Source organism: Proteus sp. G2673 (assembly GCF_009915125.1).
Taxonomy (GTDB): domain Bacteria; phylum Pseudomonadota; class Gammaproteobacteria; order Enterobacterales; family Enterobacteriaceae; genus Proteus; species Proteus penneri.
This window is the reverse complement of sequence record NZ_JAABLT010000004.1, coordinates 230686-288356: the sequence shown is the minus strand read 5'-3', so window position 1 is coordinate 288356 and position 57671 is coordinate 230686. Positions and strand designations below refer to the sequence as shown.

Here is a 57671-nt window from a genome sequence, read left to right as displayed (position 1 = left end):
TCGATTAATCAATGACATCATCAGCCCAATCACAAAGAGATCAAGCATTGACCATCGCCCTATCCAAGAGACGAAACGGTATAATTTCATTCGAAGTAGGGGATCAATACTAGAATTAAAATGAATGCTTAATAATAAGCCCAGCATAATTATAATCTTAAAAAAAGGTACAAAAATACTGGCAATAAAAACAATAATCGCAATTGGGGTATTGCCTGAATTCACTAACGAAAGTACACCTGAAAAAATAGTATCTTCACTACGTTGACCATTTAAATAGAAAATAGAAATAGGCAATAAATTTGCAGGTATTAGCAGAATTATTGCTGAAATTAATGCTGCCCATGTTTTTTGTAAACTCATTGGCTGCCTTGGGGTATAGCAAGTTTTACAACGTGGGCACTGTGTTGATGGTGTTCTTTTAAAATGATAATGGCAAGAATGGCAAGTTGCAGGACTTTTTTCTATTTCTTTTTGCGGATAAAAGCGTTGCCAAAGCTGGTCCATATTAATGTTAATTAGCATTAATAAGCTAAGTATCATTAAAGAAACAAAAGCAATTAGACCATTGCCAATATAGACGGTTGCATAATCGCCTAATTTTATTGTTGCAACAGCAAGCCCAATTAAATAGACATCTAGCATTACCCATTCTTTTAATTTTCCTAACATTAATAAGACTGGGCGAAGATTAAGGCGTAAGCGTGTTCCTAAATGGAGATATAAAATAGCGATAGGGAGGCTAAGAGGGGCTACGATAGCACAAAAGGCGACCATTGTTGCAGTAAGAGGAGAACCTTGCTCTGACATTATGCGAATGCCATCAACCACATTCGCCGTTATCATTGTACCTAATAGGTGAATTTTAATTAATGGCTGAGTAAATGCTATTGATGCCAAAATGAGCATTGTAATAGAGAGAATAAGTAGACGAGTTAATGACCAATATCGATAAGATGCGAGTTTGGCTTGGCAACGAGGGCAATAAGCATCCTCCCCACGCTTTAATGCAAGAGGTAGTGTCACGAGGTGATCACACTCTTGACAGCGTATTGATTTCTTTTCCTTTGTTGCAATATTGTTCACTATGTTGCTCGTTAATTCGCCTAAGTTGGTTTTTTCAAGAGTTATCGTTTGATTAAGTTAAAAAAAAGTACCTATACTCAATGGTTCACAAGTTATCATTTTTATTATATTTATGCCTTTCATTTTACAATACAAAGTGTCTGATTTTTTTTGTGGGTGTTAAGGAGATATTATCGTTTTTTTGCCCAATTCTTGAAGATAGAGTATTCAACCCCAAGATAAAATAGGCTAAATTACGAGTTTGTTATCTATTTTAGTTACGTAAATAAGGTTTAATGATGCCAAAATCGCTTTTTTATCAGGAGCTCACTGATAATTTGTCAGCCTTGTTGTCTGGTGAAAATGATCTTATCGCATCACTTGCTAATACCAGCGCACTTCTTTACGAGAAGTTAGATACGATAAATTGGGTTGGATTTTATCTTAATGATGGTGATTCATTAGTTCTTGGCCCATTTCAAGGCAAAATTGCTTGTGTCAGAATAGGTTTTGGGAAAGGAGTTTGTGGAACTGCATACTCCGAAAACAGAATTTTAAGAGTGGATGACGTTCATCAATTTAGTGGACATATTGCTTGTGACAGTGCAAGTCAGTCTGAAATTGTTTTACCTTTAAAAGTAAATGGACAAATTATCGGCGTTCTCGATATTGATAGTCCTATTTTTGATCGTTTTGATAAAAAAGATGAAATTGGGCTTAAAGCGTTGTGTGACGTGCTCTGCGAGCATTTAAAAACTTGTCATACAGCAAAATATTGTGAATTTTATGTAAGTTAACAGGCGTTTGCCATAGAAATTGTTGGCAACACTATTATAATGTCGCTTGTTCATGCCTGCGCTGGTTGGCAAAACCGTTGTAATCAGGAAATTTCATGGAAAATCAACCTAAGTTGAATAGTAGTAAAGAAATCATCGCTTTTTTAGCTGAACGTTTCCCTAAGTGTTTTATTGCTGAGGGTGAAGCTCGCCCTTTGAAAGTTGGCATTTTTCAAGATCTTGTTGAAGATCTAAAAGATGAAACTCAACTGAGCAAAACACAGTTACGTTCGGCATTACGCTTGTATACCTCAAGTTGGCGCTACCTTTATGGAGTTAAAGAAGGAGCAAAACGTGTCGATTTGAATGGTAATGACTGCGGCGAACTGGAAGCTGAGCATATTGAACATGCTCGTACACAATTAGCAGAAGCTAAGGCGCGTGTTCAAGCTCAGAGAGCAGAGCAACGTGCTAAGAAGCGTGAAGCTGAGGGTGATAAAGAGACCAGTAAACGTCCGGCAGCGAAAAAGCCAAATAATACGCGTCGTCAGCCACCTAAAGATGGTGAAAAACGACAGCCTCGTCCTCAAAAAGCGACTCAAGCACCTCGCAAAGCACCACCACGCAAAAATACTGAAAAGTTAATTCCAGTGAAAGACACATCAGTTCTTACTGTTGGTCAATCGTTGAAAGTTAACGTTGGTAGTAGCGTAATGGACGCGACAGTGCTAGAGATAGCAAAAGAGGGTGTACGTGTACAATTGCCTAACGGTTTGGCAATGAATGTACGCACGGAACATTTAAAGTTCTGATACGGAGGCCAACCAGAGCATGAACAAACTTCTAAATGTGGCTTTTGCTATCGGATTAACGTTAATAGGCACTTCTGTTGTAATGGCTGAGAAACCAGCCACTCCAGCAATGGTAACCATTGATCAGTTACCCGAATTAAAGCAAGAGCCGCAGCATTCTACCGTGAGCGAGCGAGTAACCTCTCGTTTTGAACGTTCTCATTACCGTCAATTTTCGCTAGATGCGAACTTTTCTGAAAAAATTTTTAATCGCTATCTTAATTTATTAGATTATAGCCACAATGTATTGTTAGCATCAGATATTGCCCAATTTGATAAAGAAAAAACCAAAGTAGGTGAATATCTGAAAAAAGGTGAGCTTCAGCCCCTTTATGATCTCTTTAATTTAGCGCAAAAAAGACGTTTTGAACGTTTTCAATACGCCTTAAACCGCCTAGATAAACCCATGGATTTAACTGGTCAAGATAAATTTGAGTTAGATAGAACAAAAGCACCATGGCCACAGACTCAAGCTGAGCTAGATAAACTTTGGGATGAAAAAGTAAAATATGATTGGTTAACGCTGAAATTATCTGACAAAACAGATAGCGAAATTAAAGAGACATTAACTAAGCGTTATAAAGCTGCGCTACGTCGTCAAACGCAAAGCCAAAGTGAAGATGTTTTCCAAATCATTATGTCGGCATTCGCCCGCGAAATCGACCCTCATACAAGTTATCTATCACCAAGAAATACTGAAGCCTTTGATTCTGAAATGAGTCTATCCTTAGAAGGAATTGGCGCTGTATTACAGATGGATGATGATTATCCTATGATCAACTCTATGGTAACCGGGGGGCCGGCTGCAAAAAGTAAAGAGTTGAAAGTGGGTGATAAAATTATTGCAGTAGGGCAACAAAATAAACCGATGGTTGATGTTGTCGGTTGGCGACTTGATGATATCGTTGCTTTGATTAAAGGGCCGAAAGGTAGCCAAGTAAAATTAGAAGTTATTTCTGATGAGAAAGGCGCTAAACCAAGAACAATTACTTTAGTCAGAGAGCAAATCCGTTTAGAAGACAGAGCTGTTAAGCTAACTGAAAAAGTAATTAACGGTGATAAAGTCGCAATTTTGGATATTCCAAGTTTTTATGTTGGTTTAACTAATGACGTAAAAACGCAGTTACAAAGAGTGGCGAAAGATAATGTTTCATCTTTAGTCATTGATTTGCGTGGTAACGGTGGTGGTGCTTTAACAGAGGCGATTTCACTTTCAGGATTATTTATTCCAAGTGGTCCTGTTGTGCAAGTCAGAGATAACAATGGTCGTGTTCGACAAGATTTTGATAAAGATGATGTCGTGTATTATAAAGGGCCACTGGTTGTTATCGTAAATCGCTTTAGTGCTTCTGCTTCTGAAATTTTTGCAGCAGCAATGCAAGACTACGGACGTGCATTAATTGTCGGTGAGCAAACGTTCGGTAAAGGAACGGTTCAGCAATATCGCCCATTAACTCGAGTCTACGATCAAATGCTAAGTCCTGATTGGCCGGGTTTAGGTTCAGTGCAATATACTATTCAAAAATTCTATCGAATTAACGGTGGTAGTACTCAGCTTAAAGGAGTAACACCAGATTTGCTGTTACCAAGCTTTGATAGTGCTGAAATGGGGGAGAGTTTTGAAGATAACGCGTTGCCTTGGGATAGTATCTCTCCAGCAAGCTATCAGCTATCTGAATATTCAGACAAATTAAAGGCGGCGTTAGTACCGTTAACTGAACAACATACTAAGCGTATTGCAAATGATAGAGAATTTTCATACATCTTTGCAGATATTCAGCGTTATAACGATGCTAAAGCAAAAGGTGAAGACAAATTTGTTGTTTTAAACTTCTCTGAAAGAGAGAAAGAAAACAAAGAGTTAGAAACCATAAAATTAAATCGTATTAATGAGCGTTTTAAATTAGAAGGTAAACCAGCATTGAAGTCACTCGATGATTTACCTAAGGATTATGAAGGTCCAGATCCTTATTTAGATGAGACGGCTAAAATTGCGGTTGATCTCTCAAAAGTGCTTAAACCTAAGAAATTATTAAATTAAGTTATCTTTTATAACAACTGATACTTAAAATCAGCCCCAATAGTTGGATAACCAATTGTTGGGGTTTTTTATATTTATTTTAATCAAGATATAAATTTGTTATTGCTAATCAATATTTATCAAGTTTTCTATTAAAAATTGTTTAAGAAAACCAATAGTATGTTTTTGGATGGGAGCATTCATATTTTTAGTTATTCACTATATTAAGTTACCAGTAATATAAATTTTTTTAATAAAAGGATAGTTAAATTTAGCTTTATGTCACTTTATTTTTAATTCGAAATACATTTTGAGTAAATTTTGTAAGCTATAAAAGAGAATGTTAGGCTAATTTTTAGATAAGAAGTGAGTTTCTTATTTGATAAGTTGAATAAAGAGATAAAGCGACTTTTAATTGTGATTAATATCTCATTTAATGGTGCTTGAATTGTAATAAATGTAACATATTGTGACAACGATCTCTTAAATTGACAAAAAATTACTATAACATACAGATTATGAAGATCTCGCGTCACTTTGGAATATTGACGCATTAGCTAAAATCACTACCTAAATAATGACTCATTTTTATTCTATGAGTCAAAAATGTATTTTTAGAGAAATAATCATAACTAAAATATTATATTTTCAGATTAAGGATCTCTACGTAAGGAATGATGATTAAAGGAAATTGATTTATAATTTTCTTATCGAATTTTATTAAGAAAAATACGTAAATATAAATATGGTGAGATATCCATATTCGTTTCCTGCGCCAAAAAATGACTCTATTGCTTGAAGTTAGTGCAACTTTAAATTAATCAAAGGTTATTTTTTAGCTAAATAAAGAATGGTGCTTTATTAAACTTGCTGAGTATAAATCAGCATAATTTAAATATTTATTAACCAGGTTGCATTAAGATGAAAGTAACAAAATTAGTATTGTTTATGCTGTCTCCTTGTTTCTTAGCAGTAAGCGTTGCTAATGCTGCGAATTGGGAAAATTCAATTAAAGAAAGTGCATTTATTTCAGATTCAGAACTTGAGCTTTCTACAATTAATATGTGGAAGTATTTGAAAACTGAAAACCGTTTTGATAAACAAGAGCAACGTTATAGAAAGCAAGTTGCTAATGCTTGGGGGCAAAACTTCCAAGCTGATTTCAAATCAGGTTATTTAGGTGGCATTCTAGGATTTGATGTTTCTTATTATGGTGGTATCAAATTAGGCGCAAGTAAAGACTTCGCCTCTCGTGCAATTTTATACAATGATGATGGTGAAGCAAAAGGCTATAACAAAATTGGTCAACGTTTCGCAAAAGTTAAATTTGATTTAGATCCTGTGTTAATTAACGGTAAAGCAGGTTGGTTTACATTAAAAAATACCGGTATTTTTACGAACTCACAGCGCTTATCATTAAACAGTTATAATGGTTATGCGACTAATACAGCAATGGGTGATTGGAGCTTAGATTTATTGTTCCTTGACGGTAAAGTAATGCGTCGTGATAGCCCAAATATCGACAGAATGTATTTCAGTGATGGTAATGGTGTTAGACATAATATCGATCATGTTCTTACCGGTGGCATTAACTACAACACTAAACCGTTAAAAGTATTTTATTTCTATGGTCAAGCGGATGATGTATTTCGTCAACATGGTTTAGAAGCAAAATATAAATTAACTTCAGATGTGACCATGGGTGGCGTCTTTTATTATCATGATTATGGTAGTGATGGTAAACGTACATTAAGTGATGCTAATAAGGGTAAGCGTAACTTTGATCATGACGCATGGCACGTTGCAGGTACCTTGGAGTGGCGCATTCCAGAGTCACCATGGACACTGCGTACAGGTGTGACATATACCGATGCAGAAAAAGCTAATGGTGTTGGTCAATTTGCTCGTAATCCAATTGGTAATACCCGTGGGCGTTTTAACTCACCAGCTTACGCAGATATCGACTATGTCCGTGATGGTGAGGTTATGGGCGCATTAGAAGCTGAATACAGAGTTAGTAAAGAGCTGTCTGTTGGTGCGCGTACCAACTATAGTGAATTCAGCTATTCTGGTGAAAGATTAAAACAAGGACAGTTTGGTTTATTTAGCTACTGGAAACCAACCGCAAATCTTTCTGTTTCTTTAAGCGGTGGGATCGGTTGGCACCACCAGCAAGAAAACGACTATACCACACCAAAACTTTATGATGGTCACTCACAACGAGCTCATTCATTATCTGGCTCGATGACAACCACATATCGCTTCAAAATGTAATTTATAGCGGTAATTGAGTCCATTATTACTGGTATAAAATGCACGGCTTGCATATGTTGTGAGTCGTGCATAAAAAGCAGAGATAGTTGCTCTATCGAGCACGGTAAATGGTAGCATCTACATATTACGGTGCTTTTTATGATAAACTTGTTGTCACAATATTAAACGATACCAGTCTTTCCTAAATAAATCCCTTCCGTTTGAAAAAATAGAAAATTCATATCATCTATTATCAATCTTACTTTATACTTAAGTTCTAAATGATGCTTAATATTAGGCGTTCACTGACTATTTTTTTATCAAAATGTAAAGTTATATCGTTTTTAATATTAAATAAGTTAAAAGGCTTGATAAAATCTAAAAAAGCCTTATTTATAAGACAGTTTTAGCAATGTGATAATTAGATAAAATAGGAACAATATCAATATGATGAGAATTGCTTTATTCCTGTTAACAAACTTAGCTGTTATGTTTGTTTTTGGGATCATCTTATCTTTAACAGGCATACAAGGTCGTAGTGTTCAAGGCTTGATGATCATGGCGGGCTTATTTGGCTTTGGTGGTGCATTTATCTCACTATTAATGTCCAAATGGATGGCATTACGTTCAGTGGGTGGCCAAGTTATTGAAAACCCAACTTCAGAAGTAGAACGTTGGTTATTAGATACGGTAAGACGCCAGTCTGAACAAGTTGGTATCAAAATGCCACAAGTGGCAATTTATGATGCGCCTGATATTAATGCGTTTGCAACAGGTGCTCGTCGTGATGCTTCGCTGGTGGCTGTCAGTACTGGTTTGTTAGCCAGTATGAGTCGTGATGAAGCAGAAGCCGTTATTGCCCATGAGATTAGCCATGTTGCTAATGGTGACATGGTAACCATGACTTTACTGCAAGGTGTTGTGAATACCTTCGTTATCTTTATTTCTCGTATTATCGCTCAATTTGTTGCTAATTTTGTCTCTAATGATGAAGAGAGTGAAAATAGCAATGGAAACCCATGGGTCTATATGGGGGTTTCAATGGTTCTGGAAATTGTATTCGGTATTCTTGCCAGCATTATAACAATGTGGTTTTCACGTTATCGTGAATTCCATGCGGATGCAGGTTCTGCAAAGCTTGTTGGTCGTGAGAAAATGATAGCTGCATTACAACGTTTGAAAACGAGCTATGAGCCACAAGAAGAAAGTAGCATGATGGCTTTTTGTATTAATGGCCGTAATAAGTCATTTAGTGAGTTATTTTTATCTCACCCACCATTAGATAAGCGTATTGAAGCACTGCGCAATGGTGAGTACCTGAAATAAGGTTGAGAGTTTAATCGCGAACACTCAAATAAAAGCGCTCAATATGAAAGTATTGGGCGCTTTCTATGTATGAAGAATAGGGGGATTAATTTAAATATTCATCAAAGTATGTTGCCATTTTTTCTTCATCAATTTTTAGGTTGCCTTTCCAGCCTGCCCATGGCATTTCCATATCAGAGCGACCTTTGGTGTTATTAAGTTGATTTTCTGCAATGGTAATATCGCCAAAATTAGCCCAGCTATTTAAAGATAATGGAATATAGGCATTAGGAATAACCCCCACTAAGGCAAGTGAGTGCAAAATACCTCGTTTGGTATATCTATCACCCGAAATTAATTTAGCCTCATTTAACCGTTTTTCAAATTTACCCGGAGTTTCACCTTCAGGAGCGCTACGTAATAAATGAAGTAATTGCTTAAAGATCTCTTTATCTCCCTGCGTTGGACTAACGGGAGGGGCTGTTAGTAAGTGCTTTAAATTCAAATAAGCATAAGTGGGATTGCTCGTATAAGAATTACCGTAATAGAGGCAATATTGAAAATAGCTGTCATTAATATATTTTTGTTGATTTCTATCACTACAAATCCAACAACAGGCATATTGAGGTTTTTCTTCATAATTATGTAGTGGCAAATTTTGTAGTTTATGAAAAGCACCTAAAACAGAACGACCTCTAAGATAGCTGCCACCCACACCAGCCACAAATCCATCTAAGCAACGCTTTTGGGTGAGTGATGGATTATTTTTTAAGCTATTTAATTTTGAAATAACATCAGAATGATCAGCAAATCTTTCTATAACATTAGGTCGCCAATTGACTTCTGATAACAAGACTCGTTCTTTTTCTGAAAGAGTATCAAGCTGATACAATGAAACTTGGCGTTCAGGATCATACTGACTGTTTTCATACTTATAGAGTTTTCGCAAAATTCGCATAATTTTTTGCACGATTTTACCTTGTTATGTTTATAGGTTTTTAATTGATATTGGTGGGTAACATAAATAGAAGATATGTAACTTAATACAGATACAAAAAAAAGCCAGTTCAAATGATGAACTGACTTTATTAATAGAGGCAGATAAAGTTTATTTTACTGTAAGTTCAGTTTCTTCATCTTGGTTAAAGACAGTTTTATCCGTTTGTCCCATAATTTGACTCGTGATTGTACCCGCTGTCATTGAGCCACTGACGTTTAATGCGGTACGTCCCATATCAATTAATGGCTCTACAGAGATTAATAGGGCAACTAATGTCACAGGTAAACCCATTGCAGGCAGAACGATAAGAGCTGCAAATGTAGCACCACCACCAACGCCCGCAACACCTGCAGAGCTGACGGTTACGATAGCAACTAAAGTGGCAATCCACATTGGATCTAATGGGTTAATTCCCACTGTAGGCGCAACCATAACGGCCAACATCGCAGGGTAAATACCCGCACAACCATTTTGACCAATTGTTGTACCAAAAGATGATGAGAAGCTTGCGATAGATTCTGGCACACCCACACGCTTAATTTGAGTTTCAATATTTAATGGAATACTTGCAGCACTTGAACGACTTGTAAATGCGAATGCTAATAAAGGCCCCGCTTTTTTGAAGAATTTAATAGGATTCAAACCCGTAAAGCTGACTAGTAATCCATGAACCACAAACATTAAGCCAATAGCAACATAGGAGGCAACAACAAAGCTTCCTAATTGAATGATGTCGTGCATATTTGAGCTTGCAACAACCTTAGTCATCAGCGCCATTACACCATAAGGTGTTAACATCATAACAATACGAACCAGTTTCATGATCCATGATTGTAAGCAATCAATTGCAACTAAAACTTTCTCACCACGAGGTTGGTCTTCTTTGAGCAGTTTCAGTGCAGCCATACCTAAGAAAGTAGCAAAGATAACGACGCTAATAATTGATGTTGAGCTTGCACCTGTTAAATCAGCAAATGGATTTTTAGGAATAAATGACAAAATAAGCTGTGGCATCGTTAAGTCAGAAACTTTGCCCATGTAATTTTGCTCAAGTGCAATTAAGCGCTGTGCTTCTTGTTCACCTTGTACTAGGCCTTCTGCTGTTAAGCCAAATAAATTAGCAATAACAATACCTATTAATGCAGAAATAGCTGTGGTGAATAATAGTGTGCCAATAGTGAGTCCACTAATTTTTCCTAGTGATGATGCTTGGTGTAATCGAGCTACGGCACTAAGAATAGAGGCAAATACTAATGGCATAATGATCATTTGTAACAGCTGTACATAGCCATTACCCACGATATTAAACCAAAGAATAGATTCTTTAATAATAGGATCGTGTGAGTCATAGAATGCGTGTAGTGCTAGCCCAAAAGCAACACCAAAAACTAAACCAACAAGAACTTTCTTTGAAAGGCTCCACTGACGTTGACTTAATTTAGCCAAGATGAGTAATAGCACAACAAAGACGAGTACGTTAATGATTAACGGAAAATTCATCTTAACTCTCCAACGAGATCTTTATTTATATAATTTCGACGATTGTATGCGATATGAGTTCTTAGGCAATAAGAAAGGATATAACAGCACCAATGCGATATAGGGTAACAGAACTGTTAATAACTTTTTATAATTAATTATTATTTTATATAATCATTTGGTTATAAAAACAAGGAAAGTTGGTATAAAAAGAAGTAAGAATTTATAAATAAATAGAGAAACGTAGGTTTTTGTCAGGCTGTGTTAAAAATTAGTACGCTTATCGTGGTACATCTGTAACCAGTTATTGATTTGTGAAGGCAGGGTAACAGTAAGGTGAGGAGGTAAAAAAAGTGCGCCAACAAGGATCAAAACAGAGATAAATCTCTCGCCTTTTTTATTGTTCTTTTTGCCTAAAATGGGTAATGCAAAGCGTATTTTTAAAGGCCACAGGAAAGGAACGCCAGCGGGAGTTAACATATCTGCAATAAGGTGGCTAAGATAACCGAATAAAAGGGCATGAAAGATATCGGCGGAAATATCCCACTGTGGTGAAACTTGTGTTTCCCATAAAATAGCTAAACCACAAAACGCAAGTAAACTATGCGTAAAACCTCGATGACCACAGAGTTTTGATAGAGGCAGTGAGATAATACGGAATAATCGCCCGAGAATAGAGCCAGGGTGGTCTAAGTCAGGTAGAAGTGAGCCTAATAAGACAGCAGGGATCATGTGAAACCAATCACCATGAGCAAGAGCTGGCGTTATTTCAAGTTTCTGCGCTAACACAAGTGTCGCCACAGAAAAAAGTAGATGTCCTTCTGCTGTCATTCCATGTCTGTTTATTTGCTGTTCATTTATACAGTAATTAAAGTATAAAAGGTTTTGACGATAACTAACAGACAAAAAAGATAAAAATTGTCTTAAATATTAAGCAATAACAGGAATATTTTATTTGATTGATTTAAAAATGATCGAATTTAGGATAAGGAACCAAAAAGTAAGATCACGGCGAGAGGAAGCAAAAGAAATATACAAGAGGAATACTTAAAAATAGAGAAGAGGTTAATGAGCTTATGTTTATTAAAAGCAGAATAAAAAGGATATCTTATAAAGTAGAATATCCTTTTTATTTATGGAAATTAGCCTAATAAATGTAGTTGCGTTAGTTCATTGAGTGACGCAATTTTTACATCAGCTAAGCCCCATTGTTTATCATTAAATTGTTCTATTGCAGGGACAACGATAGAGCGCATTCTGGCGCCTTTACAAGCAATCATACCATTGCGAGAATCTTCTAATGAAACACAGTGAATAGGGTCAAGATTAAGCGCTTTAGCTGCATTTAGATAAACTTCAGGGTGTGGTTTGCTGTGTGGTAGCTCATCAGCAGACACGACAGCTGAGAAGTAATGACGAATATTAAACAACTCCAGGACACGCTCAAGCATAAAATCAGGAGATGCTGATGCTAGTGCAATTTTTAACCCTGATGATTTGCAAAGTTCTAAGGCATGCTCAACACCTGGTAATAGTGGTTTTGTTTCTTCAACTAATTTGACAACACGAGAAACCATTTTTTGTTTTGCTTCTTGTTTTGAAACGCCTTGCCAAGGTGATGCTCTATACCATAAATCAATGACTTCGTTTATTCTTAACCCAACCATATCGGGCATTGCCGATGCAAGGGATAGATCGACGCCTAATTCAGCAAAGACCTCATGTTCTGCTTGCTGCCAAAATGGTTCAGAGTCGATTAATAAACCATCCATATCAAATATTGCAGCTTCAATAGGGAATTTAAAAGACATGTTACTCTCCATAAATAAGGTCTATGTTGTCGAGTGGCGATTGTAGCAAGAGTTACAGGGAAAATCTTTTTAATCAGTTTCTTATTTATTTTGTAAAATAAATAGAGAGAATAGCTACTATTAATTTATTGTCGTGTTAGCCGTTAATTAGACTACGATAAACAGATAAATATTGACGAATTCGACTAGTGAGGATGTGATGAGTTATCAATATGCGGGATTATATGCCATTTTAAAGCGTGTACTTGGCTGGCTTATTTTTATTCCTGCCTTTATTTCGACAGCTGTATCATTGATAGGATTAGCTGCAATTCAACGCCCAAGTGGTGATGGTGTAAATGCCGTAATTAATGATTTTTTTCGTGTATTAGCGGAAATGGTGCAATTTAACACACCTTTTTTAGGTTTTTTCTGGCGAAATTCACCTATCCCCAATACACAAATGGGATTTAGCCAAGAAAATATCACTTTTTTTGTTATTTTTCTTTTTATGTTCATAGGATTAGCATTCAGCGCATCAGGATTACGAATTTATCGTCAAGTGAAATATTTGAAAGAAAATATACAAGATCAGCTTATTATTGAACGCGCAATGAAAAGTGGTGTAACGGCTGAAGAATTGCAACAAAATATCAAATTACCGCGACATACTATATTTACTCAAATTATGGTGCTTTATTTATCACCTCTGATTGTCATTGCAATTGGCTATTTCTTAATGAAATTTTTAGGATGGTAACACTATTTTAAAGTGAGCGAGGACTGTTCACTTATATTAATTGAAAGGAAAAATAAACCTCGCATCACTGAATCTGGCGAGGTTATATTTTTTAGTTTTTTATTATCTCAATACTATTTCACTTTATTCCTATTAAGGTGTTGCTAATAGATCATCAATGATTTTTCTGACTTCTAAATAATTTTCTTCGCCCCCAAATAAATTACAACGGTTGAGGAAGAAATAGAGTTGGTAAATAGGCTGACGAGATAAAAACTTATCGGATAGTGGCCAAACACTTTGATAACCGTCGAAAATATTTGCAGGTACTGCAGTACAAAGCGGTAACATTGCGATATCACACTCTCGATCACCCCAATAACAAGCTGGATCGAACACGGTACCTTCTGATTGACCAATTGCAGCACAGTTTTTAGGCCATAGATTGCCGTGAAGCAAAGAGGGTTGTGGATTATGATCAGCAAGGCGATGAGTGATAATTTGAGTGACCTCATCGATATCTCCAAAAACCATACCTTTCTCAGAAGCTAGTTGTAGCTGAAAACCAATACGTTTTTCAGAATAAAAGTGATTCCAGCGTTTTTCCCAGCTATTGAGTTGAGGGGTTGTATCGATTTGGGTATCGAAATCAAAGCCATAACTAGGTTGTTCTTCCCACTGATGTAGTCTTGCTAGTTGTTGTCCAAAACAGTAGGCGCTATGAGGTGTAAATGGTTGAATAGGCAAAAATTCAAGGAGTAGAAAGCTGGCATCTTTACTATTACCGATACCAAGAACTCGGGGAGTTCGAATTGTTTGGCTTTTTGCCAGCATTTCGAGTTGTTCTGCCTCATTTTTAAAGTTAGGCAGAAATTCACGCAAATTAGATTTCACAAAAACAGGCGTATCACCATAATAAATTTTCCATGTATGATGAATATCACCACTAGAAAGGTGAATTTTTTCGTTTATCTTTGCTGAAAATCCTAAGTTTGATTCCAGTAAACGACCTATATTCTGCCACATACTTACACCTCGCAAAGTTGTTTACTTAGTAGACCCAAATAAAATAGTAACGAGCGATGTTTATACTATGACAATAACACTTTAATTAAATCAATAAAGTATAAAGCTAAAAAACGGGATGATTATCCCGTTTTTGCGAAGATAAAGAAGATGCTCAGGCGCTAGCGGGTTTTGTTTGTCGCTTTATTTTTGCCAAACTTATCTGATTAGAGAGTAGCGCAATAATAAAGAACACAGCTTGCGTTAGCACAATACAAGGACCTGTTGCTCCATCAATATGGAAACTAATAAATGTTCCTATAACACTAGATGCGACAGAAAATATAATTGCTAACATAATCATGCGTGAAAAACTGCGTGTTAATAAATAGGCAGTGATCCCCGGTGAAATAAGCATTGCGACAACTAAAATAATCCCAACGGCCTGCATTGAAGCAACAATGGTTAATGCCAAAATGGATAGTAAGCCATAGTGCAATAATGTGACAGGTAAGCCAACAATTCTGGCTTGGTTAGGGTCGAAGCAATAAAGCATAAAATCTTTTTGCTTAATAAGCATAATAGTGATGGTGATTACACAGATAATACTAATTTGAGTTAATACATCAGGTGTAATGCCTAAAATATTACCAAATAAAATATGCATTAAATGTTGGTCTGTATCGACACTGGCAAAAATAACCAAACCCACCGCAAACATGCCTGAGAATACAATCCCCATCACTGTATCTTCTTTAATGCGACTGTGATCTTTTAAATAACCGGTGGCAAAAGAGCAAAATAGCCCAGAAAGGAAGGCACCTACTGTTAACGGGATAGCAGTGACATAAGCAAGAACAACGCCAGGTAAAACAGCGTGAGAGATTGCATCTCCCATTAAAGACCAGCCTTTTAATACCATATAACAAGATAAAATAGCGCAGGCGATACCTATGATAATGGCCGCAACAATAGCGCGTTGCATAAAGGGATATTGAAAAGGCTCAATGAAAAATTCCATCAACTCATTCATAGTTTCACCTCTTCTGGTTTTGTTGATCCTTTATGCTGATGAGATTGTGTGATCAACTGTTGTGAACTCTGACGAGCACGACGGCGAGCGGCTAACATACCGTGTTTCGGGGCGAATAAGAAAGCCAACAGAAAGAGTGATGTTTGCATTGTGACAATCACGCCACCTGTTGCACCATTAAAGAAGTAGCTAAGATAAGCGCCTACTGCACTTGTGACTGTGCCAATACAGATAGCAATAATAGCCAGCCGTTTAAATTGATCTGTGAGTAAATAAGCAGTTGCGCCAGGGGTAACTACCATAGCAATGACAAGGATGGCGCCAACAGTTTGAAGAGCCGCAACAGTACAAGCGCTCAAAAGAGTGAAAAAGATAATTTTTAATTTTAATGGTGATAAGCCGATTGATTTTGCATGAACTTCATCAAAAAAAACCACCAGCAAGTCTTTCCAAATACAAAATAAGACGAAAAAAGAAACACCCGTAATAATCACAACTTGCCATACATCTTCATCAGCAATACCTAAGATATTCCCGAGAATGATGGTCTGAACGTTGACGGCTGTTGGTTTAAGCGAAACTAGTAACAGACCAAAGGCAAAAAAAGTGGAGAAAATAAAGCCAATAACGGCATCTTCACGAAGGCGTGTGATATGACGAATAAGTGTCATTGATAATGCCGCGAGCAAACCCGTAAAAAAAGCACCAACTGCATAGGGCAAACCTAATATATAAGCTCCAGCAACACCGGGAACAACTGAGTGGGAAAGGGCATCTCCCATTAACGACCAACCTTTCAAAATAAGATAGGATGAAAGAAACGCACAGACAGCACCGACTAAGGCACTGACCCAAATTGCTTTCACCATATAGTTATATTCAAAAGGTTGTAGGAGTAAATCTAGCATGGCTAATCTCCTTGTTTGCGCTGGCTTTGGTGCGCTGGAGTGTGTTCTTCTTGATGACCATAGAAAACAGCAGCACGTTCATCATCGGTAATAACAGTAAGTGAACGTGGATCGTCATCATCATGAAGATCAGAACCTGAGAGGCTAATGTGACGTAACACACCACCAAATGCGTGTTCTAAGTTTTTCTGTGTAAATGTCGTTTCAGTTGGACCACTATCTAACACCGTTCTATTGATTAAAATAACGTGGTCACAAAATTCAGGTACACTTCCTAAGTTATGCGTTGAAACTAAAACTAAGTGGCCTTCTTCGCGCAAATTGCGTAAAAGCTCGATGATGGCATTTTCTGTTTTAACATCGACACCCGTAAAAGGTTCATCAAGTAATAAAACAGTACCTTCTTGAGCCATTGCTCGTGCTAAGAAAACACGTTTTTTCTGACCACCAGAAAGTTCACCAATTTGGCGATGTCCTAAGCCTGACAAACCAACACGTTCTAATGATGCTTCAACAACTTCATGATCGCGTTTTGAAGGAATACGAAAAAAACCCATTTTTCCATAACGTCCCATCATTACAACATCAGAAACAAGCACAGGAAAATTCCAGTCAACTTCTTCTGTTTGTGGTACATAGGCGATCATATTTTGTTTTAACGCCTGCTGAATCGGGCTGCCGTTTAATGTCACTTTACCTTTAGAGGGCTTTACTAGCCCCATAATGGTTTTAAATAGTGTGGATTTACCACTGCCATTGATGCCCACTAGGGCACAAATAGTGCCACCAGTGATAGAGAAGCTTGCATCAAAAATAGCTGTATGACCGTTGTTGTAAGTTACTGTGGCATTATCAACAGTCAACGTAGGATTAGCTTTTATATTGCTCATTGCCCAAATCCTTTCGCAATTGTATCTACTGTAATAGTAATTAAATCAATATAAGTAGGAACTTCACCACCTTCAGCGGAAAGTGAGTCAACATAAAGAACGCCACCGTATTTTGCGCCAGTTTCTTTGCTGACTTGTTTAGCCGGTTTATCTGAAATTGTACTTTCACTAAAGACAACAGGGATCTTGTGTTCTCTAACGGTATCAATCACATATTTAACCTGTTGTGGTGTGCCTTGTTCTTCTGCATTAATTGGCCATAAATAAACTTCTTTAAAGCCATAATCATTAGTTAAATAACTGAAAGCGCCTTCACTGGTCACTAACCAACGATCTTCTTGTGGGATACGAGACAACCGTTCTCTTAATGGTGCATCAAGCTGTTTAATTTTTTCTGCGTAATTTGCTGCATTTTGATTATAAATTGCTGCATTATCAGGATCGTGTTCAACAAATGCTTTACGAATATTTTCAATATAAATTAATGCGTTATTTGGTGACATCCATGCGTGTGGATTCGGATTATTTTTGTAAGCACCTTCACTAATTGCCATTGGAGTGATGCCTTCAGTTACTACAACCGCAGGAACATTACGTAACTCATTAAAAAAACGTTCGAACCAGCGTTCAAGGTTTAAACCATTCCATAAGATCAAATCAGCTTTTTGGGCTTTTACAATATCTTTTGGGGTAGGCTGATAATCATGAATTTCGGCACCAGGTTTTGTAATTGATTCAACAATCGCTGCATCTCCAGCAACATTCTGTGCGATATCTTGAATAATAGTAAAGGTAGTGACGACTTTAAGTTTATCTTTTGCTTGTGCAGGTGTGGTTAAAAAGACTGTTGCCATAAGGCATAAAGCCGTAAGTGAAAATTTGTTTACAGAGCGAAATATATCCATATTATTATTGCCTTATAGTTGCAGAGGTATTTTCTTAATTGATAATGATTATCAATATCATTTCAAAAAAAGTCAAGTTATCTCTGTGTAAAAAGCTTCATTTGATAACGACTAGAAATAAGATAACAACATGTATTCCAATAAATGTTAAGTAGATTGTCGGGTTTTGTCACAAAAATTAACAATCGTTCTTAACTATTTGTGTAAGAGATGATTTTTATTACGCATAAAAATGCACTTTCTCCTTATTAATTCAATGTGGGTTATGTCGCTACGATTTTATCGCGATCTCTCAATCTCTTTTTTACATTGCACTAATGCATACCATTTATTCAAAAATAAGTAATAACACGATATAAACTTGTTATGGCAGATTCTATTCTGATTAATACATTTGGGAGGCAATCATAGTGAATGGGATAGATTTGAGATAAAACACACGCTAGAAATAGTAATAGATTGATTTATTTCTCGTACTTTGCCATATTTTAGCGTGAATTTTTGTGTGGAAATAGAATAATATATCTCCAACTTGTTGATATATAAACATATCGTTGTACAACCCTTTATGCAAAAGGATAAAACGTGAAAGTAAAAATCATCTTTTCTTTGGCAATTTTGCTTCTTGCTGGTTGTGCTGATAATGCTCATCAACCAATTCAAAAAGACACATCTCGATTTTTAAGTCAAAAGCCGATAAATAGCCGTATTAGTAATGCTTCGATCTCCACGGCACAATGGAAAGCAACCCCTTTTGATAATCACATACAGCAAGCCTCTAGCCGTTATAATGTTGATGAAACATTAATTAAAGCGATCATCCAGGTTGAGTCTAACTTTAGACCAGAGGTAATTAGTAAATCAAATGCAGTTGGATTAATGCAAATTAAAGCATCAACAGCAGGAAGAGATGTTTATCAAAATAGAGGAAAAGCGGGGCAACCAACAACAGCTCAATTGAAAGATCCTGCTATTAATATTGATTTAGGTACGGCTTATATTCAATTATTAAGAGAGCGCCACCTTGTTGGTATTGCTGATCCTGAAACACTTTATTACGCCACCATTCTTGCTTATGTGAATGGCGCAGGCGCTTTATTGAGAACATTTGATAAAAATAGAGACAATGCGATAGCTAAAATTAATTCAATGAGTGCGGACGATTTTTATCGTTACGTTGAAAAAAACCATCCGGCAACTCAAGCACCACGTTATTTAGCTAAAGTAAGAGCCGCTTACCATGCAGGGGATAATTAATCTGGCAAATTAGCTGCGGCTTGAGCCTGTTTTAATAAAGCAGGCAAATCTGCAATGATTTCAAGAACACCGTTAATCATAAATTGAACACCCATACAGATTAATAAAAATCCCATTACACGAGAAATAGCATCAATACCACTGTGACCTAAATATTTCATAATGCCGGTGGAGCCACGAAGTGACAGCCAAACAATCACGCTAATTAAAAAGAAGGTCGTTACTGGAGCCACATATAATACCCATTGAGCAATATCAGTACGCGAAGGTATTGATGCTGCGGTACTGATGATCATTGCAATGGTTCCTGGTCCTGCGGTACTTGGCATTGCTAAAGGAACAAAGGCAATATTGGGTTCTTTGGGATTGTGGTGAGGATTATTATCGTCAGAAATAGGATCATCAACATTAGGTGTATTAGGAAATAGCATACTAAAGCCAATAAAGGCCACTATCATCCCTCCAGCAATACGAAGACCGGGTATCGAAATGCCAAACGTTGTCATTATGACGCGACCCGCATAAAACGCGATGGTCATAATGAGAAAAATATAGACACATGCCATTAAAGATTGTTGATTACGTTGTTCTTTGGTCATATTTCCTGAAAGACCAAGCCAGAGAGCAACAGTCGTTAATGGATTAGTTAAAGGTAAAAGTAAAATAAGACCAAGGCCAATAGCCTGAAAAAACTGGTAAGCAGAGTGCATGGAATATAAAAGCTCCTATAATAACAGGTAATTAAGGAGTATTTATGATAACAAATTAAACAGCAAAAAGTTATTTTTAAGCATAATAATCTTAATGTTTATTGGTATTTCTTCATTAACCACTCTAAATGTATTTTTACTGAGAGCCAGTCATAATCAGTAATACTATAAACACAGGTATCTCTTTTTTGACCGCCTATTGTTAGTCGGTGGTTACGTAAAATGCCATCGAGTTTTGCACCTAAGCGTTCAATCGCTCTGCGACTTGTTTGGTTTAATATGTGAGTACGAAATTCAACAGCAATACACTGTAACTCTTCTAGCGCATATTTAAGTAATAGGTATTTAGCTTCAGTGTTAATTCCTGTTCTTTGTACTTCTTTTGCATACCACGTTGAGCCTATTTCTAACCTTGGTGTTTGGTTATCGATATTCATAAAGGTTGTTATGCCAACCACACGGTTATTAGTTTTAGAAATAATGGTAAAAGGCAACATTAACCCTTTTTGTTGTAATTGAAGTTTATGCTCAATATCTCGTTGTAACTCTATTACTGAAGGAACAGTGGTATACCAAAGTTCATCTGGCCTATCTTTTTTAATTAGTTCATAGAGTTCTGAGTAATGTTCCATACTTAGGGGGACTAAACGCACAAGTTTTCCTTCCAGTGTTGTCCACTCTGTTATCTTTTTCATCATAAATATTCTCTGGGGTTATCAATAGGAGTGTTTTTAATATATAACAAAATTATGAATTGATATGATTATTTTAAATGTTATTAAAAATAGGCAAAATTCAGAATAATGAGAATCAGAGAAAAAAGAGTGTGAGTGATTCTTTCTCAACAGAGAATGACTGCCTCACTACAGGTGAGCTAGCATAATGCGTGCTAATCTATAACTCAGTAATCAAGGTATCACTGTAAATTAAAATAGATTGGTAAAAAAATGACAGATTTAATTGAATGGGATGATTTTCTACGTGTAGAAATGAGAGTGGGAACAATTATCAGCGCAAAAATAAATGAGAAAGCTAATAAACCTGCTTATATTATGGAAGTCGATTTGGGCGAATTAGGCATAAAGCGCTCAAGTGCTCAAATTACGGTAAATTACACTCCTGAAGAGCTTGTGGGACGTCGTGTTTTGTGTGTATGTAATTTCCCTGTTAAACGCATTGCAGGTATAAAATCTGAAGTCTTAATTACAGGGGCACCAGATGAAACGGGAGCAATTGTATTGGCTGAGTTTAACTTGCCTTTACCAAATGGTTCACGTCTAGCATAAATAAGTATCTTTATCTGGCACTCTTAAATAGTGATGTTCTGCTGAGTTTTGATATAGTAATTATTCAATAGTAGGATGGATATAAAGGAGTGTCTTTTGTTATTACCTCAATTGCATTTGCGCTGTTATACACAAGAGACGGTATCTCATCATCATGATAATTTATGGCAGATTATTTTCGGGCTTTCAGGTTCAATGGAAGTTAATTTTAATCGAGAAAATTTTCTGATTTCTAATCAAAACTGTTTGGTTATCCCCCCAACGATTCATCATGCCTTTTCAGGCAATATAGATAATAAAAATCTTATCCTAGAACTTCCTGCAACTTCGCAATGGCAATTAAGTGAGAAAGGTGGACAATTTGCGTTATCACCGGCTGCCATTAGTTTATTAGAGTGGATACATCAATATCCTCAACTTCCAGATCAATATTCAACCATAACACGGCTTTTACTTGCCCAAATGAAAATACAAAAAGGTTGGCGCGATAGTTTGGATGCTTGGTTAGCGAATAAATTACATATACCATTAACAACACATGATATCGCTTTCGCTTTTAATACATCAGCGAGTACACTACAACGAAAAATGAAAGCAGAGGTTGGGGTGTCTGTGATGCAATATGTTACTCAACAGCGGCTTAGCAAAGCCGCTGAATTATTAAAATACACACCACTAAATATTGAAAATATTGCTTTAGCAGTAGGATATGACTCGCATTCTGCATTTAGTCAGGCATTTCGCCAATACTTTAATAAAAGTCCTACTGAGTATAGACAGGATTAAGCGATTATCCCACTTTATTTCCTACTGAATAAATTCGTGGACATAATTTATCGAAGGCAAGCGTGAATAAATAAGTATAGATAAAGAAGAAGATTAATATAGTTATTTCCATACTTATTGCTTTGATAAAACCTACATTATACCACCACATATAAAGTGGAATGGTAAAGAAAAATAAACCTAATTCAAAACTTATTGCATGGATTAGTCGTACTATGACAGTCCGTTTTTTTATTGTTAATTTTAACTCAATTAATTCAAAGAAAGAATTAAAAATATAATTCCAAATCAAAGCAATAACAGAAACCGCAATTGCAACAGGGAGTGAATTATGTGATTGACTTTGGCTTAATATGGTCAGTAAAACAGTGCTTAATAAAATCGCGAGAGTTTCAAAAGTAATAGCATAAACTAATTTACGAGGGCGGGGTTTTAGATAAAACATGCATATACCTTTTATAATAAAAATCTGGACCGCCCCAGAATAAGTTTTTTTAAAGCCGCGGTTTCCGCTTATTTATTATGGTAGACAAATTAAATAAAAATTTCTATCTCTCTGTGTATTAAAAATAAACGTTAAAATTACCTATGAGATAAAGCTATAAATCTTTGCTGTCTGTGATAAAATTCCCCCCGAGTTACGATAAGGCTCAGCGATATTATAGATATTTACTTGATAAGTAAGTGTTCATCTCTATGTGCAAACCTCGCGAGGTAAAGTGAGAAAATTGTCGTAACGTACTGAATACATACGAAATAAAAAGCTTACAAGTGATCTTGCGTATGGGTCACCACTGTAAATAAGGATTTTAAATGCCAATTATTACTCTTCCTGACGGAAGCCAACGTCAATTTGAAAATGCAGTTTCTGTCATGGATGTCGCTGCAGATATCGGCCCAGGACTTGCGAAAGCATGTATTGCTGGCCGTGTTAATGGTGAGCTAGTGGATGCTTGTGAATTAATCGAACATGATGCAAATCTGGCGATTATCACCGCAAAAGATGATGAAGGTCTTGAAATTATTCGTCACTCTTGTGCCCACTTATTGGGACATGCAATTAAACAATTATGGCCACAAACCAAAATGGCGATTGGTCCTGTTATCGAAAATGGTTTCTACTACGATGTGGATTTAGACCATTCTCTCACACAGGAAGATTTAGAAACTCTAGAAAAACGCATGCTAGAGTTGGCGAAAACAGATTATGACGTTATTAAAAAACGCGTAAGCTGGGCTGAAGCTCGTGAAACTTTTGTTTCTCGTGGTGAAGACTATAAAGTTGCTATTCTTGACGAAAATATTAGCCAAGATTCTCAACCTGGTCTTTATCATCACCAAGAATATGTTGATATGTGCCGTGGACCACATGTTCCAAATATGCGTTTCTGCCATAACTTTAAGTTACAGAAAATCGCAGGTGCATATTGGCGTGGTAACAGCGATAATAAAATGTTACAACGCATTTATGGTACAGCTTGGGCTGATAAAAAACAGTTAAAAGCTTACTTAGATCGCTTAGAAGAAGCTGCAAAACGTGACCACCGTAAAATTGGTAAACAGCTTGACTTATATCATATGCAAGAAGAAGCACCAGGTATGGCTTTCTGGCATAATGATGGTTGGACTATTTTCCGTGAGTTAGAAACATTTGTACGTTGTAAATTAAAAGAATATGATTACCAAGAAGTAAAAGGTCCATTTATGATGGATCGTGTTCTTTGGGAAAAAACAGGTCACTGGGAAAACTACAAAGAAAATATGTTCACAACATCGTCAGAGAATCGTGAATATTGTATCAAACCAATGAACTGCCCAGGTCATGTACAAATCTTCAAACAAGGTTTACGTTCTTACCGCGATTTGCCATTACGTATGGCTGAATTTGGTAGTTGCCATCGTAATGAACCATCAGGTGCATTACATGGTTTAATGCGTGTTCGTGGCTTTACACAAGACGATGCGCATATCTTCTGTACAGAAGAACAAATTTTAAGTGAAGTAAATGACTGCATCAAATTGATTTATGATGTATATTCTACTTTTGGATTTGAAAAAATTGTTGTTAAGCTGTCTACTCGCCCAGAAAAACGTATCGGTGAAGATGCATTATGGGATATTGCTGAAGCAGACTTAGCAAAAGCCTTAACTGATAACAATATTGAATTTGAATATCAGCCAGGCGAAGGGGCGTTTTATGGCCCTAAAATTGAATTTACACTTTACGATTGTTTAGATCGTGCATGGCAGTGTGGTACAGTACAATTAGACTTCTCACTACCAGGTCGTTTAGGCGCGTCTTATGTTGCCGAAAACAACGAGCGTAAAGTACCTGTTATGTTACACCGAGCAGTGTTAGGATCCTTAGAACGTTTTATTGGTATTCTGACCGAAGAATACGCAGGATTCTTCCCAACTTGGTTAGCACCACAGCAGGTTGTCGTGATGAATATCACGGATGGACAGGCTGATTATGTACAAAAACTCGTCAAAGAATTGCAAGATGCCGGAATTCGTGCAAAAGCAGACTTGAGAAATGAGAAGATTGGCTTTAAAATTCGTGAACATACTTTACGTCGTGTTCCGTACATGCTTGTCTGTGGAGATAAAGAAGTTGAATCAGGCAAAGTGGCGGTTCGTACTCGTCGAGGAAAAGACCTTGGCAGTATCGACGTTAACGAATTTAAAGAAAAGCTTCTGCAAGAAATTAGAAGCAGAAGTCTTCATCAGTTGGAGGAATAAGGTATTAAAGGCGGAAAAAGAATTCAATCAACGCGTCAGAATCGCATCAATGGTGAGATTCGCGCTCATGAAGTTCGTTTAACAGGTTTAGATGGCGAACAGATTGGAGTTGTTAGTCTGAAAGAGGCTCTTGAGAAAGCCGAGGAAGCAGGTGCTGATTTAGTTGAAATTAGTCCTAATGCCGAGCCGCCAGTTTGTCGTATTATGGACTACGGCAAATTCCTCTATGAGAAAAGTAAGACTCTCAAAGAACAGAAAAAGAAACAAAAAGTTATTCAGGTTAAGGAAGTTAAATTCCGTCCTGGTACAGATGAAGGCGACTATCAGGTCAAACTACGCAACCTGATTCGTTTTCTTGAAGATGGCGATAAAGCCAAAGTCACACTGCGTTTCCGCGGTCGTGAAATGGCACACCAACAAATCGGTATGGAGATGCTTAACCGTATCCGTGAAGATTTGGATGAACTGGCTGCAGTTGAATCTTTCCCTAATAAGATTGAAGGGCGTCAGATGATCATGGTGTTAGCGCCGAAGAAGAAATAGTCGGGCAATTCAAGTAATAGCGTCAGTCTGAATGGCTGATTGCTATTCGCCTCATTATTTTATGTTATTAACAATGCGAAGTGGATTATAGAAATGCCAAAGATTAAAACAGTACGCGGCGCAGCTAAGCGCTTTAAAAAAACTGCTGGTGGTGGCTTTAAGCGTAAACATGCTAACCTCCGTCACATTCTGACTAAAAAATCAACTAAGCGTAAACGTCATTTACGTCCAAAAGGCATGGTCTCTAAAGGAGATTTAGGTCTGGTCGTAGCTTGCTTACCATACGCATAAGTATCATTTTTTTAACAGAATATAGACATTTAGGAGTTTAATATGGCTCGTGCTAAACGTGGTGTTATCGCCCGTGCTCGTCACAAGAAAATTTTAAAGCAAGCTAAAGGTTATTACGGTGCACGTTCACGTGTATATCGTGTAGCTTTCCAGGCTGTAATCAAAGCTGGTCAATATGCGTACCGTGACCGTCGTCAGAAAAAACGTCAGTTCCGTCAGCTGTGGATCGCGCGTATCAACGCAGCAGCTCGTCAGAACGGTATGTCTTATAGCCGTTTCATCAATGGTCTGAAAAAAGCATCCATTGAAATCGACCGTAAGATTCTGGCTGACATCGCTGTATTCGACAAAGTAGCATTCGCTGCTTTAGTTGAAAAAGCGAAAGGTGCTCTGGCTTAATTATTATTAAGCAATGGAAGAGGGAGTTTTCTCCCTCTTTTATTTTGTCTAAATTTGTGGCTTAATGATATAAATTCAATAAGTTAATATTTAAGAGACATTATCAATGTTAAATATCGCTTTTTTCCGTTTCTTTTTTTACTTTAGCGCCTAATTCAAGGGGGCTTTTGCGCGTAAGAAAAGAAACGAAAAGTAGCGCCTGAGCCTCCAATATGGAGGCTTTTTTGTTTTCAGATCTCAATACTGGGTTAGAAACCAAAAAGGCAATTTTATTCGTCATCATTGATAACAACTAATAGACCTCACAGGTCAAAGGAAGAGGAAACGATGCCACATCTCGCTGAACTCGTTGCTCAAGCTAAAGCAGCTATCGAAGAGGCACAGGATGTTGCTGCGCTGGATTCGGTTCGTGTTGAATACTTGGGGAAAAAAGGTCATTTAACGCTTCAGATGTCCACGCTGCGCGACTTACCCGCGGAAGATCGTCCAGCTGCAGGGGCTGTCATTAATCAGGCTAAACAAGAGGTTCAGCAAGCGCTGAATATTCGTAAAGACCATCTTGAATCAGCATTATTAAACGAACGTTTGTCTGCTGAGAAAATCGATGTATCTTTGCCCGGTCGCCGCATTGAAAACGGTGGTCTACACCCAGTAACTCGTACAATTGAACGTATTGAAACTTTCTTTGGCGAATTAGGGTTTTCTGTAGAATCTGGCCCTGAAATCGAAGATGATTATCATAACTTTGATGCGTTGAATATTCCTGCACATCACCCAGCAAGAGCCGACCACGATACTTTCTGGTTTGATGCTAAACGTTTATTACGTACACAAACGTCGGGTGTACAAATTCGTACTATGCAAGATAAACAGCCACCTATTCGTATCATCGCACCAGGTCGCGTATATCGTAATGACTACGATCAGACTCACACACCAATGTTTCACCAAATTGAAGGCTTAATTGTTGATAAAAACATTAGCTTTACCAATTTAAAAGGAACACTACACGATTTCCTGAAAAACTTTTTTGAAGAAGATATGGAAATTCGTTTCCGTCCTTCTTATTTCCCATTCACAGAGCCTTCTGCAGAAGTCGATGTCATGGGTAAGAATGGTAAATGGTTAGAAGTATTGGGTTGCGGTATGGTTCACCCAAATGTATTGCGTAATGTAGGTATCGATCCTGAAGTGTATTCTGGTTTTGCATTCGGTATGGGCATGGAACGCTTGACTATGTTACGTTACGGTGTCACCGACTTGCGCTCATTCTTCGAAAACGATCTTCGTTTCCTCAAACAGTTTAAATAAGGTGGGATTATCTCATGAAATTCAGTGAACTTTGGTTACGTGAGTGGGTAAACCCAGCGATTAGTAGCGAAGCACTTTCTGAACAATTAACAATGGCTGGTCTTGAAGTTGATGGCGTTGAAGCTGTTGCAGGTGATTTTCACGGTGTGTTTGTAGGTGAAGTTGTTGAATGTGGACAACACCCTAATGCCGATAAATTACGTGTAACAAAAGTTAACGTCGGTGGTGACAGATTACTCGATATCGTTTGCGGTGCACCTAACTGCCGCCAAGGCCTAAAAGTTGCGGTTGCAACTGTCGGGGCAGTATTACCAGGCGATTTCAAAATTAAAGCAGCAAAACTACGTGGTGAACCATCAGAGGGTATGCTGTGCTCATTTTCTGAATTAGCCATTTCAGAAAACCATGAAGGTATTATTGAATTACCTGCCGATGCGCCTATTGGTATGGATATTCGTGAATACTTAAAATTAAATGATAATGCGATTGAGATTAGTGTTACACCAAATCGTGCTGATTGTTTAGGTATTTTAGGTGTTGCTCGTGATATCGCTGTTATCAATAAAATGGAATGCCAAGTACCTGATATGTCGCCTGTTGTGGCAACATCTTCAGCAACATTCCCAGTACGTGTTGAAGCGCCAGAAGCGTGTCCCCGTTATTTAGGTCGTGTTTTCACTAATATAAATGTGAAAGCAAAAACACCTTTATGGATACAAGAAAAGTTACGCCGTGGTGGCATTCGTTCTATTGACCCAATTGTTGATATTACCAACTTAATTTTACTTGAAATGGGTCAACCACTACATGCCTTCGATCTTGATCGTGTTGAAGGTGCTGTTGTTGTTCGTATGGGTAAAGAAGATGAAAAACTGACTTTACTTGATGGCAATGAAATTACATTAAAAGAAGATGTATTAGTTATTGCAGACGAAAAACAGGCATTAGGTATGGCTGGTATTTTCGGTGGCGAATCATCAGGCGTTAATGAGGAAACGAAAAATGTCTTCTTAGAGTGTGCATTCTTCTCTCCATTATCCATTACAGGCCGTGCACGTCGTTATGGCTTGCATACTGATGCTTCTCATCGTTTTGAGCGTGGTGTTGATTCTGAACTACAATACAAAGCAATTGAGCGTGCAACTAAGTTACTATTAGAAATTTGCGGTGGTGAAGTTGGTGAAGTAATTGATGTCACCAATAAAGCACATTTGCCAAATATTGCACCGGTCAAATTAACACGTAAAAAATTAGACCGTTTATTAGGTCATGTGATCGATGATGCACAAGTTCTAGATTCATTAACTCGTTTAGGGTTCAAAGTTTCTGTTGAAAGTGATGGCTGGTTAGCAATCGTTCCTTCATGGCGTTTCGATGTTCAAATCGAAGAAGACCTGATTGAAGAGGTTGCTCGCATTTATGGTTACAACAATATTCCAGATGTACCATTGCGCGCTGATTTGGTGATGACCAATCATCGTGAAGCGAACTTATCATTAAAACGCGTTAAAACAATGCTAGTAGATAACGGCTTCCAAGAAGCCATTACTTATAGTTTTGTTGATCCGAAGATCCAATCTTTATTACATCCAAATGAAGAAGCATTGATTCTGCCTAATCCGATTTCAGCAGATATGTCAGCAATGAGGCTGTCTCTATTAACCGGGTTATTGACTACGACTGTCTATAATCAGAACCGTCAACAGTCTAGAGTTAGGTTATTTGAAGCAGGTCTGCGTTTTGTTCCTGATAATCAAGCAGAATATGGAATACGTCAGGAACTTATGTTAGCTGGTGTGATCGCGGGCAACCGTTATGAAGAACATTGGAGTTTAGAGAAGCAAACTGTTGATTTCTTTGATTTGAAAGGTAATATTGAATCAATTCTGGAATTGACAGGCCAGCTAGATGAAATTACATTTAAACCAGCTAATCATTCAGCACTTCATCCGGGACAGAGTGCTGGGATTTATCTGAGAAATGAATATATTGGCTGTATTGGCGTTGTTCATCCAGAGCTTGAACGTAAACTTGACTTAAACGGCCGTACGGTAGTATTCGAAATACGTTGGAATGCAATTGCAAATCGCAGTTTACCACAAGCAAAAGCAATTTCTCGTTACCCTTCGAATCGTAGAGATATCGCTGTAGTTGTTCCGAATAATGTTGCTGCAGAGGATATTTTAGCTGAATGTAAGAAAGTTGGCGGAAATCAAATAGTTGGCATAAACTTATTTGATGTGTATTGTGGTAAGGGAGTAGCAGAAGGCTATAAAAGCCTCGCTATTAGCATAATCTTGCAGGATATCGAGCATACACTGGAAGAAGATGAGATTGCTGCAACAGTGAGTAACTGTGTAGCAGCATTGAAACAGCGATTCCAAGCATCCTTGAGGGACTAGACCTATGGCGCTTACAAAAGCTGAAATGGCAGAAAATCTGTTTGAAAAACTTGGTGTTAGCAAACGCGATGCAAAAGACCTTGTAGAATCCTTTTTTGAGGAAGTGCGTCGTTCTCTTGAAAATGGAGAACAGGTGAAGCTGTCTGGATTTGGAAACTTTGACCTGCGTGATAAAAATCAGCGCCCTGGTCGTAATCCAAAAACAGGGGAAGACATTCCTATTACAGCTCGCCGTGTTGTTACTTTCCGACCAGGACAAAAGTTAAAAAGCCGGGTTGAGAGCGCAACACCAAAAGAATAAGATTTAAAAAACATCCAAAACGGCTTTCTTTGAAAGCCGTTTTTTTATCATGATTATCTATATCTAATTTTGATAATAAACGTATTGAGATGTTTATATTTATCAATATAGTCTGAATGGATATTTCTATTTGGATGAAATGTTTTTATTTTTCATTATCTTACTTTTTATTCTTATTTTGACTTTTTCTTCTTAATCTCTTACCTGCATCAACACTGTGATAGTTAATCTCAATTTTTTCTTCATTATTAGAGACAAACTTACATGTTCTAAATTTAGTTTTTCATCATTGAATGTGAACATGTTATGTTGCTAAAAAGTATTTTATAAACAAAAAATAGTAAGAGCTGTTATTGCATGGATAGGGAATGAAATGAATAAAGAAATTAATCCTTTGATTAAATTTACTAAAAAACAGCGCATTGACGACAAAAAAAAGCTGTTTCTAATGGTGCTAGTATTATGTTTCTTGTTTATTTTTTCCCTCTCTGTTGGTGAGATTTCGTTATTTCCACATCAATGGTTAACAGATGAAGCCCATTTATTTGTTTGGCAGATCCGTTTACCCAGAATACTTGCAGTAATGACAGTTGGCGCCAGCTTAGCAATTGCAGGTGCTATTATGCAGGCTTTATTCCAAAATCCACTCGCAGAACCAGGGTTATTAGGCGTAAGCAGTGGTGCGGGTGTGTGTGTTGTATTGCTCATTGTTTTGCAATTTAATTTAAGCTTTTGGTTAATAAGTAGTGCCGCGATATTCGGTGCATTAGGTATTACTCTCTTATTAATGTTTTTTGCTCGAATAAAAAAGCTGTCTAACGCTCAGTTACTATTAATTGGGGTGGCATTAGGCGTTATGGCAAGCGCGATAATGACCTGGCTGGTTTATTTCAGTTCAGCTTTAGATTTAAGACAATTAATGTATTGGTTGATGGGGAGTTTTAGTGGCATTGATTGGCGTCATCAAATCTTATTTTGGACTCTTATACCCATTGTTTTAATTCTTATTCTACAAGCCGATGTTCTTAATTATTTATCTCTAGGTTCATTTAGAGCAAAGCAATTAGGTATATCCGTTAATCAATGGAGAAATTGGTTTATTTTAGCGGTTGGGTTATTGATAGGGCTAAGTGTGGCTTTAGCGGGTGCTATAAGCTTTGTAGGGCTTGTTGTACCACATTTATTGAGACTATGTGGATTAACGCATTATAAAACCTTACTACCAGCGTGTGCACTTGCTGGAGGTGGATTGCTATTACTTGCTGATCTGCTATCTCGGTTGATTTTAAATGGTGCAGAAGTTCCTATAGGGGTGATTACAGCAACGCTTGGTGCACCTTTATTTATTTGGTTATTGGCAACAAAAGAGATGGGACGTTTGTAATATGACGTTACTTAAATTTGATAATTTAAGTGTTAAAGACCGACTTAACACATTTACAGAACGAGTAAACTATGGCGAACGTGTCCACTTAATTGGTGCTAATGGTGCGGGGAAAAGTACACTTTTAATGGCGATCGCGGGAGAGCTTCCATTTAGTGGGGAGATTATTCTAAACGAAACCTCAATAAGACATTATAAATATAGTGATCTTTCTAGAATGCAGAGCATTGTTATACAACAATTGGAAACTTTGTCATTTATGCCAGTTTTTCATTATCTCTCATTATATCATCAATTGTCGAAAATGGATGTTCAGCAATTAAATATGCTGTTAAATGATTTTAAAATAGATGAATTATTGTCAAAAAACATTCATCATTTATCCGGAGGTGAATGGCAGAGGGTTAGAATTGTTGGCGCATTTATCCAATTATGGTCAAGTGATGATTTAAAAGGAAAATTAATGTTACTTGATGAACCAACGAATAATTTAGATGTCGTACAGTTGGCTATTTTGGACAAGTGGGTTGATAAGTTTTGCCAACAAGGTGGTGCCGTTATTATGAGTACACATAATTTGAATCATTCCTACCAAAAAGCAGACAGAGTTTTACTTATAAAAAATGGATACTTGGTCAATTCTGGCGCATCTGCACTTTTATTGGACGAAAATTTATTATCAACTACATTTAATACAAATATCAAATGCATCAATGATGTTGATCATATTGATTGGTTAGTTTTACAATAATATGGCTATTGTTAAGTTTATCCCTGAGTAATTATTAAGGTTTTTTTAATGTTTTCTTAATAAGACTGATGCTGGTGAACAATAGTTTGTATATAATTGTTTTTTATTCATTCATTAATTAGGCTACATTTTTTATGAGTCACTTCCTTCCTTTCTCTCGCCCTGCGATTGGCGATGAAGAAATCAAAGCCGTTGAGGATGTACTGCGTTCAGGTTGGATTACAACAGGCCCTCAAAATCACCAATTAGAGCAAGATTTTTGTGAAAAATTTGGTAGCAAACATGCTATCGCAATTTGCTCTGCCACTGCAGGTATGCATGTTGTTTTAATGGCGATGGGAATTGGTGCTGGTGATGAAGTTATCACACCATCACAAACTTGGGTTTCAACGATGAATATCATTACGTTACTTGGTGCGGAGCCAGTGATGATTGATGTTGACCGTGATACCTTGATGGTAAGTGCAGAAGATGTCAAAAAAGCGATTACACCTAGAACGAAAGCAATTATTCCGGTTCATTATGCTGGTGCACCTTGCGATCTTGATGCATTAAGAAAAGTTGCACAAGATGCAGGAATTCCTCTTATCGAAGATGCCGCGCATGCTATAGGGACTCGCTATAAAAATGAATGGATTGGTGAAAAAGGAACTGCCATTTTTTCTTTTCATGCAATTAAGAATGTAACTTGTGCAGAAGGTGGATTGGTTGTTACTGATAATGACGAGTTGGCTAATAGAGTACGTTGTTTAAAATTCCACGGTTTAGGAGTAGACGCCTTTGATAGACAGATTCAAGGTCGTAAACCTCAAGCCGAAGTTGTTGAACCTGGCTACAAATATAATTTATCTGATATTCATGCAGCGATTGCTGTGGTGCAATTAAGACGTTTAGATGAAATGAATGCTAAACGAGCCGAATTAGTTGCGCTGTATCGTGAAAAACTCAAAGACTCTCCATTAAAAATGTTGAGTGTCCCTGAATATCCACATTTACATGCAAATCACCTATTTATGGTGAGAGTTGATAAAAATACCTGTGGTATCGATCGTGATGCTTTTATGGAAAAATTAAAGCAGAAAGATATTGGTACAGGGTTACATTTCCGTGCAGCGCACACACAAAAATATTATCGTGAGCGTTATCCTTCTTTATCCCTTCCTCAATCAGAATGGAACTCTGCAACGTTATGCTCGTTGCCGCTGTTTCCTGATATGAATAATGAAGATGTTATTCGTGTTGTAGATGCGATCAATGAAATTCTTTCGGAGCATATTTAAGTGTCAACATTTGATGAAATCAAGAAAGTATCGGTTGTAATTCCCGTTTATAACGAGGAAGAGAGCCTTCCTCAGCTTTTAGAACGTACAATTAAAAGCTGTAAACAATTAGAACAAGAATATGAACTGATCCTTGTTGATGATGGTAGTAGTGACAATTCAGCTAAGATGTTAGAAGAAGCGGCTGCAATTGAAGAAAATCACGTTATTGCAATTATTTTAAACCGTAATTACGGTCAACATTCCGCAATTATGGCTGGTTTTAATCAGGCTGATGGTGATTTAGTGATCACATTGGATGCTGATTTACAAAATCCACCTGAAGAGATCCCAAGACTTGTCGCTACGGCTGAAGAAGGTTATGACGTTGTCGGAACGCGTCGTCGTAACCGCCAGGATTCGTGGTTTCGCAAAACCGCTTCAAAAATGATCAACTCAATGATCACTAAAGCAACAGGTCGCTCTATGGGAGACTACGGCTGTATGTTGCGTGCTTATCGTCGCCACATTGTTGACGCAATGTTACAGTGTCACGAAAGAAGTACATTTATCCCTATTCTTGCGAACACATTCGCTCGTCGTACCATTGAAATTGATGTCGCACACGCAGAGCGTGAATATGGCGATTCAAAATACAGCTTTTTAAAGCTTATCAATTTAATGTATGACTTATTAACTTGTCTAACCACGGCACCATTACGTTTATTAAGCATTGTCGGCAGTGTGATCGCTGTATCTGGCTTTGTCTTAGCCTTATTGTTGATTATTTTACGTATTATTTTCGGTGCAATGTGGGCCGCTGAAGGTGTATTCACACTTTTCGCAATTTTATTTATGTTTATCGGTGCGCAGTTCGTTGCAATGGGCTTATTAGGTGAATATATAGGCCGGATTTATAATGATGTAAGAGCGCGTCCTCGGTATTTTATCCAAAAAGTGGTTGGTGTTAACAAACCCAACGAAGATCAGGAAAAAGACTAATGAAAGCAATAGTATTTGCCTATCACGATATCGGCTGTGTTGGTTTAAAAGCTCTTGAAAAAGCGGGTTATGATATTCAAGCTGTATTTACCCACACTGACGATCCAAACGAAAATCATTTCTTCTCATCTGTGGCTCGTGTGAGTGCAGAAATGGGATTGACAGTATTCGCGCCTGAAAATGTCAATCATCCATTATGGATTGAACGTATTCGTGAAATGAAACCTGATGTCATTTTTTCTTTCTATTATCGTCACATGTTAAGTGATGAGATCCTGAATTTGGCACCTAAAGGCGCGTTTAATTTACACGGTTCTTTATTACCAAAATATCGTGGTCGTGCACCAATTAACTGGGCGATTGTGAACGGTGAAACAGAAACAGGTGTTACTCTGCATAAAATGACAGCGAAAGCTGATGCGGGTGATATTGTTGCCCAAGAAAAAGTTACCATCGAAGACAATGATACTTCTCTAATTTTACATGAAAAAGTAAGAGAAGCAGCGAATAAGTTACTTTCGAGTTCATTACCACATATTGTATCAGGTGATTATTCAACAACTGCACAAGATGAAAGCCAAGCAACTTATTTTGGTCGCCGTTGCGCTGATGATGGTTTAATCGACTGGAATGCAGATGCAAAAACAGTTCACAACTTAGTGCGTGCTGTTACAGAGCCATACCCTGGCGCATTCACTTTCTTAGGTGAACGTAAAATGATTATCTGGCGTTCACGCGCTGTTGCTGATAATCAAGGTAAACGTCCTGGTACTGTTATCTCAACAGAACCTTTAGTCATTGCGTGTGCGAAAGGTGCAATCGAAGTCGTTACTGGTCAAAGTGAAAATGGTCTTTATGTTCAAGGCAGTCGTTTAGCGGCTGAAATGGGCATTGTGACGGATGTTCGTGTTGGGCCAAAAGCAACGGCACAAGTTAAACGTCGTAAACGTGTTCTTATTTTAGGCGTGAATGGTTTTATTGGTAACCATTTGACAGAGCGTCTATTGAAAGATGATAACTATGATATCTATGGTATGGATATCGGTTCTTCTGCAATTGAACGCTTTATTGGTAACCCACGTTTCCACTTTATTGAAGGTGACGTGAGTATTCATACAGAATGGATTGAATATCACATTAAAAAATGTGATGTTATTCTGCCATTAGTGGCTATTGCAACGCCTATCGAATATACCCGTAATCCATTGCGTGTCTTTGAATTAGACTTTGAAGAAAACTTAAAAATTGTACGTTATTGTGTTAAGTATAATAAACGTATTATTTTCCCATCCACATCAGAAGTTTATGGTATGTGTGATGATAAAGAATTTGACGAAGACAACTCACGCCTGATTGTTGGTCCAATCAATAAACAACGTTGGATTTATTCTGTATCTAAACAGCTATTAGATCGCGTTATATGGGCTTATGGAGCCAAAGAAGGTCTGAAATTTACATTATTCCGTCCATTTAACTGGATGGGACCTCGTTTAGATAACTTAAATTCAGCGCGTATCGGTAGCTCTCGTGCAATTACACAATTGATTCTGAATTTAGTTGAAGGTTCACCAATTAAACTAGTTGATGGTGGTGAGCAAAAACGTTGTTTCACTGATATTAATGACGGTATTGAAGCTTTATTCCGTATCATTGAAAACCGTGATAACAAATGTGATGGTCAAATTATCAATATTGGTAACCCAACTAACGAAGCAAGTATTCGTGAATTAGCAGAAATGCTGTTAGATTGCTTTGAAAAACATGAGTTGCGTGGACATTTCCCTCCATTTGCTGGCTTCAAAAAGATTGAAAGTAGCAGTTATTATGGTAAAGGCTACCAAGATGTTGAACACCGTAAGCCAAGCATTAAAAACGCAGAGCGTTTATTGGATTGGAAACCAAGTATCGAGACTCGCCAAACAGTAGAAGAAACATTAGATTTCTTCTTACGTGGCGCAGTTGAAGAATTAGGCACTAAATAGGAATAAATAATGAAGAAAGTTGGTTTGAGAGTTGATGTGGATACTTATCAAGGAACGAAACAAGGTATTCCACAACTGCTGGATGTATTTGCCAGACATAACATTTATGCCAGCTTCTTCTTTAGTGTTGGACCAGATAATATGGGGCGCCATTTATGGCGCCTTTTAAAACCCAAATTTTTATGGAAAATGCTGAGATCTAATGCTGCATCACTGTATGGCTTAGATATTTTATTAGCAGGAACTGCATGGCCGGGGAAAAAAATTGCTAAAAATTTAGGTTATTTGATGAAAGAAACCCAAGATGCGGGGCATGAAGTTGGGTTGCACTCATGGGATCATCAAAGTTGGCAAGCAAAAGTTGGGCGCTGGTCAACAGAAGAATTAATGCAACAAGTTCGTTTAGGTGTTGAAGCACTGGAAAAAGTACTTGAAAACCCTGTAAAATGTTCGGCAGTTGCTGGATGGCGAGCAGATGAACGCGTATTAACAGTTAAAGAAAATTTTAAATTCGATTACAATAGCGATTGTCGAGGAACGTATCCTTTTAGGCCTATTTTAGAAAATGGTTCTATCGGTACGGTGCAAATTCCAGTAACATTACCAACTTATGATGAAGTTGTTGGTACAAAAGTAAAGGATGAGGATTTTAATCAATTTATTATTGATGAAATCAAAAAAGATAGTGGAATACCTGTTTATACTATCCACACTGAAGTTGAAGGAATGTCAAAAGCCGCTCAATTTGAGCAGCTATTGGCAATGATTGCAAATGAAGGCATCGAATTCTGTCCGTTAAGCGATTTATTACCACAAGATAAAGAAACGCTTCCGATGGGTAAAGTTGTTCGATCTGACTTTCCAGGTCGAGAAGGCTGGTTAGGATGCCAACAAGAGGTTTAACGAAACTATGTTGAATAACCGGGCGAGTAAAATCGGGGCCATCCTCTTGGCTCTTTTTTTTGTTCTTACCTACTTATTTCCATTGAACAGCCGGTTATTATGGCAACCAGATGAAACTCGTTATGCGGAAATTAGCCGAGAAATGGTAGTGAGTGGGAACTGGATTGTTCCTCATATGCTCGACATTCGCTATTTTGAGAAGCCCATAGCCGGTTATTGGATCAATAATGTTAGTCAATTAATTTTTGGTCACACCAATTTTGCTGTACGTTTTGGTTCTGTTATATCTATTCTTTTAAGCACATTACTTGTCTATTTATTGGCAAGAATGATGTGGCGTAACCGCCAAGTCGCTTTTGTCTCTAGCTTAATCTATTTATCTATGTTCTTAGTGTTTAGCGTAGGCACTTATAGTGTATTAGATCCTATGTTGGCACTTTGGATTACCGCGAGCATGGTTTGCTGTTTTTGGGCGCTTAAAGCCACCACAGTAAAAACACGAATATTAGCGTGGATAACTTTAGGGCTTGCATGTGGTATGGCATTTATGACCAAAGGATTTTTAGCATTAGCTATTCCGGTCATTGTTATGATACCTATAACATTGCATCAAAAACAATTCACGCAAATGTTGCTCTATGGCTTACTTGCTGTATTTAGTGCAGCATTAATTAGTTTGCCATGGGCATTAGCTATTGCAAAAGCAGAACCTGATTATTGGCACTACTTCTTTTGGGTTGAACATATCCAGCGTTTTTCGGGTGAAGATGCTCAACATAGTTCTCCATTTTGGTACTATATCCCCGTTGTCTTATTAGGGGTGATCCCTTGGCTTGGATTACTTCCAGGCGCATTAATAGGTGCTTGGAAAAAAAGACGTAAACGTCCTGAATTATTCTTTTTATTCTGTTGGTTTGTCATTCCATTCTTATTTTTTAGTATTGCGAAAGGTAAGCTACCGACTTATATGTTGCCATTTATGGCACCACTAGCAATGCTAATGGCGAAATATGGCGTAGATTGTGCTCGTAAATTTAGAATGAAAGCGTTACGTATTAACGGCTATATCAATATCTTTATTGGTGTTGCTGCTGTTATCGCTATTTTAGTTATCCAACTTGTCTCTTCAAAACCTATTTACATGCCTTATGAGTGGTCTAAATGGGTTTTAGCCATCGTCGCATTCTCTTTATGGGGTATTATTGGTTATCTTTGCTCTACACTTAATGGTAAACATTGGTTATGGGCGGCATCTTGCTCGTTAGGCGTGAGTTTGTGCATTGGGCAGGCAATACCTAACAGTAGTGTTGATGGAAAGCTACCTCAAGAATTTATTCGTCAAAATATTAATACACTCAATGCGAGCAAATACATTGTAAGTAACAGTGTGGGTATTGGTGCTGGATTGGCGTGGGAATTACAACGTAGTGATATTTATCTTTATGAAAGAACAGGTGAGTTAACTTATGGTATTAGAGAGTATCCTGATTCTCAGCATAAATTAATTAAACCTGACAATTTTGCTCAATGGTTAGAGCAAGCAAGAAAAGAAGGTAATGTATCAGTTGTTATTACGTTTAAAGATCCGAAAAAGTTAGCTCAATTGCCAAGACCTGAAGAGTTGGTGACAAATCATCGAGTTGCTATTTTAACATATGAGAAGCGTAATTAATGTCCTTTGTTTTATTGCTAATCGTGAGCTTTTTGACTTGTATAGGACAAGTATGTCAAAAACAAGCGGTGGTTAGCTGGCAAAGTGATTCATTAACAAAAGCCAGAAAAACGATTTTCTGGCTTTTTATTGCCATTACAATGCTTGGCTTTGGGATGTTATTTTGGTTACGATTATTACAAATCCTTCCTCTCAGTATTGCTTACCCTATGTTAAGTATTAACTTTATAATGGTGACATTAATTGGCCAGTTTGTTTATAAAGAGCCTGTTAATGTGAAACATTGGATTGGTATCGCATCGATTATGGTTGGCATTGTATTGATGAGTATGCAAGCATGAAAGGCTATCTATGGGCAATTGGAAGTGCACTATTAGTGACGGTAGCTCAATTGTTGTTAAAGTTTGGTATGTCCGAACTACCAGATTTACAGCTCGAAAAACAGTGGCTAGATTTCTCATGGTTATGGGCCAATGCAATGCTACTTGCCATTGTGTTTGCTGGTCTTGTCGGTTATGTCCTTTCTATGGTTTGCTGGCTATTTACTTTGCGTACCATTCCTTTAAATAAAGCCTATCCGCTGATTAGCTTAAGTTATGTGTTTGTTTATATTCTTGCAGTGATATTACCTTGGTTTCAAGAAACACCATCATGGACAAAAACCGCAGGGGTTGCTTTTATTATGATAGGTGTTTGGTTGATTAGCCAGAAACCCAAAGAGTCAACACCACACTAAATTCAGAGTTTGGGTTTTATTTCTTGTACCTTGTTGGTTATTGTGCGATTTATTCTATTAATCTTGATTCATTCACCTTCAATAACTTGTTTTTGCTTAAAAAAGCAGATAAATTTTAAAATCTCTCGTAATAATAATGGTGGATGCAATGAGAAAGTCCGTTTTCTATCCTTTCTTACTCTGTATTATCCTGCTGGCTGGGTGCTCATCTAGTCCATCAAAACGCATTCCACCAGCACCCCCTTTAAAAACACAGCTTTCCGATCCTATTATGGTGATAGTGCAGCTCAAATCACAACTTGAGCAGTGGTATGGCACACCTTATAGTTATGGTGGAATGACATCTTCAGGTATTGATTGTTCAGGTTTTGTCTATAAAACGTATAGTGATCGTTTTGACATTAAATTGCCTCGAATGACTATCGATCAAACCAAATATGGAACACAAATCAGTAAAAGCGATTTAATGCCGGGTGATTTGGTTTTTTTCAAAACAGGTGGTGGTGAAAATGGACTTCATGTTGGTATTTATGATACTGACAACACATTTATTCACGCATCAACTAGTAAAGGGGTGACTCGTTCTTCTCTTGATAATGTCTATTGGAAAAAAACATTCTGGCAAGCTCGCCGATTGTAGTTTCGTGCCATTTAACAGCCTAATATATTGAGAGTTATGGTATCTTATACCTTATTTTCTTCATATAGGTACTCCTTATGTCTGGCAAATTGCGTCTGTTAATTTCCGAGTCTTATGATCCTTGGTTTAACCTTGCTGTTGAAGAGTGTATTTTTAGACAAATGCCGGCAGATCAACGCGTACTGTTTCTTTGGCGTAACGATAATACGGTAGTCATTGGTCGAGCACAAAATCCGTGGAAAGAATGTAATACGCGAAAAATGGATGAAGATGGCGTGAAATTAGCACGTCGTTCAAGTGGTGGCGGTGCTGTTTTCCACGATCTCGGTAATACCTGCTTTACCTTTATGGCGGGAAAACCAGAATATAATAAAACGATCTCAACTAAAATTATACTTGATGGCTTATCGAAAGCTGGTATACAAGCAACAGCATCAGGGCGTAATGATTTAGTCGTACCACAAGAAGAGGGGGAAAGGAAAATTTCAGGCTCGGCTTATAAAGAGACGAAAGATCGTGGTTTCCATCATGGCACATTATTAATAAATGCTAACTTATCTAGATTAGCCAATTACCTCAATCCAGATCCGAAAAAACTTCAAGCTAAAGGGATCACTTCTGTACGCTCTCGAGTGGCTAATTTGGTCGAACTCAAATCTGATATCACTCACGAAAAACTGTGTGAAACAATCACCGAAAGCTTTTTTGAATACTATGGTGAACGGGTCGATGCTGAGATTATTTCCCCGCAAAAATTACCTGATTTACCTAGTTTTGAAGAGACATTCGCTAAACAAAGTAGTTGGGAATGGAATTTTGGACAAGCCCCTGCATTTTCTCATTTGTTAGATAATCGCTTTAAATGGGGGGGGCTTGAACTACATTTTGATATTGAACGTGGTAATGTAGTCAGAAGTCAAATTTATACTGACAGTTTAGATCCCGCACCATTAGAAGCATTATCAGATATGCTAGTTGGCAAACGTTATACACCTGAGTCTTTAAAAGAGATTATTCAGCAACTTATACAGCGTTATCCTAATAATAAAGGGGAGCTTAATGAGCTTGAAGAATGGCTTATAACGGCAATAGCTTAGTTTTCTGAAAATAAAGAAAAAACCAGCTTTTTGAAGCTGGTTTTTTTATGATAAGTAATATCAATATGATGCTAAATCAATTAGTGATTTTCGCATGACATGAAACAATGGGTATCAGGCAATGTGCCATTTTCTCTAAACTTAGCAGGTGTAGTATTAAAATGTTTTTTAAAAATACGAGTAAATGTTGCTTGAGAGCTAAAACCATACATTAAAGCAATGTCTAAAATAGACATATCTTTTTCTTGTAATGATTTAGCCGCTTCTAATAAGCGACGTTTGCGGACATATTCACCTAATGTACAGCCTTTAAAATCTTTAAATATGCGTTGTAAGTGCCATTTTGAATAACCACTTTTACTTGCAATAGTATCGATTTTTATACCTTCGTTACGTTGTAACTGAGTTTCTAACCATTTTAGAATATCATTAACGACATTTTCAGCCATAAAACCTCCCACAAAAATGGTGGGGACACAGTGCCCAAGTAAATAGAATAGTAACGTATGTTATTTATAACCTATTTTAAGCATGGCGAAAATAACAGGTAGGCAAAAAGTGCTTTTTGTTATTGATAATCATTATCAAATTAATAGGTGAAAGCTATATATCTCAAGTAAGGTAGAGCTTAATAGATATTTTTGATTAAAAAAATCGTTTTAAATGATTTTCACTTTGTTGAATTTATTGATTTATTTTTTCTTTGATAATGCTGTTATACCATTTATTCTTTAGGCTGTTATATATTTTCGTGTATTTCATAAGCTAATCAGTGATTAAGGTGTATTTTAAAGTCAATTTATTTGACTAAATAGGGAAATTTAAAAATAAGATTTATTAATCAATTAAGGTATGTTACTTAGTGTGTTTTATTTGTAATAAATAAGCATATAAAAATAAATTAACTCAGTCACAATCTAGAAAACATATGCTAGAAGGTAACTGAGTAAAACTAAGATAACTTATGGACGAAGAAAAACTTGTGGATACGAATGCTCTGGATGGGTATCAACACTCACATCTGCGCCATACCATTTTTGGATATTTTCTGTTGTCAGTACATTGAGTGGAGTACCTTCACAAACTAACTTTCCTTGGTGCAATAATAAAATTCTATCGGCATAAAGTGAGGCTAAATTAAGGTCGTGTAGAACGCAACAAACCATAAGATGTTGTGTTCTTGCTAATTGCTTGAGTAAGCGCAAGCTGTGTTGCTGATGGTAAAGGTCGAGTGCTGAAGTTGGTTCATCGAGGAATAACACCGCTTCTTGTGGTGTAGGGTGCCATAATTGAGCTAATACTCTGGCAAGTTGCACTCGTTGTTGTTCACCACCTGATAATTGACGATAGTCTCTATCTTTAAACTTTAAGCAATCCGTTTGTAGTAGAGCCGTTTCGATAGCTATTTTTTTATGTTGCTGTCCATGAGGGGTTCTTCCCATGGCAACCACTTCTTCTACAGAAAACGAAAATGAGAGTTGGCTATTTTGGCGCATAACAGCACGGTTTTGTGCTAATTGTTGGCTATTCCATTGTGAATAGTCTTTTTGTTTAAAATAGCATTCACCTTGTGTTGGTGCCGTATAACCTGTCAATAAACGTAGTAATGATGATTTTCCTGCACCATTCGGACCAATAATGCTAATTAACTCCCCAGCATTAAGTGAAAGAGATACATCATCAATAATAGTTTTTTTACCAATTTGGTAAGTTAAATTCTTTCCATAGAGTAATGACGCTTTTTGTTTTTCAATCATGACATTCTTCCTGCGGGTTGTCGTAAGATAAGCCAAAGGAAATAAGGGCCACCAATTAATCCTGTAATGAGCCCCACAGGGATTTCTGCTGGAGATACCAGTGTTCGTGATAATGTGTCAGCAGCGAGTAATAGTGTTGCCCCCCCTAAAATAGTGGCAGGTAATAGCCATATATGATTACTACCAATACGCATACGAATAAGGTGGGGAACTACAAGTCCAATAAATCCAATAACACCACTTAGTGCGACAGCACAGCCAATTAAGATAGCGCTAAGAAGTAATAAGATAAATTTGGTTCTTCTTACATTTAGCCCTAAATAATGTGCTTCTTCATCACCAAGTTGTAATAGGTTTAATTTATGACTTTGCCAACATGCTAAGGTACTGACAGGAATGATCACAAGGGTTGCAATAGATAAAGTTTTCCAGTCAATCTGGCTTAATGAGCCCATCATCCATAGTGAGAATTGACGTAGCTGTTGGTCAGTACTGATATAACTTAATACACCAATAAAAGACATACATAGTGCATTGATAGCAATACCCGCAAGCAATAACCGTGCTAAATTGCCATCACTCAATTGATGTAATGAGAAAATAATCATAGCCACAATTAAACCGCCAATAAAGGCGGCAACAATATGACTGTAGAATGTAAAGATGGATGAAAAAGAGAAAGGTAGAATAATTACAATGGCAACCATTAATGCTGCACCGCTACTAATACCGAGTAAACCAGGATCAGCTAATGAGTTTCTAAATAACCCCTGCATTATCGCGCCTGATATTGCTAAAGCACCGCCAACAAGAATCGCTAATAAGACGCGAGGTAGACGGATATCTAGCCAAACTTGCCATTTCATATCATCAAAAGAGCTATTCCATAATGTATGAAATGAAAGGGCTAATGCACCGCTATTCATTGAAATTAATGTAACAGTGGTGAGCAAAAAGAGTAAAACTAAAATATTCATCCACGGTGAACGAAAACGAGACATTATTGCTCCAACGCTTGACGAATTTGATGCATAACTTCAGGTGTTGAAAGCGTAAAACCTAACAATCCCATATCATCGACAACGACATAATGTTTATTTTTACCTGCAGGCGTGTACTTTATACCGGGTAAATTCCAAAGCTTTTCAATACCACCAATGCCTTTAATACCTTCTTTAGTCACCAGCAAAATATCAGGTTGGCTTGCAATGACACCTTCTTGAGAAAGAGGGCGATAACTCGTAAAGCCTTGCATTGCATTCTTACCCCCAACTAGTGAAATAATGGTATCTGCTGCAGTATTTTGACCTGCAGCCATAGGAACAACACCACCATGACTCATGATATAAATGACTTTTTTATCTATAGGGGTTGTGGGTATTTGGCTAATAGATAGGGTGAGTTTTTCTTTTAACTGATCACCTTCTTTTTGTTTATTTAAAATAGTGGCAATGGTGTCTATTTTTTCATTAATGGCTTCTAATGAATGTGTACCTGTAATCGTTTTAACAGTGACTCCTGCCTCTTTTATTCGGCGTAGTGCTAAAGAAGGGCGAGCGAGTTCACTGGTTATAATCAATGTTGGTTTGACCGATAAGATACCTTCAGGGTTTAGCATTCGCATATAACCCACATCTGGGAGTGCTTTCACTTGTTCAGGGACTAAACTAGTGCTGTCTCTTGCAATAATTTGTTCACCCGAACCTAACGCGAAAACGATCTCTGTGATATCACCACCAATAGTGACAATACGTTCATTGGCGGAACTGACAAAAGACATGGCGCTACACAGGATCAAAAGAAGCCATTTTTTCATTAACTCATTCTCCGATTAGGCTATTTTTGCAAGAGTATTAACTTGCTCGCGCCATTGTTGTTGCTCTGCAGTGCCTTCAGTTCGTTGTCCATAAAGCTGGGCAATCTGTTGGCCTTTGCTATCAAAGATTTCAAGACTGGTGACAAAACCATCCTGAGTTGGTTTGCGAGTGATCCAACTTTCAGCGATTTCACTTTCAATTAAATGAAGTGTAAATGCAGGGTTGAAAACATTAATCCAGACTTGATCGCTATTCTCAAATTGATGAGGAACTAAACGGTCAATTTGTCCCGTAAAGATTTGTACACAACCACGACTTCCGACAAAAATCATGATCTCATTTTGTGCTTCTTTAGCGAGGGTTAATAAGGTTTTCAGTGCACTGTTATCAACTTGATAAGCAAGGTCATCGGCAACAGCTTTAAAGGCTTGTTGACGACTCAAATTATTTTCTTTTAGTAGTTTGAAAAATTGGTGAACATCGGTCATTGAACGCCATTGTTGTTCAAGTTGCTCTGCCAATTCATGACTAACAGGTGTGTTTGAATAAGGTTCGATAGGGGTAATGTCTAGAGTTGGATTTTCTTCCGATAAGAATGATTGGATTAGTGCATTCCATTCATCCATATTGGTATTGCTAGTTGCATAGACTTTATGTAATGCCTCGCCATGCATATCAAAAAACTGAATGCTATAGCGAGTTCCTTTTGAGTTTTCTTCAGCGAGTGCAAAAATGCTAGACCAATAAGCGAAGAAAAAGCGTAAATCCATTGCACGTGGATTTAAGATTAAACCTGCGTGATCGTTAAAACGTGCATTGGTATATTCACCAAGATGTTCATGAACAGCAATATCATTGCGAGTAATCGCTTTGACTTCACCGACTTTACTTAAGGTTTTTAATAATTCTTGTACATCATTGCGTAGACGTTTTGCATCATACCCAACTCGCGCATGAGTTAGTTCCGCTTCACTGACATTCAAATAAGCGGCTAAATCACGCGCATAAGATGCTTTTTTTTCAATTTTTGCTTGCAGGTAGCTCTCATAAAGAGGTTTAGTCACAGAAACTCCTATTATATCGTTCATTTTATTGTTGATTACCATTGATAACTCACAAGTACTTTTGCATTTCGGCCTTCTTGGGGAATACCAGCAGAAGAATAATAAGTTTTATCAAATGCGTTACTCAGTACAAATGAGGTTGTTAGCCCCTTTAATGAGGCATCATTACCTTCATAGCGAAGGTAAAAATCATTAACGCCGTAACCTGCTTGTTGGCTATTGATTGGGCGATTAAAACGGTTATGTTTAGTAAAGTCCGTTTTTTTGGTAAATTGACCAACCCAACCGACAGAAAAATCGGTACTTGGTACAGGTATATCTAAGCGACTCGTTAATGTATCCGGCTCGATGGATACTATTGAGGCATTAGTCGCATTATCTTTCCCTTTGGTATGGTTGTAGGCTAAATCCCAATTAAAGAATTTTGATTGGTAATTCATAGAAACATCCCATCCCCAAATAGTTGCTCTTGGAATATTTGTTGATTGTGTATATCCCTGAAAAATAGCGACATCTGCATCAATATAATCTTTTGCGCGAGTATTGAAATGGGCAGCTTTAATTTTCAGATTATCATTATTAGATAATAAGTCGTCGAATTGAAAACCAAATCCATATTCAGTAGTTGAATTGGTTTCGGGCTTTAAATTGGGATTTGGACGCCAATAGTTTGTTGGTGCGCCAGGGAAAGGGGCATCAAAATGCTTAGCATCGTTATACATCTCACCTAAAGTTGGTGCTCTAAATGCCTGAGAGTAAGAGGTATAAAGCATTAACCAATCCGTTGGCGTGATACTGATTGCGCCTTTTGATGACCATTTATCAGCGGTAATATCATCATAACGATCGTTTTGGCTTTTATATTTGTCAAAACGCGTTCCTAAAATAAAGGAAACAGGTAAATCACGTAAAGTGACTTCATCTTGCAACCAACCTGACATAAACTGGATATCGGCTTGTGGGAAGCTTTCTGCATTTTGGCGTGGTGATTGTTTTTGTTTATAAATCTCGCCACCATAAGTCAATCCATGTGATGCAAAGCTGTATGTACCTACTTGTGAGCGGTTTTCGAGTTTTACGCCATAAGTTTTTTGTTCTCGACCTTCAAACCCTTTTTGTTCCGTCTTGGCATTGATATCAACTTCACTGTAATAAGCCTGTGTTTTCAAATTAATCCATTGTGAATTTGAAGGATCAAATTGATACGTTAACTGAACATCTTTTTGTGTCGTGGTGCGATTAGTTTCTACATTAGCAAGTGTAGGATTTGAGGGAACTTGAGGGTTTTTGGGCTGATTTGTATTGTTATGATAATAACGAAATTGTCCGCTTAATGTATTGCTATCATCAATAAACCAACGCCCTTTGGAGAGTAGGTTAATAATGGTTTCATCATTTTGTGCACGATAACCACCACCATAACGAATATCACCTTTATCACGAGCTGATAATGCCACGAGACCATCAAGATTATCGTGTCTACCAAAAGCAGTAACACCTAAACCTTGGCTATGTTGCGCGGTATTACCAAGACCAGTGACACGCACACCGCCTTGTTCGTTTTTTGAAAGTAGATCGCTTGCATCAACGGTATCGTAAGCAATAACACCGCCAAGTGCTCCACTACCATACAACAATGCAGAAGGACCCCGAACGACTTCAACTTGTTTTATAAGAAGAGGATCAACAAAAATACTGTCAATATGGCCAGTGTCAGTTCCTTGACGTACACCATCTACAAGTGTCAATATTCCATTTTTACTGTATCCACGCATACTGATGGTTTCACCATTAGTACGACCTGCGCCAGAAATAGAAATTCCTGGCACATGGCGAAGTAATTCAGATGCACTACCTGCGGTTGCTGACAACGCATTGTTATTTTTAATAACGGTTGACATCATGGGTAACGTAAAATTATCACGCTCATTACCAGTCGCATAAACGGTAAGTACTTCTGTTTTTTTCTCCTCGCTAGTTTGTGTTTTCTCTTGTGCTGACACACAAGCAGAAGAAACAGTAACAGCCAGTAAACTAAATTTAAATAATAGGGATGACTGAGACATGCAGATGGATCTCCGTTATTTAATGGGCTGTTAAAAACAGCCCTTTGTTATATAAATCATTGCTCCTCATCTACCAGCGATAACTGACGGACATTTTGATATTTCTACCTTCTTGTGGAACACCTAATGCTGAGAAATATTCTCGGTTAAAGGCATTTGCGAGTACCAATGCGGCTTGAATATCTTTATTGTTTTTAGATTGATAACTGATTGAAAAATCATGAATGCCATAGCCCGGATATTGAGTAATCAGCTCTTGCATTCGATTTGTTGTTTTGCCTTTTACGTGAGGTGCTCGTCCTTTGTGTGTGCCTTTATTTTCTGTTGCACTGGCAAATTTACCTGACCACCCTAATGAAAAAGGCGTTTTAGCGATAGGCAGTTGAATAAAGGTTGTGAGTACTTCAGGGCGAACAGGCGAAATGGTTTCATGCGTAGTTAATTCAAGGGTTTGAGTACGGTTATAGCCTAATCCAATAGAAATTAATGGATGGGAATAACGTAAACTAAGATCAACGCCTTCAATAAGGGCTTCAGGAATGTTGAAAGCTTGTAAGTTAAGCATGCCTGCCATGGATTTATTATGCCAAGGACCATAAGTGATGTAATCCTTTGATTTTGTGTCAAAATAAACGGCATTTATTGATAACTTATCTTGCTTAGTAAGTAAGTTTGAGAATGCAAGTTGACCACCATATTCCCAAGTACGATTTTTTTCTGGTTTTAAATTAGGATTAGGAACCCAATGCGCATTAGTGAAGAGTAATTTAAAATGAAATGAATCATTAAACATTTCACTTAAAGTTGGAATGCGAAATGCAGTTGAATAAGTGGAATAGAGCTGTAACCAATATGTTGGTGTGAATGTTAGTGTGATACTTTCAGTTGTACCTCGGTAACTCGATGGGTGTTTTTTGGCTTGTAATGATTTAGTTGAAAACTTACTAAAGAAAGGATCAATCCCTTTACCAGGTATATTTTTGTAATAGTGATAACGTATACCAGCAGTAAGGTTAATTGGGAATAATGGTGTACTGAGCGAACTTTGTAACCAACTTGCAATATAATTCGTTTTCGCTAAAGGAAAGTTTTTTGCTTGCTCATTTGACAGCATTTTTTGCTGATAAGCTTCTGAGCCTATCGTCATTGATTGTTTGAGGGTATCAGTCCATAAAATATTAGCGTGATCTTCTAGTTTTATACCATAGGTTGATTGTGTTCGTGATTCGTATCTACCTATTTTTCCTTGAATATTTTTTTTTAATTCGGATGCTGTTAGTTTAGTATCGGTTAAAAAAGTTTGATCAATATTAAACTGCGAATAGTAAAGATGAGTGGTTAAATCTAACCATGAGTTAGTGTCAGAAATATAATGGTGCGTGATAGAATAGTTTTTTTGCTGAGTATCACGTTGTACTTGATTGCTTTCGCTCTTACCAAATCCGCCCATACGATGCAATACTTCGCGTTGTTCACCTGAATTATCATAATGGCGAGCTGAAAAAATAATTGTTTGATTTTCAGTTGGATAGAGATATGCTTTTGCAAAAAAGTTTTTAATATGCTCATTGTTTTCCATCTTTTCGCCATTAGCTAGGCGAATAGGACCACGTTGACGTTGAGTATAAGCCAATAAGCCTTCTGCAATATCATGTCTAGCTGCAACAATGCCACCATAAGAAAAATGACGATCTGCTGATGAAATCGAACTAAAGAGTTTTGCACCTAATTTTCTATCAGTTGTCAATATTGATCGAGGATCAAGGGTATTAAAAGAAACAACCCCTCCCATAGCGCCTTCGCCATGTAATACTGCAGAAGAACCATGTTTAACATCAATGCGACGAATAAGAGAAGGGTCAATAAACAATCCACCTAAATTATTCATGGTGTTTTCTGATGGTTGATGAATACCATCAATGAGTATTTTTACTCCTTTTTGGTCATACCCGCGCATCAAAATATTAGCGCCATTCGTAATACCCGTCCCTGATAAGGTAACTCCCGCGACATCTTTTAGCATTTCACCTGTTGTAGCAGCGGTCTGTGCTTTTGCTGTGGTGATATCAATTGTTGAATGAAAATCGGGAGTTGTATTTGTTGTGTCAATAACGGTGAGCGTTTCCGTGCCATTATTTTCAAGCTGTGCAGAGGCAATAGGGGAGTACAACAAACAAAGTGCTGTTGCAATACCAGAGTATTTGAAATGTTTTTTCAGCATACACATACCATAAATGTCCATAAAAAATCCTTGTATATGGAGTTATTTAGCTGGCTGCCTAGCTGAGGTAATAGGTGGCTTGCAAGTTATTGTCGAAAATGATTATTTAGTCAGGATTAATTTTCCTGCTTTTGTTTGACGTAGTTGATACAACTCTCCGTTGTGTTGAATGTAAACCACGCCATCTTTACCCAATAATTCAATACTATTAATGGATTGAATTATTGAAGAATGAGAGTTCTGATTGATTGAAGAACTATTTAAATTATGAGCTTTTTTATTCATAACATACTAAGAGTAATAAGCGTTATCATTATGATAATCATTATCGTTAACAAAAATATTTAGACAAGCTTTTTTTAACGCAAAGACGTAAAATTAAGTCATATTGTGAATAATAAAGCGTGATGTGATGAGAATTAGAACAGTGGAATAAAGGTAAGGTTATATTTTTATTAAAATATAGCGGGAGCAAAATAAAAAGGGGATAGAAATACCCCCCTTTAGCATAACGTGGTTATTAAAATCTGCTCTCAACGGCTTGTGCTAATAACTCAATAAGTTGTTCTGTGTCATTCCAGCTTAAACAAGGATCAGTGATTGATTGCCCATAATTAAGCGGTTTATTTTGCACGACTTTTTGTGAGCCTTCTTGTAAAAAGCTTTCAGCCATCACGCCTACAATCGCTTGTGATCCATCTTTAATTTGTTGAGCAACATTTCTGGCTACTTCTAATTGGCGACGATGAATTTTTTCACAGTTGCCATGGCTAAAATCGATAATAAGATGTTCCGGTAAATCTACTTGTTTTAGTGCATCAACTGCGTCAGCAATGTCACTTGCGTGATAATTCGGTTTTTTGCCGCCACGTAGAATAATATGACCATAAGGATTACCACTGGTTTGATAAATCGTCATACGACCATTTTTATCTGGCGATAAGAACGTATGACCCACTCGAGAAGCGCGAATAGCATCAATTGCAATACGGGTATTACCATCAGTGCCATTTTTAAAGCCTACAGGGCAAGAGAGTGCAGATGCCATTTCACGATGAACTTGGCTTTCTGTTGTTCTTGCACCAATGGCACCCCAACTAATTAAATCTGCAATATATTGGCCTGTGACCATATCGAGAAATTCAGTTGCAGTGGGCAAACCTAACGCGTTTATTTCAATTAATAGTTTTCTTGCAAGGCGAATACCTTCGTTGACATTGCAAGAGTTATCAAGGTAAGGATCAGAGATTAAACCTTTCCAGCCAATGACCGTACGTGGCTTTTCAAAGTAGGTTCTCATGACGATTTCTAAGCAGTCCTGATACTGGTCTTTTAACTGATTAAGCTTAGTTGCGTACTCTTTAGCAGCTTTAGGATCATGAATAGAACAAGGCCCTATAATCACTAATAATCGCTTGTCTTCACCGGTGAGGATCGTTTCAATTCGTTTACGTGCCGATGTGATATTTTGGATTATCTCATCAGAAATGGGGAACTCTTTTGCTAAGGTTTCTGGTGTTACCAGACTGTCTAAAGCCTTAGTCCGTAGTTCGTCTGTCTTTAACATAATTTATCTCAATAAATATACAGGGTAAATCTACCCAGTGATTAAGATCACAATAAACGAAATTCAGCTAATTTCACAGTCTTCTCAGTGAAAAACCAATAAAAAAATGACGAAAATGCGTTAGAACATTCTTCTTGCTAATCCCATAGAATCAATCACCTTGGTTGAAATTTCTTCAACCGAATAATTAGTCGTATTGAGATAAGGGATATTGTTTTTTCTAAAAAGTGCTTCCACTTCTGCTAATTCAATTCTACATTGGCGAATTGAAGCATAACGGCTATTTTCACGGCGTTCGCCACGAATAGCTGCAAGACGTTCTGGCGCAATGGTTAATCCAAATAATTTATTCTGATATTCTTTTAATTCCGTAGGTAATTTTAAGAAATCCATATCATCAGCAGTAAATGGGTAGTTGGCGGCTTGAATACCGAATTGCATTGCTAAGTAGAGGCTGGTGGGGGTTTTTCCACAACGAGAAACACCAATTAAGATCACTTGAGCTTGGTCGAGATTACGTAATGATATGCCATCATCATGGGAAAGGGTGTATTCGATGGCAGCAATACGAGCATCGTATTTACTAAGATTTTTTTCAGTTAATCCATGGGTTTTATTTAATTTTGGCGATGCGTTGATCCCCATTTCTTTTTCAAGTGGTATGACGAGAGATTGCACGATATCCTGACAAAAACCCTCACTGCTATTTATTATCTGTTTAACTTCAGGACTGATAATCGAATAAAAAACAAGAGGCTTAGCACCACTCTTTTTATAAATTTCAGCTATTTTCTGTTTTATTTCTTCAGCTCTTTCTACAGTAGAAACAAAAGGTAATGTATAACTTTTCATTTTTAATGGAAATTGAGAAAGTACCGCATGACCTAATACTTCAGCAGTAATTGCTGTACCATCTGAGATAAAAAAGACTGTTCTATCAATGGGTTCATTATTATCACAATTAATAGAATTTAAGCTTAATATCATAACGCTCACCTTTTTTTAGCTGAATTAGCAAATCAAACAATATTATCTAAAGCATTTTTAGTGATTATAAAGGATAAAAAAATAAAGTTTTCTGGTTGATCGATTCACCTTTCTATATTCAGCATCACATTGTGATACGCTTATTTACGTTGTCGTTTTGACAGCGGGTTTTTCTTTTTTTTCTCTCTCTCATAATTGTTTAAAAAAGGATTGTTCTCAATGTCCAGCAATAGCCTCACCCCGTGCAATGTGCTTTGGTATAACCAATTGGGTATGAATGACGTTGATCGTGTTGGTGGGAAAAATGCTTCCCTCGGTGAAATGATCACAAACCTAGCGGAACTGGGTGTTTCTGTTCCTAATGGGTTTGCTACCACAGCGCAAGCGTTTAATGATTTTCTGGAACAGAGCGGTATCAATCAGCGTATTTATGAATTACTTGATAGTGTTGATGTTGATGATGTCCATCAACTGGCTCAAGCGGGTAATCAAATTCGCCAATGGGTAATTGATACACCTTTTACGCCTCAGTTTGAAAAAGATATTCGTGACGCTTATCTCACATTAAGTGAAGGTGAATCTGAAGCTTCATTTGCCGTTCGTTCATCTGCGACTGCAGAAGATATGCCTGATGCTTCTTTTGCAGGTCAACAAGAGACGTTTTTAAACGTTCAAGGTATTGATGCCATTCTCGTTGCGATTAAACACGTATTTGCTTCGTTGTTTAACGACCGTGCAATCTCTTATCGTGTTCACCAAGGTTATGATCACCGTGGTGTTGCATTATCTGCAGGTGTTCAACGTATGGTGCGTTCTGATCTTGCTTCTTCAGGTGTGATGTTTACCATCGATACTGAATCGGGCTTTGATCAAGTTGTCTTTATTACATCAGCTTATGGTTTAGGTGAAATGGTTGTACAGGGTGCAGTTAACCCAGATGAATTCTATGTACACAAGCCAACTTTAGCGAAAGGTTTACCTTCTATTGTCCGTCGTAATCTTGGCTCTAAAAAGATCCAAATGGTTTACGCAAACAGTGTAGAGCATGGTAAACAAGTCCGTATTGAAGATACGCCAGAATCACTGCGCAATCGTTTCTCTTTGACTGATAATGAAGTTCAAGAGTTGGCAAAACAAGCTGTATTGATTGAACAACACTATGGTCGTCCAATGGATATCGAGTGGGCTAAAGATGGGCATAATGGTCGTTTGTACATAGTACAGGCTCGCCCTGAAACCGTTCGATCTAACCAGCAAGTGATGGAACGTTATCAGTTAAATGAAAATGGCTCTGTCATCATTGAAGGTCGTGCTATTGGTCATCGTATTGGTACAGGCACAGTCAAAGTTATTCATAACTTAAATGAAATGGATAGAATTGAAGCGGGTGATGTGCTGGTTACTGACATGACAGACCCAGATTGGGAACCTATCATGAAAAAAGCCTCCGCGATTGTGACTAACCGTGGTGGTAGAACATGTCATGCTGCAATTATTGCTCGTGAATTAGGTATTCCTGCTGTTGTAGGTTGTGGTGATGCCACTGAATGTATAACAGAAGGGCAAGTTGTAACCGTTTCTTGTGCTGAAGGTGACACAGGATTTGTTTACGATGGCAAACTTGATTTTTCTATTCAGAGCTCCGCAATCGATAATATGCCTGAATTAGGGCTCAAAATCATGATGAATGTCGGTAATCCTGATCGTGCATTTGATTTTGCAGGTCTACCAAATGATGGTGTCGGTCTTGCGCGTTTGGAATTTATTATTAATCGCATGATTGGTGTGCATCCTCGTGCATTGTTAGAGTATGACGACCAAACTGAAGCACTGAAAGCTGAAATCAATGAAATGATGGCAGGTTATGAATCTCCAGTTGAGTATTATATCAGTAAATTAACAGAAGGGATTGCAACATTAGCCGCCGCATTCTGGCCTAAACGCGTTATTGTTCGTTTATCTGACTTTAAATCTAACGAATATGCCAACTTAGTGGGTGGCGATCGCTATGAGCCAGATGAAGAGAACCCAATGTTAGGATTCCGTGGTGCGGGTCGTTATGTTTCTGATGATTTCCGTCGTTGTTTCGCGCTTGAATGTGAAGCGGTAAAACGTGTTCGTAATGATATGGGGTTAGAGAATGTTGAAGTCATGATCCCATTTGTTCGTACTGTCCGCCAAGCTGAAGAGGTGATTGACGAATTAGCGGCAAATGGTTTAAAACGTGGTGAGAACGGCTTAAAAGTCATTATGATGTGTGAAATTCCATCGAATGCCTTATTAGCTGATAAATTCTTAGAACATTTTGATGGTTTCTCTATCGGCTCTAACGACATGACCCAATTAACATTAGGTCTTGATCGTGATTCAGGTGTGGTTTCTTCACTGTTTGATGAACGTAATGATGCAGTGAAAGCATTATTATCAATGGCAATCCAAGCTGCAAAACGTAATGGAAAATATGTGGGTATCTGTGGTCAAGGACCTTCTGATCATGAAGATTTCGCACAATGGTTAATGGAAGAAGGAATTGATAGTTTATCTTTAAACCCAGATACTGTAATTAAAACTTGGGTAAAATTAGCGCAATAGAATTAATATCATCGCTATAAATAAAAAGCTCACAATATAATGTGAGCTTTTTTTATACAATTATATAAATAATAGGCAAAAAAAAAGCCTATCATGGGCTGACAGGCAAAGACTACACACAGCAATATTTTATATTCTTTAATCCCGCCAATTAATTTATTAATATGAACGGCGAAATTATTAATTTGATGAAACATTTGTTTCGTTGATATTTATATTAAGAGAAATGCGTTAATTATGCTCTAAGAATTATCTCAATAAAAAGATTGTTGGTTTATTTAAAAGTGAATATAACTTGCTGGTAACAAACAGGTTTAAAAAAATGTAATTTGTTTCAAAATGTAAGTTTGAATATAAAAATATAATGTTTTATTCCTAAATTGATAATCTTTATTAAACTTTTCTCTGTTATTTTAGAGCATGTAAGTAGCTACACTTACATGCTCCATTATTATTTATTCTTTTTCGATAAAGTTTTTATTCATAAATTCTACTGTTTCAGTTAAATCAGGATTAGGTTTTGGTACTTCATTAATCCATGCATTTAATAAGCTATGAGCAACAGCAAGAACAACAGGGCCAATAAATAATCCAATCATACCTAATGTTAAAATCCCGCCAATAACACCCGTAAGAATTAATACCATAGGTAAATCAGCGCCCATTTTGATTAAATAAGGCCGTAATACACCATCCATTGTTGCAACAGCACCACCCCAGATTACCATGACAATGCCCCATGTTGTATCACCCGTCCAAAATAACCATAAAACTGAAGGGATCAATACTAATAAAGGACCTATTTGAGCAAGGCAGCAAATAAACATAATGACGGTTAATACCGTAGCATAAGGCACACCAGATACCGCAAGGCCAATACCACCAACAATAGCTTGAATTAAGGCGGTTAAAACCACACCTAATGCGACAGCGCGAATAGACATAGATGCAAGTAAGATTGCCGCATCACCACGTTGACCCGCTAAACGAATAGCAAAGTGGCGCAACCAAGATACGACATTTTCACCTTGTAAAAATAGTAAGCCTGAAAATAACAACATCACACCCAAATGTAGGGCAAATCGACCAATATTTAAGGCTTGAGCAAAAAACCAGTTTGCAGCTTGTCCAACATAAGGCTGGATTTTTGAGATTAACGCATTGCCCCCAGAGACAAGAATAGAGTGCCATGTATCATAAAGTGAGCTCCCTATCATAGGGACATCATTAAGCCATAATAATTGAGGGGGCTGAATATTCGAAGGTGATTTCGCTAACTCAATTAAAGGGGCACTATTATCAATGACACTACTAATTAATAAGATAATAGGAATAACGAAGATCAGTAATATCAAAATCATCATTATCATAGTTGATAACCAACGATATTTTACTCGTTTTTCAATAATAAGAAGTAAAGGCCACGTTGCTACAACAATCATTCCAGCCCAAATAAAACCCACAATAAAGGGATTGAGTATCCAAAAACTGGCGATAATAAAAAACGAAATAAAAAGAACAGTGAATAAAATTTTGGGTATATCTGTATGGATCTGCGGTTTTTCCATGGTTTTAAATCCCTACACGAATAAAAATGCTAGAAGCAGATGAATAAACATTGCAAATATCACGTTGTTTATATCACTACGCAATTTGCCAGAATTGTATGATAAGGTGAACAGGTATAGGTCTGAAAGTACAAAATGAGGCGAAGTACCTCTTAGTATACATTTCAACATCTAAAATTAAGCAATGTGGACAATTATATTAAAGAGCTATAACAAATGATCCCACGTATATCGCAAGCACCGCAAGTTAGTGAACTCACAACAGAATTTCTTGATACTCTTCGAAAAAACGGTTTCACCGGTGATATCTCCAGCAGTTATGCTGACAGACTCACTATGGCAACAGATAATAGTATTTACCAGTTATTGCCACAGGCGGTGGTTTTTCCTCGCTCAACAGCTGACGTAACTATTGTTGCACGTCTGGTCGATGAACCCAAATTTCATTCTCTTTCTTTGACACCAAGAGGGGGTGGTACAGGTACTAATGGGCAGGCTTTAACAGATGGTATCGTCGTCGATTTATCTCGCTATATGAAACGTATCATTGAGATAAACC

At 37.3% G+C, this 57671-nt stretch carries 54 protein-coding genes and 1 other annotated feature (2 of these 55 only partly in view); of the genes, 30 read left to right on the top strand and 24 right to left on the bottom strand.

What is annotated here, in order from left to right:
- Positions 1 to 1086 carry the 5' portion of a membrane integrity lipid transport subunit YebS gene (gene yebS / locus GWI59_RS02060; protein WP_109847632.1) on the bottom strand. 171 nt of this gene lie to the left of the window's left edge, so only the first 1086 of its 1257 coding nucleotides appear in the window; the start codon lies at positions 1084 to 1086; the stop codon falls past the left edge of the window.
- Positions 1087 to 1364: 278 nt separating this feature from the next.
- Here yebS and GWI59_RS02055 point away from each other — a divergent pair, with 278 nt between their 5' ends.
- From GWI59_RS02055 to htpX, 5 genes are all read left to right on the top strand, one after another.
- Positions 1365 to 1862, top strand: coding sequence for a GAF domain-containing protein (locus GWI59_RS02055; RefSeq protein WP_072062597.1), 498 nt, complete (start codon positions 1365 to 1367; stop codon positions 1860 to 1862).
- 95 nt (positions 1863 to 1957) lie between these two features.
- A complete protein-coding gene (gene proQ / locus GWI59_RS02050) occupies positions 1958 to 2653 on the top strand; it encodes an RNA chaperone ProQ (protein ID WP_006537148.1) in 696 nt (231 codons plus the stop codon).
- A 19-nt stretch (positions 2654 to 2672) separates the two neighbouring features.
- A complete protein-coding gene (prc, locus tag GWI59_RS02045; RefSeq protein WP_161671583.1) occupies positions 2673 to 4733 on the top strand; it encodes a carboxy terminal-processing peptidase in 2061 nt (686 codons plus the stop codon).
- Positions 4734 to 5633: 900 nt separating this feature from the next.
- On the top strand, positions 5634 to 6986 hold the full coding sequence (locus GWI59_RS02040; RefSeq protein WP_109847630.1) for an OprD family outer membrane porin: 1353 nt from the start codon (positions 5634 to 5636) through the stop codon (positions 6984 to 6986).
- A 426-nt stretch (positions 6987 to 7412) separates the two neighbouring features.
- A complete protein-coding gene (gene htpX, locus GWI59_RS02035) occupies positions 7413 to 8291 on the top strand; it encodes a protease HtpX (protein ID WP_023582403.1) in 879 nt (292 codons plus the stop codon).
- 85 nt (positions 8292 to 8376) lie between these two features.
- Here htpX and GWI59_RS02030 read toward each other — a convergent pair whose 3' ends face one another.
- The 4 genes from GWI59_RS02030 to hxpB form a co-directional block, all read right to left on the bottom strand.
- Entirely contained in the window at positions 8377 to 9240 is an 864-nt protein-coding gene (locus GWI59_RS02030) for a hypothetical protein (RefSeq protein ID WP_239739543.1), read from the bottom strand.
- Positions 9241 to 9378: 138 nt separating this feature from the next.
- Complete coding sequence (locus GWI59_RS02025; protein WP_072062594.1) at positions 9379 to 10770, bottom strand: L-cystine transporter; 1392 nt, start codon at positions 10768 to 10770, stop codon at positions 9379 to 9381.
- A gap of 243 nt (positions 10771 to 11013) precedes the next feature.
- Complete coding sequence (locus GWI59_RS02020; RefSeq protein WP_006537135.1) at positions 11014 to 11580, bottom strand: metal-dependent hydrolase; 567 nt, start codon at positions 11578 to 11580, stop codon at positions 11014 to 11016.
- Positions 11581 to 11891: 311 nt separating this feature from the next.
- The gene (hxpB, locus tag GWI59_RS02015; protein ID WP_072062592.1) at positions 11892 to 12560 is read right to left on the bottom strand and encodes a hexitol phosphatase HxpB; all 669 of its coding nucleotides are present in this window, start codon (positions 12558 to 12560) and stop codon (positions 11892 to 11894) included.
- 199 nt (positions 12561 to 12759) lie between these two features.
- On the opposite strand from hxpB, the gene GWI59_RS02010 reads away from it, so the two are divergent.
- Positions 12760 to 13299 carry a YniB family protein gene (locus GWI59_RS02010; protein WP_006537133.1) on the top strand — a complete coding sequence of 180 codons (540 nt, stop codon included), beginning with the start codon at positions 12760 to 12762 and terminating at the stop codon, positions 13297 to 13299.
- A 132-nt stretch (positions 13300 to 13431) separates the two neighbouring features.
- On the opposite strand, the gene GWI59_RS02005 is transcribed toward GWI59_RS02010, so the two are convergent.
- From GWI59_RS02005 to GWI59_RS01985, 5 genes are all read right to left on the bottom strand, one after another.
- On the bottom strand, positions 13432 to 14304 hold the full coding sequence (locus GWI59_RS02005; protein ID WP_161723875.1) for a fructosamine kinase family protein: 873 nt from the start codon (positions 14302 to 14304) through the stop codon (positions 13432 to 13434).
- 154 nt (positions 14305 to 14458) lie between these two features.
- A complete protein-coding gene (locus GWI59_RS02000; RefSeq protein WP_006537131.1) occupies positions 14459 to 15316 on the bottom strand; it encodes a metal ABC transporter permease in 858 nt (285 codons plus the stop codon).
- Entirely contained in the window at positions 15313 to 16224 is a 912-nt protein-coding gene (locus GWI59_RS01995) for a metal ABC transporter permease (protein WP_072062589.1), read from the bottom strand. The genes GWI59_RS02000 and GWI59_RS01995 overlap by 4 nt, the downstream gene beginning before the upstream one ends.
- Before the next feature lie 2 nt (positions 16225 to 16226).
- The gene (locus GWI59_RS01990) at positions 16227 to 17114 is read right to left on the bottom strand and encodes a manganese/iron ABC transporter ATP-binding protein (RefSeq protein ID WP_006537128.1); all 888 of its coding nucleotides are present in this window, start codon (positions 17112 to 17114) and stop codon (positions 16227 to 16229) included.
- Positions 17111 to 17968, bottom strand: coding sequence for a metal ABC transporter substrate-binding protein (locus GWI59_RS01985; protein ID WP_229096578.1), 858 nt, complete (start codon positions 17966 to 17968; stop codon positions 17111 to 17113). Before GWI59_RS01985 ends, GWI59_RS01990 begins: the two co-directional genes overlap by 4 nt.
- A 636-nt stretch (positions 17969 to 18604) precedes the next feature.
- Between GWI59_RS01985 and GWI59_RS01980 the strand changes: the two genes are divergently transcribed.
- The gene (locus GWI59_RS01980; RefSeq protein ID WP_161723873.1) at positions 18605 to 19276 is read left to right on the top strand and encodes a transglycosylase SLT domain-containing protein; all 672 of its coding nucleotides are present in this window, start codon (positions 18605 to 18607) and stop codon (positions 19274 to 19276) included.
- Here GWI59_RS01980 and GWI59_RS01975 read toward each other — a convergent pair.
- Both GWI59_RS01975 and GWI59_RS01970 read right to left on the bottom strand, forming a co-directional pair.
- Complete coding sequence (locus tag GWI59_RS01975; protein ID WP_072062586.1) at positions 19273 to 19986, bottom strand: MarC family NAAT transporter; 714 nt, start codon at positions 19984 to 19986, stop codon at positions 19273 to 19275. The genes GWI59_RS01980 and GWI59_RS01975 overlap by 4 nt on opposite strands.
- 98 nt (positions 19987 to 20084) lie before the next feature.
- Positions 20085 to 20681 (bottom strand): GNAT family N-acetyltransferase, encoded by a 597-nt coding sequence (locus GWI59_RS01970; protein WP_109847712.1) that lies wholly within the window; start codon positions 20679 to 20681, stop codon positions 20085 to 20087.
- A gap of 252 nt (positions 20682 to 20933) precedes the next feature.
- Between GWI59_RS01970 and GWI59_RS01965 the strand changes: the two genes are divergently transcribed.
- Together GWI59_RS01965 and GWI59_RS01960 are read left to right on the top strand one after the other, a co-directional pair.
- Positions 20934 to 21272 (top strand): tRNA-binding protein, encoded by a 339-nt coding sequence (locus tag GWI59_RS01965; protein ID WP_006537121.1) that lies wholly within the window; start codon positions 20934 to 20936, stop codon positions 21270 to 21272.
- Between the two features lie 96 nt (positions 21273 to 21368).
- Positions 21369 to 22058, top strand: coding sequence for a helix-turn-helix transcriptional regulator (locus tag GWI59_RS01960; protein ID WP_109847628.1), 690 nt, complete (start codon positions 21369 to 21371; stop codon positions 22056 to 22058).
- 4 nt (positions 22059 to 22062) lie between these two features.
- Here GWI59_RS01960 and GWI59_RS01955 read toward each other — a convergent pair whose 3' ends face one another.
- The gene (locus tag GWI59_RS01955; RefSeq protein ID WP_006537118.1) at positions 22063 to 22503 is read right to left on the bottom strand and encodes a PACE efflux transporter; all 441 of its coding nucleotides are present in this window, start codon (positions 22501 to 22503) and stop codon (positions 22063 to 22065) included.
- 368 nt (positions 22504 to 22871) lie between these two features.
- Here GWI59_RS01955 and thrS point away from each other — a divergent pair, with 368 nt between their 5' ends.
- From thrS to GWI59_RS01860, 19 genes are all read left to right on the top strand, one after another.
- Positions 22872 to 24800, top strand: a complete 1929-nt coding sequence (thrS, locus tag GWI59_RS01950) for a threonine--tRNA ligase (RefSeq protein ID WP_072062583.1) — start codon at positions 22872 to 22874, stop codon at positions 24798 to 24800.
- Between the two features lie 3 nt (positions 24801 to 24803).
- Positions 24804 to 25343, top strand: a complete 540-nt coding sequence (gene infC, locus GWI59_RS01945) for a translation initiation factor IF-3 (protein WP_036937410.1) — start codon at positions 24804 to 24806, stop codon at positions 25341 to 25343.
- Between the two features lie 93 nt (positions 25344 to 25436).
- Complete coding sequence (rpmI, locus tag GWI59_RS01940) at positions 25437 to 25634, top strand: 50S ribosomal protein L35 (protein ID WP_004263702.1); 198 nt, start codon at positions 25437 to 25439, stop codon at positions 25632 to 25634.
- Between the two features lie 42 nt (positions 25635 to 25676).
- Positions 25677 to 26033 carry a 50S ribosomal protein L20 gene (rplT, locus tag GWI59_RS01935; RefSeq protein ID WP_006537111.1) on the top strand — a complete coding sequence of 119 codons (357 nt, stop codon included), beginning with the start codon at positions 25677 to 25679 and terminating at the stop codon, positions 26031 to 26033.
- 105 nt (positions 26034 to 26138) lie between these two features.
- Positions 26139 to 26262, top strand: a sequence feature (Phe leader region).
- Positions 26140 to 26187: a pheST operon leader peptide PheM gene (gene pheM / locus GWI59_RS17645; protein ID WP_120655563.1), complete on the top strand. Its 48-nt coding sequence runs from the start codon at positions 26140 to 26142 to the stop codon at positions 26185 to 26187. It overlaps the preceding feature by 48 nt.
- 98 nt (positions 26263 to 26360) lie before the next feature.
- Positions 26361 to 27344, top strand: a complete 984-nt coding sequence (gene pheS, locus GWI59_RS01925) for a phenylalanine--tRNA ligase subunit alpha (RefSeq protein WP_072062582.1) — start codon at positions 26361 to 26363, stop codon at positions 27342 to 27344.
- Positions 27345 to 27358: 14 nt separating this feature from the next.
- Complete coding sequence (pheT, locus tag GWI59_RS01920) at positions 27359 to 29746, top strand: phenylalanine--tRNA ligase subunit beta (protein ID WP_161723871.1); 2388 nt, start codon at positions 27359 to 27361, stop codon at positions 29744 to 29746.
- A 4-nt stretch (positions 29747 to 29750) separates the two neighbouring features.
- On the top strand, positions 29751 to 30047 hold the full coding sequence (gene ihfA / locus GWI59_RS01915) for an integration host factor subunit alpha (RefSeq protein ID WP_023582381.1): 297 nt from the start codon (positions 29751 to 29753) through the stop codon (positions 30045 to 30047).
- Between the two features lie 373 nt (positions 30048 to 30420).
- Positions 30421 to 31431 (top strand): vitamin B12 ABC transporter permease BtuC, encoded by a 1011-nt coding sequence (gene btuC / locus GWI59_RS01910; protein WP_006537106.1) that lies wholly within the window; start codon positions 30421 to 30423, stop codon positions 31429 to 31431.
- A gap of 1 nt (position 31432) precedes the next feature.
- The gene (locus GWI59_RS01905; RefSeq protein ID WP_006537105.1) at positions 31433 to 32182 is read left to right on the top strand and encodes a vitamin B12 ABC transporter ATP-binding protein BtuD; all 750 of its coding nucleotides are present in this window, start codon (positions 31433 to 31435) and stop codon (positions 32180 to 32182) included.
- 134 nt (positions 32183 to 32316) lie between these two features.
- Positions 32317 to 33462, top strand: a complete 1146-nt coding sequence (arnB, locus tag GWI59_RS01900) for a UDP-4-amino-4-deoxy-L-arabinose aminotransferase (protein WP_072062578.1) — start codon at positions 32317 to 32319, stop codon at positions 33460 to 33462.
- Positions 33463 to 34443, top strand: a complete 981-nt coding sequence (gene arnC, locus GWI59_RS01895; protein WP_072062577.1) for an undecaprenyl-phosphate 4-deoxy-4-formamido-L-arabinose transferase — start codon at positions 33463 to 33465, stop codon at positions 34441 to 34443.
- The gene (gene arnA / locus GWI59_RS01890; RefSeq protein ID WP_161723869.1) at positions 34443 to 36425 is read left to right on the top strand and encodes a bifunctional UDP-4-amino-4-deoxy-L-arabinose formyltransferase/UDP-glucuronic acid oxidase ArnA; all 1983 of its coding nucleotides are present in this window, start codon (positions 34443 to 34445) and stop codon (positions 36423 to 36425) included. The genes arnC and arnA overlap by 1 nt, the downstream gene beginning before the upstream one ends.
- Positions 36426 to 36434: 9 nt before the next feature.
- Positions 36435 to 37328: a 4-deoxy-4-formamido-L-arabinose-phosphoundecaprenol deformylase gene (gene arnD, locus GWI59_RS01885; RefSeq protein WP_072062575.1), complete on the top strand. Its 894-nt coding sequence runs from the start codon at positions 36435 to 36437 to the stop codon at positions 37326 to 37328.
- 7 nt (positions 37329 to 37335) lie between these two features.
- Entirely contained in the window at positions 37336 to 39000 is a 1665-nt protein-coding gene (arnT, locus tag GWI59_RS01880) for a lipid IV(A) 4-amino-4-deoxy-L-arabinosyltransferase (RefSeq protein ID WP_115065306.1), read from the top strand.
- Positions 39000 to 39341 carry a 4-amino-4-deoxy-L-arabinose-phosphoundecaprenol flippase subunit ArnE gene (arnE, locus tag GWI59_RS01875; RefSeq protein WP_072062573.1) on the top strand — a complete coding sequence of 114 codons (342 nt, stop codon included), beginning with the start codon at positions 39000 to 39002 and terminating at the stop codon, positions 39339 to 39341. The genes arnT and arnE overlap by 1 nt, the downstream gene beginning before the upstream one ends.
- Positions 39338 to 39736, top strand: a complete 399-nt coding sequence (gene arnF / locus GWI59_RS01870; RefSeq protein WP_161671592.1) for a 4-amino-4-deoxy-L-arabinose-phosphoundecaprenol flippase subunit ArnF — start codon at positions 39338 to 39340, stop codon at positions 39734 to 39736. Before arnE ends, arnF begins: the two co-directional genes overlap by 4 nt.
- A gap of 148 nt (positions 39737 to 39884) precedes the next feature.
- Positions 39885 to 40376 (top strand): C40 family peptidase, encoded by a 492-nt coding sequence (locus GWI59_RS01865; protein ID WP_036913240.1) that lies wholly within the window; start codon positions 39885 to 39887, stop codon positions 40374 to 40376.
- 77 nt (positions 40377 to 40453) lie between these two features.
- The gene (locus GWI59_RS01860) at positions 40454 to 41473 is read left to right on the top strand and encodes a lipoate--protein ligase A (protein WP_072062572.1); all 1020 of its coding nucleotides are present in this window, start codon (positions 40454 to 40456) and stop codon (positions 41471 to 41473) included.
- A gap of 80 nt (positions 41474 to 41553) precedes the next feature.
- Here GWI59_RS01860 and GWI59_RS01855 read toward each other — a convergent pair whose 3' ends face one another.
- The 10 genes from GWI59_RS01855 to ppsR all read right to left on the bottom strand — a co-directional run bounded on the left by GWI59_RS01855 (position 41554) and on the right by ppsR (position 52952).
- Positions 41554 to 41922: a helix-turn-helix domain-containing protein gene (locus GWI59_RS01855; protein ID WP_109847620.1), complete on the bottom strand. Its 369-nt coding sequence runs from the start codon at positions 41920 to 41922 to the stop codon at positions 41554 to 41556.
- Between the two features lie 513 nt (positions 41923 to 42435).
- Positions 42436 to 43230, bottom strand: a complete 795-nt coding sequence (locus tag GWI59_RS01850; RefSeq protein WP_161723867.1) for a heme ABC transporter ATP-binding protein — start codon at positions 43228 to 43230, stop codon at positions 42436 to 42438.
- Positions 43227 to 44231: a FecCD family ABC transporter permease gene (locus GWI59_RS01845; RefSeq protein ID WP_109847619.1), complete on the bottom strand. Its 1005-nt coding sequence runs from the start codon at positions 44229 to 44231 to the stop codon at positions 43227 to 43229. The genes GWI59_RS01850 and GWI59_RS01845 overlap by 4 nt, the downstream gene beginning before the upstream one ends.
- On the bottom strand, positions 44231 to 45046 hold the full coding sequence (locus GWI59_RS01840) for a heme/hemin ABC transporter substrate-binding protein (RefSeq protein WP_109847618.1): 816 nt from the start codon (positions 45044 to 45046) through the stop codon (positions 44231 to 44233). The genes GWI59_RS01845 and GWI59_RS01840 overlap by 1 nt, the downstream gene beginning before the upstream one ends.
- A gap of 15 nt (positions 45047 to 45061) precedes the next feature.
- On the bottom strand, positions 45062 to 46111 hold the full coding sequence (locus tag GWI59_RS01835; protein ID WP_170110780.1) for a hemin-degrading factor: 1050 nt from the start codon (positions 46109 to 46111) through the stop codon (positions 45062 to 45064).
- 35 nt (positions 46112 to 46146) lie between these two features.
- Complete coding sequence (locus GWI59_RS01830; protein WP_161723865.1) at positions 46147 to 48177, bottom strand: TonB-dependent hemoglobin/transferrin/lactoferrin family receptor; 2031 nt, start codon at positions 48175 to 48177, stop codon at positions 46147 to 46149.
- 70 nt (positions 48178 to 48247) lie between these two features.
- Positions 48248 to 50419, bottom strand: coding sequence for a TonB-dependent receptor domain-containing protein (locus GWI59_RS01825; RefSeq protein WP_161671575.1), 2172 nt, complete (start codon positions 50417 to 50419; stop codon positions 48248 to 48250).
- An 81-nt stretch (positions 50420 to 50500) separates the two neighbouring features.
- A complete protein-coding gene (hemP, locus tag GWI59_RS01820; RefSeq protein ID WP_072062564.1) occupies positions 50501 to 50683 on the bottom strand; it encodes a hemin uptake protein HemP in 183 nt (60 codons plus the stop codon).
- Between the two features lie 235 nt (positions 50684 to 50918).
- On the bottom strand, positions 50919 to 51965 hold the full coding sequence (locus tag GWI59_RS01815; RefSeq protein WP_161723863.1) for a 3-deoxy-7-phosphoheptulonate synthase: 1047 nt from the start codon (positions 51963 to 51965) through the stop codon (positions 50919 to 50921).
- A 120-nt stretch (positions 51966 to 52085) separates the two neighbouring features.
- Positions 52086 to 52952 (bottom strand): posphoenolpyruvate synthetase regulatory kinase/phosphorylase PpsR, encoded by an 867-nt coding sequence (gene ppsR, locus GWI59_RS01810; RefSeq protein WP_072062562.1) that lies wholly within the window; start codon positions 52950 to 52952, stop codon positions 52086 to 52088.
- A 219-nt stretch (positions 52953 to 53171) separates the two neighbouring features.
- On the opposite strand from ppsR, the gene ppsA reads away from it, so the two are divergent.
- Positions 53172 to 55544: a phosphoenolpyruvate synthase gene (gene ppsA / locus GWI59_RS01805; RefSeq protein WP_161723861.1), complete on the top strand. Its 2373-nt coding sequence runs from the start codon at positions 53172 to 53174 to the stop codon at positions 55542 to 55544.
- A gap of 455 nt (positions 55545 to 55999) precedes the next feature.
- Here ppsA and ydiK read toward each other — a convergent pair whose 3' ends face one another.
- Positions 56000 to 57112 (bottom strand): AI-2E family transporter YdiK, encoded by a 1113-nt coding sequence (gene ydiK / locus GWI59_RS01800; RefSeq protein WP_006537070.1) that lies wholly within the window; start codon positions 57110 to 57112, stop codon positions 56000 to 56002.
- A gap of 216 nt (positions 57113 to 57328) precedes the next feature.
- Between ydiK and ydiJ the strand changes: the two genes are divergently transcribed.
- Positions 57329 to 57671: the beginning of a D-2-hydroxyglutarate dehydrogenase YdiJ gene (ydiJ, locus tag GWI59_RS01795; RefSeq protein WP_072062560.1), read on the top strand. Its footprint extends 2714 nt past the window's final position; only the first 343 of its 3057 coding nucleotides appear in the window; the start codon lies at positions 57329 to 57331; its stop codon lies beyond the right edge, outside the window.

What these genes read in the sequence shown, in the direction of transcription:
- GWI59_RS01855 (WP_109847620.1), bottom strand. Translation starts at nt 41,922, where the DNA reads ATGGCTGAAAATGTCGTTAATGATATTCTAAAATGGTTAGAAACTCAG.
- arnT (WP_115065306.1), top strand. Translation starts at nt 37,336, where the DNA reads ATGTTGAATAACCGGGCGAGTAAAATCGGGGCCATCCTCTTGGCTCTT.
- ydiK (WP_006537070.1), bottom strand. Translation starts at nt 57,112, where the DNA reads ATGGAAAAACCGCAGATCCATACAGATATACCCAAAATTTTATTCACT.
- htpX (WP_023582403.1), top strand. Translation starts at nt 7,413, where the DNA reads ATGATGAGAATTGCTTTATTCCTGTTAACAAACTTAGCTGTTATGTTT.
- GWI59_RS02020 (WP_006537135.1), bottom strand. Translation starts at nt 11,580, where the DNA reads ATGACAGCAGAAGGACATCTACTTTTTTCTGTGGCGACACTTGTGTTA.
- GWI59_RS01970 (WP_109847712.1), bottom strand. Translation starts at nt 20,681, where the DNA reads ATGAAAAAGATAACAGAGTGGACAACACTGGAAGGAAAACTTGTGCGT.
- rplT (WP_006537111.1), top strand. Translation starts at nt 25,677, where the DNA reads ATGGCTCGTGCTAAACGTGGTGTTATCGCCCGTGCTCGTCACAAGAAA.
- GWI59_RS02040 (WP_109847630.1), top strand. Translation starts at nt 5,634, where the DNA reads ATGAAAGTAACAAAATTAGTATTGTTTATGCTGTCTCCTTGTTTCTTA.
- arnB (WP_072062578.1), top strand. Translation starts at nt 32,317, where the DNA reads ATGAGTCACTTCCTTCCTTTCTCTCGCCCTGCGATTGGCGATGAAGAA.
- GWI59_RS01995 (WP_072062589.1), bottom strand. Translation starts at nt 16,224, where the DNA reads ATGCTAGATTTACTCCTACAACCTTTTGAATATAACTATATGGTGAAA.
- GWI59_RS01815 (WP_161723863.1), bottom strand. Translation starts at nt 51,965, where the DNA reads ATGTTAAAGACAGACGAACTACGGACTAAGGCTTTAGACAGTCTGGTA.
- GWI59_RS02000 (WP_006537131.1), bottom strand. Translation starts at nt 15,316, where the DNA reads ATGAATGAGTTGATGGAATTTTTCATTGAGCCTTTTCAATATCCCTTT.
- prc (WP_161671583.1), top strand. Translation starts at nt 2,673, where the DNA reads ATGAACAAACTTCTAAATGTGGCTTTTGCTATCGGATTAACGTTAATA.
- ihfA (WP_023582381.1), top strand. Translation starts at nt 29,751, where the DNA reads ATGGCGCTTACAAAAGCTGAAATGGCAGAAAATCTGTTTGAAAAACTT.
- GWI59_RS01955 (WP_006537118.1), bottom strand. Translation starts at nt 22,503, where the DNA reads ATGTTTTATCTAAAACCCCGCCCTCGTAAATTAGTTTATGCTATTACT.
- thrS (WP_072062583.1), top strand. Translation starts at nt 22,872, where the DNA reads ATGCCAATTATTACTCTTCCTGACGGAAGCCAACGTCAATTTGAAAAT.
- GWI59_RS01860 (WP_072062572.1), top strand. Translation starts at nt 40,454, where the DNA reads ATGTCTGGCAAATTGCGTCTGTTAATTTCCGAGTCTTATGATCCTTGG.
- btuC (WP_006537106.1), top strand. Translation starts at nt 30,421, where the DNA reads ATGAATAAAGAAATTAATCCTTTGATTAAATTTACTAAAAAACAGCGC.
- pheT (WP_161723871.1), top strand. Translation starts at nt 27,359, where the DNA reads ATGAAATTCAGTGAACTTTGGTTACGTGAGTGGGTAAACCCAGCGATT.
- hxpB (WP_072062592.1), bottom strand. Translation starts at nt 12,560, where the DNA reads ATGTCTTTTAAATTCCCTATTGAAGCTGCAATATTTGATATGGATGGT.
- GWI59_RS01840 (WP_109847618.1), bottom strand. Translation starts at nt 45,046, where the DNA reads ATGAAAAAATGGCTTCTTTTGATCCTGTGTAGCGCCATGTCTTTTGTC.
- hemP (WP_072062564.1), bottom strand. Translation starts at nt 50,683, where the DNA reads ATGAATAAAAAAGCTCATAATTTAAATAGTTCTTCAATCAATCAGAAC.
- GWI59_RS01845 (WP_109847619.1), bottom strand. Translation starts at nt 44,231, where the DNA reads ATGTCTCGTTTTCGTTCACCGTGGATGAATATTTTAGTTTTACTCTTT.
- pheS (WP_072062582.1), top strand. Translation starts at nt 26,361, where the DNA reads ATGCCACATCTCGCTGAACTCGTTGCTCAAGCTAAAGCAGCTATCGAA.
- GWI59_RS02005 (WP_161723875.1), bottom strand. Translation starts at nt 14,304, where the DNA reads ATGTGGCAGAATATAGGTCGTTTACTGGAATCAAACTTAGGATTTTCA.
- arnF (WP_161671592.1), top strand. Translation starts at nt 39,338, where the DNA reads ATGAAAGGCTATCTATGGGCAATTGGAAGTGCACTATTAGTGACGGTA.
- GWI59_RS02010 (WP_006537133.1), top strand. Translation starts at nt 12,760, where the DNA reads ATGAGTTATCAATATGCGGGATTATATGCCATTTTAAAGCGTGTACTT.
- GWI59_RS01990 (WP_006537128.1), bottom strand. Translation starts at nt 17,114, where the DNA reads ATGAGCAATATAAAAGCTAATCCTACGTTGACTGTTGATAATGCCACA.
- arnD (WP_072062575.1), top strand. Translation starts at nt 36,435, where the DNA reads ATGAAGAAAGTTGGTTTGAGAGTTGATGTGGATACTTATCAAGGAACG.
- GWI59_RS01825 (WP_161671575.1), bottom strand. Translation starts at nt 50,419, where the DNA reads ATGGACATTTATGGTATGTGTATGCTGAAAAAACATTTCAAATACTCT.
- GWI59_RS02055 (WP_072062597.1), top strand. Translation starts at nt 1,365, where the DNA reads ATGCCAAAATCGCTTTTTTATCAGGAGCTCACTGATAATTTGTCAGCC.
- GWI59_RS01975 (WP_072062586.1), bottom strand. Translation starts at nt 19,986, where the DNA reads ATGCACTCTGCTTACCAGTTTTTTCAGGCTATTGGCCTTGGTCTTATT.
- proQ (WP_006537148.1), top strand. Translation starts at nt 1,958, where the DNA reads ATGGAAAATCAACCTAAGTTGAATAGTAGTAAAGAAATCATCGCTTTT.
- GWI59_RS01865 (WP_036913240.1), top strand. Translation starts at nt 39,885, where the DNA reads ATGAGAAAGTCCGTTTTCTATCCTTTCTTACTCTGTATTATCCTGCTG.
- GWI59_RS01985 (WP_229096578.1), bottom strand. Translation starts at nt 17,968, where the DNA reads ATGGCAACAGTCTTTTTAACCACACCTGCACAAGCAAAAGATAAACTT.
- ppsR (WP_072062562.1), bottom strand. Translation starts at nt 52,952, where the DNA reads ATGATATTAAGCTTAAATTCTATTAATTGTGATAATAATGAACCCATT.
- ppsA (WP_161723861.1), top strand. Translation starts at nt 53,172, where the DNA reads ATGTCCAGCAATAGCCTCACCCCGTGCAATGTGCTTTGGTATAACCAA.
- GWI59_RS01965 (WP_006537121.1), top strand. Translation starts at nt 20,934, where the DNA reads ATGACAGATTTAATTGAATGGGATGATTTTCTACGTGTAGAAATGAGA.
- arnA (WP_161723869.1), top strand. Translation starts at nt 34,443, where the DNA reads ATGAAAGCAATAGTATTTGCCTATCACGATATCGGCTGTGTTGGTTTA.
- GWI59_RS01830 (WP_161723865.1), bottom strand. Translation starts at nt 48,177, where the DNA reads ATGTCTCAGTCATCCCTATTATTTAAATTTAGTTTACTGGCTGTTACT.
- GWI59_RS02025 (WP_072062594.1), bottom strand. Translation starts at nt 10,770, where the DNA reads ATGAATTTTCCGTTAATCATTAACGTACTCGTCTTTGTTGTGCTATTA.
- arnE (WP_072062573.1), top strand. Translation starts at nt 39,000, where the DNA reads ATGTCCTTTGTTTTATTGCTAATCGTGAGCTTTTTGACTTGTATAGGA.
- rpmI (WP_004263702.1), top strand. Translation starts at nt 25,437, where the DNA reads ATGCCAAAGATTAAAACAGTACGCGGCGCAGCTAAGCGCTTTAAAAAA.
- GWI59_RS01850 (WP_161723867.1), bottom strand. Translation starts at nt 43,230, where the DNA reads ATGATTGAAAAACAAAAAGCGTCATTACTCTATGGAAAGAATTTAACT.
- GWI59_RS01905 (WP_006537105.1), top strand. Translation starts at nt 31,433, where the DNA reads ATGACGTTACTTAAATTTGATAATTTAAGTGTTAAAGACCGACTTAAC.